Genomic DNA, 55,525 nt, shown 5'->3' with positions numbered 1-55,525 from the left:
CTCGCGAACCCGCTCGAACCGAAGAAGTCGACCTACGAGCTGGTGTTCGCCTGCGACACGATCGTTGGCGGCTGATCGAATGCGAATCCCTTCAGCGACAATTGCTGCGACCGCCATTGCCCTTGGTCTCGTGCTTGCGAGCTGCGGCAACGACGACAAAGACAAAGCAGAGAGCCAGGTTTCGGCCATTCAGAGCCAGGCTTCCGCGTTGCAGAGCCAGGCGCAGAGCGCCGTGCAGAGCGCCCTGTCCAACGTGCCGAGCATCAGTATTCCCGCAATCCCGACCGACATCGGCAAGGCCATCGACGAAGGGAAGGTGACGGCCTTCGTCGCAACCTACAAGGCAGGATACGGCGAACTCGCCGAGGGCCTCGACGACGCAGCGATCGAGAAGATCCTCACCGACACCTGCGCCGACATCAAGTCCGGCAAGAGCGACGCCGACCTGACGAAGGCGTTGAAGGCGCGGGCCAAGAACGGAAGCAACGAACTGTCCGACTCCACGGCCCCCGGCTTGCTCGAATACATCAAAGTCAGCTGCTGACAGTGCCGTCCGCCCTTACCCGAGCGGGTAGGGGCGGACGAGTCGGCCTCTAAGCCGGATCCTGTCCCCCGCGCCGAGGCGCGGGGTGGCGACCATCCATCTGGATACACCGTCGCCGGGTACCTCATGCGGTCCACCCGCAGACTTGGGCGAGCAGCCCTCGAACGTCTGCGCAGCCGCACCTTTCGGGTGCAGCCTTTGACCTTGCTCCGGGCGGGGTTTACCTAGCCACCCCGGTCACCCGGGGCGCTGGTGCGCTCTTACCGCACCGTTTCACCCTGACCCACGGTCCTGCGACCGTGGGCGGTCTGTTTTCTGTGGCACTGTCCCGCGAGTCACCTCGGGTTGCCGTTAACAACCGCCCTGCTCTGTGGAGTCCGGACTTTCCTCGGCAGTGGGCCTGGACACTGAAGTGCTGGTTCCCATCGCCGCGGCCGCCCGGCCAACTCGTCCGCTCGACCAGCGTACTCGTCTATTGTGATCGGCTATGGACCGCTCGGATGTCAGCTTCGTCTCCGGAGAAGATCGCTGTGCGGCGTGGCTGTACACGCCCTCCAACTTCACGGGTCCCGGGCCCATAGTCGTGATGGGGCACGGCCTGGGGGCGAATCGCCAGATGGGACTCGACAAGTACGCAAGGGAATTCGCCGCCGCGGGACTGTTGGTGCTCGTGTTCGATTACCGGTCCTTCGGCGCCAGCGAGGGCGAACCGCGTCAGCTGCTCGACATCCGCCGAGAGCGCGACGATTACCACGCCGCAGTCAAGTACGTGCGTGGCCTACCGAGCGTCGACGCCTCGCGAGTTGCGGTGTGGGGCAGTTCTTTCGGCGGCGGAAACGTGCTGGCCGTCGGTTCGGAGGATCCGACGATCGCCGCCGTGGTCAGTCAGTGTCCGTTCACCGACGGCATTGCGTCGGCGATCGCCATGCGACCGATCAGCCTGGCCAAGGTCGCTATTCTGGCGACGCTCGATATTGCCGGCTCGTTGCTCGGCAGACCGCCGGTGATGGTCAGCCTGAGCGGGCGCTACGGCGACGGCGCGTTGATGACTGCGCCGGACGCTGTACCCGGATTCGGCCGACTGGCAGACGAGAGTCCGCTCTACCGGCCACAAGTCGCTGCCAGAGTCGGCGCCTCCATCCTCTTGGACGCACCCGGCCGCAAGACGAAGAATCTGGCAATGCCGGTGTTCTACGCGATTTGCGACAAGGACATCGTTGCGCCCACCGGTCCGACGATCAAGGCGGCCGCGCGAACGCCCAATGCCGTCGTAAAGCATTACCCCGTGGGTCATTTCGACATCTACTACGACGAGCCTTTCGAGCGCGCCGTGAAAGACCAGACGGAGTTCCTGGTTTCGGTCCTCCAGCCATGAGGTTCGTCGCGTTCCTCCGGGGCATCAACGTCGCAGGAATCAACATCAAGATGGAGGATCTGCGAAAGACGTTCGCCGACCTCGGCTTCGAGAACGTCAAGACGATCCTGGCGTCGGGCAATGTGCTGTTCGACTCGGCGCGCACAGACCGCGCGAAGCTCAAGCGCGACATCGAAAAAGGACTGAACGAGGCGTTCGGGTACGAAGCCTGGGTCGTGCTGCTCGACATCCCGACAGTCCAGCGCGTGATCGATGCCTACCCGTTCGAGCCGGAACGCGAAGGCTGGCAACCGTACGTGCTGCTATCGTCCGACCCCGCCCCGATCGCCGAGTTGCTCGAATTCGCCGACGACCTCGACCCGGCGCTCGAGCGCATCGCCGGTGGCGACGGAGTGCTGTACTGGGAAGTCGAGCGCGGCCAGACGTTGAAATCGACGTTCGGCAAGACGCTCGGCAAGAAGCGCTACAAGTCGACCACTACGAACCGAAACTTACGCACGCTACTGAAGGTCGCCGCCGGAAAATGAGCTAGTTATCCGCTCAGCGGTAGTCGGGCGGGTACTGACCTTCGCCCAGGTACTGGCCATGCTGCGGCGGGTACTGCCCTTGCGGTGGCGGGTACTGACCCTGCGCATACTGCCCCGACGGCTGCTGGTACGAGGGCGCCAAGTTCCGAGCAGCGTCTTCACGTCCACGCTGATATGCCTGCGCCTGACCCTTCACCGCGGGGATTTCGCGCTCCAAGCTACCGAGCCACCCTTCCCATCGTTGCTGCATCGGACGCACGAGACCGCCGCCGACACCCACGACCAGGATTCCGCCTGCTGTCGCGAGCACTGCGATCAACACAGGCGTGGCCACCGTAGTCGCGACGCCGATCTGGTTGAGCGCCGCGATGATGCCGAGACCCCAAATGAACACCGATGCAATCGTTCCGAGCGTCCTGCCATAGGACAGGCCGCCGAGAGCGCTGGCAATCATGTCCTTGACCGCCCTCGCGATCGCCGCGACGACCACGATGATGAGAATCGCGACCGCTGCCTTGGGCAACCAGGCGACGACGCTGGTCAGCAACTCGCTGACCGGGTTCGGACCCCACACGCCGAACGCCATTTGCAGCGTGATCAGCAGGATCGCGTAGTACGCGAGTTTGGCGAGGATGTCGGACGCGTCGTAGTTGCTTCGCGCGAGCATCTGCTTGAGACCGCCACGTTCGACGACGCGGTCGAAGCCGACACGCTCGAGCACTTTGTTGACGACTTTTGCCACCAATTTCGCGATGAACCAGCCGATGAGCAGAATCGCGATGAAGGCGAGGAACTTCGGCACGAAGGTTGCGACCGAACTGAACGCTTCGGAGACACCTCCGTCGAAGTCGATCGCAAGACTGTCCGAAACCATCGAATTCTCCCCTTACGTCGATAGGGCGCCATCCCGTCAGGCGCCAGACAGGGCGGGGTTACCCAAAGGTTGCCCGGTTCACACATGCAAGAATGAGTTCATGACTTTCACCTCGTGCTCAGGGAAGGCTCTCGTTCCCGCTCTGTCGTGACCGCCCCGCGCGCTCGTACGCGCCGGGAAATCAAGGCGTATCGCCGACCTCGTCGACACAAATGCTGGAACCACCTCGTGGTCGCACCGTTGTGGCCGCTGCATGGTGTCAACCTCGGCACGCTGTTGCGAACCTGCGACGCCGTCGGCGGATGCATGGCGGTTCCCCGATTACCGTGGGTCCCAGAGGCGCTCGACAAGGGAAATACGCTGCGCCGCAACCCTTGTATTCATTGGACATCGACCAACGCCGGGCTCTGGCTGGACCGCCAACGCGCCGACGGCGCCTACATCGTCGGCGTCGAACTCACCGACGAATCGATTCGGCTCGCCGATCTTCCCGCCGCACGAGGACGGACCGTCATCGTGCTCGGCCACGAGCAGACCGGCATTCCACCAGAAGGATTGGCGCGCATCGACATTGCCGTCGAGATTCCGATGATCGGCTCGGGAGTGAGCCTCAACGTCGCAGTTGCCGGGTCGTTGGTGGCATACAAACTCGCCGGCTTGCTGTAGGTCAGTCGTCGAGGTAGGACGTGTCGTTCACCAGCCGGACAGAGGCGCCACCGTCCGGGTAGAACTCCGCGATGCTAAGGGACGCGAGGTCGAGGTGCAGGCGGAACAGCAGCGACGGACCAGCATTCAGCGCAAGCTGAAGCAGTGTCTTGATCGGCGTGACGTGGCTGACGACAAGCACATTCGAGCCGGCGAAGTCGGTCGTCAGCTGCTGCCGGACCGCGTCGACCCGCGCCCGGACGGCGTCGAAACTCTCCCCGCCCGGCGGCCGGACCGAAGTATCGCCGAGCCAGCGGCGATGCACCTCCGGATCACGTTCGGCCGCTTCGCGAAACGTCAGACCTTCCCACTCGCCGAAGTCGGTCTCGGTGAGCCCGTCGAGGACCGTGACGGAAAGACCAAGTGCCGCCGCCGCAGCCGCCGCGGTTTCGCGGGCGCGACCGAGCGGTGACGAGACAACCGCGTCGATCCCACCTCTGGCCGCGAGCCGCTTCGCCGCACGGTCCGCTTGGGTGCGCCCGATGTCGGTGAGCGGCGGATTGCCACGACCCGAATAGCGCCGGTCCACAGACAGTTCCGTCTGGCCGTGCCGAAGCAGCAGCAACCGCGTCGGGGCACCGGTGGCATGCGACCATGCGGGAGTCGTCGTGGCAACGGCCCCTTCTGCGGCCGCATCCATCGCTTCGTTGGCCAACTTGTCTGCGTGCGCGTTCTCGGCGCGCGGAATCCATGTGTAGGTCACACGCGTGAAGCCGTCGGCGAGCGCACGCGCCTCTTCGGCGAGCGGAATCATGGCGGGGTGCTTGATCTTCCAACGCCCCGACATCTGCTCGACGACGAGTTTGGAATCCATCCTGACATCGACGACCGACGCGCCCAGCTCGGCTGCCGCGCTCAATCCCGCTATGAGACCGCGGTATTCGGCGACGTTGTTGGTGGCATTGCCGATGCCTTCGTTGCGTTCTGCCAAGACGGTCGAGTGGTCGGCGGCGTATACGACCGCGCCGAAGCCTGCCGGACCTGGATTTCCTCGCGATCCACCGTCGGCCTCGACGATGACCTCGAGCCCACTCACAGCCCGGATTCTTTGGTCCGCACCAGAATTGCGCCACACTCGGGGCATCGCACCACTTCGTCGGGCTCGGCCTTCGCGATGCGGGAAATCTCGCCACGGTCGATCTCGATCCGGCACACGCCACAACTGCGCGCCCGCAACAACGATGCTCCAGCACCGTGCAGGCCGCGCTGGCGCTCGTAGATCTTGATCAGTTCCTCGGGGAACAGCGCCACGAGAGTGGAACGATCACCCGTGCACCGTTTTTCAGCGGTGTCGAGATCGGCAACCGCGTGGTCGCGATGCCGGACCGCATCGATCAGCTCGTCATCGATGCGGCTCAGATTGGCTCCGGCGTGCTGCTGGTCGGCTTCCGATGCCTCGCGGCGCTCCATTACCTCTAGCAGTTCGTCCTCGAGATTCGACTGGCGCCGTTCGAGACTGCCCAGCTCGTGCTGGAGTTCGGAGAGTTGCTTCGCACCGACCGTGCCGCTCTGGAGCATGGCGCGGTCGCGCTCCTCACGCTTGCGGACGGCGTCGACCTCTCCCTCCAACTTCTTGATGTCACGGTCGAGGTCGTCCATGGCGATCTGAACCGCAACGGCGGCGTCTTTGCGCGTCACCCGCTCCGCCTGGAGCCGGTCGACTTCCTGCTGTTCAGGCAGTGTTTTGCGACGGTGAGAGATCCGGTTGAGCTCCGCATCGACGGCAGCGAGATCGAGCAGTTTGGCCTGGATCTGAGGGTCGACGTTCATCCGGCCACCCTACCGTCGAGCCTGCGCGGCACTGTTGCCCAGCGTCCACGGATCGGTCCGGATCTCGGACACGCGAATGGTGAGTCCGCCGAACGCCCGCTGCAGCACGCCCTGCGCTTGCGCGCACCACGGAAACTCGCTCGCCCAGTGCGCCACATCGACCACCGCCGGACCGCCGGAGCGCAGATGTTCGTCGACCGGATGGTGACGCAGATCGGCCGTCACGTAGGCGTCGACGCCCAGCCGCGCGACCGCGTCGAGCAACGAGTCGCCCGCTCCCCCGCAGACCGCAACAGTCCGTACAACCGCATCCGGGTCGCCCGCCGCTCGTACACCCCACGCGGTTACCGGCAATGCGCCGCACACACGAGACGTGAAGTCGCGCAAGGTTTCTTGCGATTGCAGTACCCCCACCCGCCCGATCCCGAGCGAGGATCCCAGCGTTGCGAGCTCGAATACGTCGAACGCCGGCTCTTCGTAGGGATGGGCATCGCGCAGTGCCGCGAGTACGCGCGACCGAAGACTGCGCAATGCCACAACCTCCACGCGGTCTTCGTCGACGGTCTCCAATTTGCCGACCGCGCCGATTGCTGGGTCCGCACCCTGCATCGCCAAAAACTGACCGATGCCCGCAGTTCGCCAACTGCACTCGCGATAGTCGCCGATCTCGCCCGCTCCAGCAGCGAACAGAGCGGACTGCACCTGGTCGGTGTGGGTCCGCGGGACCATGACGACCCATTTGTCGAGCGGCCGGTCGGGGATCGGGTCGATGACGCCCGTCACTGTCAGTCCCAGCGCAGCCGCGAGCGCGTCGGACACGCCAGGATCAGCGCTGTCCGCATTCGTGTGCGCGGTGAACAACGCACAGCCACCGCGGATGAGCCGATGTACGACCGATCCCTTTGGCGTGTGCGCCCCGACCGAGTCGACGCCACGCAACAACAACGGGTGATGCACCACAAGCGCCTGCGCGCCCCAGGCCAGCGCCTGGTCGACGACGGCATCGGTCGCATCGACGGCAAGCAGCACTCGGCCTACCTCGTCGGCAGGGTCGCCGCAGACCAGCCCGACCGAATCCCAGTCGGCGGCAAGCCGGGGCGGGTACGCCGCGTCCAAAGCAGCGATGACATCCGCGAGTGTTGTTGTCATCCGACCTCTTTCATCGCAGTGATCAGCCGGTCGACCTCGTGTCTGCCGCGCACCGCGACCCGCAGATGGTCGGGCCCCAACCCCGGAAATGTGTCGCCGCGGCGCACGGCAATGCCGTTCTCCCGCAGGTGTTTACGCATCAATTCACCATCACCCACCCGTAGCAGCAGGAATGGCGCGTTGGCGGGCAACGCGACGTCGAAGCCCGCGTCGAGGAGCATTGCGACCATCACCTCCCGGTCGATAGTTATCCGGTCGGCCCGTTCGGCTGCTTCCGCGACAGCGCCTGGTTCGCTGCAAGCCGCGATCGCCTCGATCTGCAACGTGCCGAGCGGCCAGTGCGCACGACCGACGCGGAGTCGGTCCAACAGGTCGGGCGGTCCGAGCAAGTAGCCACAACGCAAGCCCGCCAGCGACCACGTCTTGGTGAGACTGCGAAGCACGAGCACGTCTGGAAGCGCGAAACTCGACAACGTCTCCGGCTCGCCCGGAACCGCGTCGGCGAACGCCTCGTCCACCACCACGATCCTGCCCGGCCGACGCAGACCGAGAATCGATTCGACGGGGTGCAGAACGGAGGTCGGGTTGGTGGGGTTGCCCAACACCACCAGGTCCGCGTCGTCGGGTACGGCTGCGGTGTCCAGTCGGTACGGCGGAGCGAGAATCACTTGGGTGACGGGAATGCCGGCCTCCCGCAATGCGAGGTCGGGCTCGGTGAACGACGGATGGATCAAGGCAGCCGACGTGGGCGCGAGCCGCGGAAGCATCGCGAAGCCCTCCGCTCCGCCCGCGAGTAGCAGGACCTCGTCCGCGATGCGACCGTGCCGCGCCGCCACGGCCTCGCGCGCATCGAGATCGTGCGCGGCGCTCGGATAGCGCCCGAGTGTGGTGAGCGTGTTCGCCAGCCGGCGGCGCAGCCACTCGGGTGGTGTGAGGCCCGCGACGTTCACGGCAAAGTCGAGCATCCCAGCCGTCACGTCGACGTCGCCGTGATGTCGAAGGCGTTCGGTTTCGTCCACGAGGAAAGAGCCTACGGCGGCCGAAATTCGGCGCAGCATTTCGAATTGTCCGGAATGCCCGAACGGCTTTCTTGTACGACGATTTGTCGCGATCCGAACGCTGTCTGAATGTTCTCCGAACACGACGTACCGCACGGTTCCCTGTGCAAGGCTTGTCTCGAAGGACTAATGCTGGAGGCTCCGATGACAGACTCGAATTCCCGCGCATACAACAGTGTTTGGCAATTCCGCGCTGACGCGTGGTGCCGTCTCGAAGAAGCGGCGGAACGGCTTTCGCGCGCAGCGACCCAAGGCCGGCCGACCGAGGCACTCGCGGATTCGGTCAGAGCGCTCGTCCGTGGTCTGCAACCTTACGAGCATTACTGGGCTTTCCCTGGCACTCAATATTTCGCTCAGATGCAGCGCCAGTTCACGTCGGGCAATTACGACAAGTTCTCGCGGACCGTTGCCAAGATCAACCGCGCACTGGTCACCGAGTCGTATCGCTCCGGCGAAAGCCACATCACCGGCACCAACGACCATGAGCAGTCGATCGACGTGCACTACGACGAAACGACGTCGGACCGCACCGAACGGCCGTACTTCGAAGTCCTCGTCGTCGAAACGATGACCGAGCAGCAGGAACGCGCACTTCGCAAAGAGGTTCGGAGCTGGCGTCGCCCCGACGACGAATTCGTCTACGAACTGGTGGTCGTCGGTAGCGGCGACGAAGCGGTGATCGCGACTCGGCTCAACGTCAACATTCAGGCGTGCGTCGTCCGTCGACGCTTCGCGCACAAGTCGGCCAAGGATCTGACCAGCCTCGGCGACTTCGTCGATTCGCGGGTATCCGACGAACTCGCCGACCATTCGCCGGAAGAGCGCGCGCAGATTCTGGCGGCACAGATCAGCAATATCCGCCCCGAGCTCGACCTCTACCTGATGACGGAGATCGAGGTGGAAGACGTGGCTGGCCGCGTCGGCCACGATTTCCGTCGGGTGTTCCACGCCCGTGAGGGCGTGCTCGAACTGCACCTGAGCATCCTGCACGGGGTCGCCGAGCGGTACCGCACACCGTTCTTCGACGCACTCAAGAAGTACAGCCACCGCCCGACCGGGGTGTTCCACGCATTGCCGATCTCGCAGGGCAAGTCGATCGTGAACTCGCACTGGATCAAGGACATGGTCGGGTTCTACGGCCTCGACGTCTTCATGGCAGAGACGTCCGCCACGTGCGGTGGGCTGGACTCGCTGCTCGAACCCACCGGGCCGCTGCGTGACGCTCAGGACTTGGCTGCGAAGGCCTACGGCTCGCGACACACGTTCTTCGTCACCAACGGCACGTCGACGGCGAACAAGATCGTCGGGATGGCGTTGATCGCTCCCGGCGACATCGTGCTCGTCGACCGCAATTGCCACCAGTCCCACCATTACGGAACGATGCTCGCAGGCGCGCACGTCCAGTACTTGGAGGCTTATCCGCTCACCAAGTACTCGATGTATGGTGCGGTTCCGCTGCGCGAGATCAAGGGCAAGCTGCTCGCACTGAAATCCGCGGGCAAGCTCGATCGCGTCCGCATGATCATGTTGACGAACTGCACCTTCGACGGCGTCGTCTACGACGTCGAGCGCGTGATGGAAGAATGCCTCGCGATCAAGCCGGATCTCGTATTCCTGTGGGACGAGGCATGGTTCGCGTTTGCGCGCTTCCACCCGGTGTATCGCACCCGGACCGGCATGGCGGCGGCGAAGGCGTTGCGCGAACGGATCAAGGACCCCGCGTACCGCGAGCGCTATAACTCCTACCTCGCCGAACAAGCGAAGAAGCCTGACGCGAGCGACGAAGATCTGCTCGATCAGCGGCTGATGCCCGATCCGGCCCAGGCGCGGGTTCGGGTCTACTCCACGCAGTCGACGCACAAGACGCTCACGTCGCTGCGCCAGGGCTCGATGATCCATGTCTACGACCAGGATTTCGAGCAGAAGGTTGCCGAGGCATTCCACGAGGCCTACATGGCCCACATGTCGACGTCGCCGAACTACCAGATCGTCGCTTCGCTCGATCTCGGCCGTCGGCAGGTTGCGCTGGAGGGCGTCGAGCTGGTGCAGAAGCAGATCGAGAACGCGATGCAGCTGCGCGATGCGATCGACAACCATCCGCTGCTGAGCAAGTACATGCACTGCCTGAGTACCGCGGAGTTGATTCCCGAGGACTTCCGACCGTCCGGAATCGCCCAGCCGCTACGGTCCGGGTTGCACAACATGGAAGCGGCGTGGCGCCACGACGAGTTCGTCCTCGATCCATCGCGCATCACGCTCTACATCGGACCGACCGGCTACGACGGCGACACCTTCAAGCGGGAACAGCTCATGGACCGCTACGGCGTCCAGATCAACAAGACCTCGCGCAACACGGTCTTGTTCATGACGAACATCGGCACCACCCGCAGTTCCGTCGCGTACCTGGTGGAGGTGCTGGTCAAGATCGCACGCGAGCTCGACGACAACATCACCGACATGAGCCAGACAGAGCGGGCGATCCACGACCGTCGGGTGCTCCGCCAGACCGAGGAATCGCGGTACATGCCCGATTTCAGCGGGTTCCACCCGAGCTTCCGAGACGGCGACGTCAGCGACGAGGGTGATGTTCGGAAGGCGTTCTATCTCGCGTACAACGACTCGTTCTGCGAATACCTCACGCCCGACGAGGTCGAGGCGAAGTTGGACGCCGGCGAGTCGGTGGTATCGGCGACCTTCGTGACGCCCTATCCCCCCGGATTCCCAGTGCTGGTACCGGGTCAGCTGTTCAGCAAGCAGATCCTGAACTTCGTGCGCTTCCTCGATACCCCCGAGATCCACGGCTTCCAGCCACATCTGGGCTACCGGTGCTACACGGGCAAGGCGATCGAGATGGCGACGCCGGTGACCACTCCGCTTGCCGTCACGATCGGCTCCAACGGCGATGTCGAGAAGCCGACCACGAAGCGCCGACCGAAACCGGCAGGTGCGTCCGCTGAGTGATCCAATCGGACCGGTCATGGCCGGGCACACCATCGTGTGCGGCCTCGATCCGCTCGGTTTGAGGATCGTCGAAGAGCTCCACGGTTTCGGCGAACCCATGATCGTGCTCGATACCAAACCCGATCCGCGATTGGCCGCCGTCGTCGAGGGTTGGGGTATCCCGTATCGACAGATCGGTGCGAGCATCCCCAACGCGTTGCTGGACGCAGGCATCGCGACCGCCGACGCGGTGGTGTGCGCGCACGCCGAGGACGTCGTCAATCTCGAGTTGGCGTTGTTCGCTCGCAGCGCCCGCGCGGACGTTCGGGTCGTAGTCAGGCTGGCGAACGAGGTCGTGCGCGGGGCGGTCGCTGCCGACAACAGTCCGGGTGCCGTGCTGAACGTCGCCGACCTCGCCGCCCCGTCGGTCGTCGATGCCTGTCTTCGGAAGACGACGCACCGCATCTCGATCGCGGGCCGCGAGTGTTTCGTCACTACTGCGCAGCTCGAATCCGACACGACACTGCGGCAGGCATTCGGTGACCTGGGTCCGATCGCGATCACCCGCGGCGTCGAGAATCCGTATGCGGGCGACGTGGTCGCCTGCCCGCCCCGCGACACCGAAATGGCCAAGGGCGATTGGGCGGCGCTGATCGGGACCGCCGACGAACTGCACCAACATGGCTTGGCACCCGAGCACCATGCCTTTGCGCATCTGCACATCCGTCCGCCGAGACGCCGAAACCCGTTCGCGCGATTCCGGATTGCGGTCGTCGACCTGTGGCAGGACGTCGACCCCAATTTCTTTCGCGCGATGGCCGCGATGCTCACGTTGATGGCCGCGTCCACTCTCATCCTGCGGTACACCTACAACCAGCCGGGAATGAGTTACGTCGACGCGTGGTATTTCACGGTCGAGACCATTGCCACCGTCGGCTACGGCGATTTCAACTTCATCGATCAGCCGTCGTTTCTGCGCATCTTCGCGATCTTTCTCATGGTGTGCGGTATCGCGAATACCGCTGTGCTGGTGGCTTTTCTGTCCGACCTCCTTGTCAGCAGACGCATCGCGCACACAGCCGGTCGGCGTCGTGCTCGGACGATGAAGGACCACGTCCTCATCGTGGGCCTGGGCGTCTTCGGTATCCGGGTCGCTGCCGATCTGATTTCACGGGGTAAGGAGGTCGTCGTGATCGAATCCAATACCGACCACCGCCACCTTGCCGCCGCCGAAGAGTTGGACGTACCAGTCGTTTTCGGCAACGCGACGCTTCGTGAGGACCTCGCCGCGGCCGGCGTCACGCGAGCATCCGCCGTCGCAGTCCTGACGTCCAACGAAATGGTCAACATCGAGGTCGGCCTCGTCGTCCGCACCATGCTCGGCGAACGCTGGACCGAGCGTGCAGGTATACCTGGCGTTCCCGTCGTCCTGCGGGTGTTCGACCTGCCCCTCGGTCAGGTCGTCGCGCAGCGGTTCGGTTTCAAGAACGTCCGGTCGACGGTCGAATTGTCGGCGCCGTGGTTCATAGGCGCCGCAGAAGGACTCGACGTCATGGCAACGTTCTCGGTCTGGCAGCAGTCGTTCATGGTCGGAGCGGTGTCGGTCCAGGCGGGCAGTGTGCTGGCGGGCACCCGCCTGCTCGATCTGTCGGCCGCAACGAGGGTGGTCGCAATCGCCCACGCCGCGACAGGCGAAACCGAACACAATCCGCGCCGCGAGAGTCGCCTGCACCCGGGCGACGTTGCCTACCTGATCGGTCCGTATGCGGAAATCATGGCCGTCCTGCGGCTAGGTCGCGCTCCCCGCGCCGGTGCGGACAGCGGCTTCGAGCACGCCGAGTCCCTCTGACAGCAGGTCGTCGCCGATCACCAACGGCGGCAGCAGCCGGATGATGTTGCCGTACGTGCCGCACGTCAAGATGACCACTCCCTCCGACAATGCCTGTGCTGCAATTGCTTTCGCAGCAGCTGCGTCAGGCTCGTCGGTCCCCGCCTTGACCAGTTCGAGCGCTATCATGGCTCCGCGGCCGCGTACGTCGCCGATCGTGTTCACCTCTTTTGCCAGCGGCTCGAGCCGTGCCCTGATGGCTGTTTCGATGCGTCGCGCGCGGGCGGGGAGATCCTGTTCGCGCATGAAGTCGATCGCCGCCAATGCCGCCGCACATGCGACCGGATTGCCACCGTAGGTGCCGCCGAGCCCGCCAGGGTGCACCGCGTCGAGCAACTCGGCACGACCGGTGATCGCCGCGAGCGGCATTCCGCCTGCGATGCCTTTGGCCATCGTGACGATGTCGGGAACTATCCCTTCGTGCTCGGATGCGAACCACGCACCGGTCCTCGCGAAGCCCGACTGCACTTCGTCGGCGATGAACACCACGCCGTTCGCCTTCGCCCACTCGACCAACGTCGGGAGGAAACCCGGTGCGGGAACGATGAATCCGCCCTCACCTTGGATCGGTTCGATGATGAGTGCTGCGGTGCTGGCTGCGCCGATCTGCGCCTCGATCCGGGTGATCGCACGCTGGGCGGCCTGCTCACCCGTCACGCCCGCATCGCGGTAGGGGTACGACATCGGCATCCGGTAGATCTCGGGCGCGAACGGTCCCATGTTGGTCTTGTAGGGCATCGACTTCGCGGTCAACGCCATGGTGAGGTTGGTCCGGCCGTGGTAGGCGTGGTCGAAGGCGACGACCGCGTTTCGCCCCGTGGCAAGGCGAGCGACTTTCACCGCGTTCTCGACCGCCTCCGAACCGGAGTTGAACAACGCCGAGCGTTTCTCGTGATCACCGGGCGTCAGTGCGGCAAGTTCTTCCGCGACACGGACGTAACCCTCGTACGGCGTGATCATGAAACAGGTATGGATGAAGTGCTCCGCCTGCTCACCGACCGCCGCCGCGACGGCAGCATTCGATGCGCCGACGCTGGTGACGGCGATGCCGGACCCGAGGTCGATAAGCGAGTTGCCGTCGACGTCGACGATCACTCCGCCGTCCGCATCGGCGACGTACACGGGCACCGCCGACCCGACGCCGGCTGCGACCGCGGCTCGCCTTCGGGCGGTGAGTTTCTCCGAATTCGGCCCCGGTAGTGCCGTAGCAAGGTGTCGTTCCTGCGCGAGCCGATACACGAGGTCGGTCATGTGACCATCCTTGCGCGTCTCACACGGCGGTCGCTGGAAATTCCTCGAACCAACTGCAGGCAATAATGGCCGCGTGAACCAATTGCCCGAGTCGCCGCTTCCCGCCCCGGTCATGCTCTTCGATCTCGATGGCACACTGACGGATTCGGCTTCCGGGATCATCGCCGGGTTCCGCCACGCACTCGCTGCCGTCGGCGCGCCTGAACCTCCGCCCGAGGTAGTCGCCGACGTTGTCGGACCACCGATGCTCGAGACGTTTCGGCGCTTGGGGCTCGACGAAGATCGCGCCCAAGCGGCCTGGCGCGCGTATTTCGACCTGTACGACGATGGTGGCGGCTGGGCGCAGAACGCGGTGTACGAGGGAATCGAGCCAGTGCTGCTCGATTTGTTCGAGCGCGGCATCCGACTCGGCGTCGCCACGTCCAAGGCACAGCGCCTGGCGGTCCGCATCCTGGATCATTTCGAGTTGAGCAAGTACTTCGAGTTCATCGGAGGAGCCAGCGACGACGGCAAACGCCGTGCCAAGGTCGATGTTGTAGCGCACACCCTTGGCTCGATGGATGTTGCGCCGGTTGTCGACGCAACCCCAGACGTCGTGATGGTCGGCGACCGCAGCCATGACGTCCGCGGCGCCGCGCACTGGGGCATCCCAACCATTTTCGCCGGCTGGGGCTACGGTTTGGCCGGCGAATCGGATGGCGCGGTCTGGATCGCGGAATCGGTCGCGCGGCTGGCCGAGCTGGTGTCGGAGCGCTGACAAACCAGGATATGAAAAGCGTTGATGCTGTTGCCGACTCGACGGTCCTCGGTGACATGAAGTCCCGCACTCTCGAGCTGAGCGGTCACCTCCGCGACCGAGCGCAATCGGAACCCGTGTTTGGTGAAGGGCATCTTGCCCATCGCACTCGGATCTCCTAGTCCGATTGCTGCCCGCCCCGACGGTCGGAGTACTCGCGCGAGTTCGGCGAACGCGGGCGCTAGGTCCTCGATGAAGTACACCGTGTTCGTCGTGATCAACCTGTCGAGCGAGCCGTCGGCGAGGGGTAGCTGATCCATTGCCGCGTCGTGCAACACGAGGCGCCCGAGGTCGAGGTCCTTGGCGAATCTGCGTCGCGCGTCGGCGAGCATCGTGGGCGCGATCTCGATGCCATGCACCCGGCCGGATGCTCCGACTCGGCGCAGAAGCAGATCGAGCCCGACGCCACCCCCGAACCCGATGTCAGCGCAGATATGGCCCTCCTCCGCCGCGACCGCGTCGACTGTCGCGGCGACGAGCGGTCCATTCGCGCGATTCAGTACGCGGCCGACCACCTGGCCCATTCGGCCAGTGGGCAGCGCCAGTTGTGCCGCGAAAGTCGCGAGCACGCGATCGCGGATCCCCCTACGAATGTCATGTGCCGAAGGTTACCGAACCGTTTAGAACGGGCAGGGTTCTTCGGGGTCGTCGGTGGTGTAGACGATCCTCGACTTAGGTTGTCGGCGTGCCGGTTTCACCCCACGCACCTCCAGCAGGAACACCAGTTGCTGCTCGGCCTTGGACCGTCCGAACCGCAACTGCTCCAACATCGACGAACTCGAACACACAATCCCATCACCCGGGCGCGGCACATAGACGTGCGGTGGCTGTGGTCGTGGTTTCGGTGCCACTGGGGGTGGCTGCGGCCACAGGAACTTCGCGCCCTCCGGCTCGGTGAAAACCTGTTCCCCCGTCGGCGTCGTCCACACCAACCGACCACCCCCACACTGACGCACCCGCCACCCGTTGAGCCCGTTCTCCCCCGCCGTCTTGCACCGATGATGCCGCCGACACAACTTCGCGGCGTTCTCTTTCACGGTGCGGCCGCCTCGACGTGGATCGTCATGGTCATACCGCTCGACATGATCGGTATCCGCCTCCACCGCCGGCCGCACACACCCCGGAAACCGGCACGTCCCATCCCGCGCCCCCACCCACCCCGACACCTTCGCCGTCCACGCATACCGCAACGCCTCAGCATCATCAGCGGGATCATCGGCATCAGCGGCGGAATCGTCCTTGCTCATCTTTGTGACTGCCGCAGTCTCGGTTTCGGTGTCGCTGTCGGCGACCGCTTTCTCGACCGCGGCCATGATCCACTCCCACCGACCATCCACCGCCAACGACCGCGCCAGATCCGCATCGATCGCCCCATACCCCGCCAAAAACCCGGGGTGATCAGCCAACCCGAGCAACGTCTCCAACGACACCCCGACCTGAATCAACGCCCGCCGCGCCAGGCCCGCCGTCGCGTCGGTGTTCGCGGTGCAATCGTCACGACCGCACTCACACGACAGATGCTCACTGCCGTCGGCCAACGCGACCAACCCGTCCGCCCGCCGTTGGGCGAACGTCCGCGGATCATGAGCACAGACCTGTTTGGCCAGCTCCGTCAACCGTGCCGCAAGGGCTTGCGCACCCGCGGCCGGGAGCAACCCGTCCAGGTAACTCATCCCGTCCTGATGCCCCCGGATCCGCACATCCCGATCCTCGGTCCGCCGTTTCCGACGTTCCTTCTCCCCGTCCGGATCCGCCGCCGCGATCCACCGCCGACCACGTTCGCGTAGCTTCGCCGGATTGCACGATCCCGCCACCCCGGCGAGCCGTTTCTCCAGCTCGGCGACCAGGTCCGGATCGAGGTTCACCAGCAGATCGGCGATCACCTTCGCCCGCGCGAAGTCGATATCCCCGACCGCGAACGCCGCCCGCGTGCGCGGCAACGATTCCAACGCCAACCCCAGATCGAGGCATGCATTCGCCACCGCCTCGCTCACCCGCAACGCTGCCGCCGCTTCCACCGCGGCCCACTGCCCGGCGACCGACCCGTTGAGCCCGCGTGCGGTGTCCTCATCGAACCGGCGCCGGTACAGCTCGGTCAAGGCGAACACCTCGGCGGCTTGGGCCACCGCGACCGCGCGGTGGCGCGCACGCAACGCCTCGACCAACCCGATCTCGGTGACGCCGACCCACTCGGCACGATGTTCGCTCATACGTTCTATTAGATCAAAGGGGTCCGACAAAAATGGGGTCCATGGCTGGGAGCATTGGAGTTGACGCATTCCGCACGACCGAGCGTGCGAAACGGCCGTGCTCGATCGCGGCGGAATCGAGCAATCCTCGTTGATGGCCCCAAGCGACTTCCAGACCGTCTACAACAACAAGTGCACACGCCCCTTCGGCGACCCGGGGCCGGCGGGCGCGACGGCAATGATGCCGCCGTCGCGCCGTGCCTATAACTACACCGATCGCTAGTTCTGGCTCAGCATGGTGCGCATCTGGTCGATTTCGGCTTGCTGGGTGGTGATGATCTTCTGCGCCAGCGCCTTGGCGTCGGGGTTGGTACCGCCGGCGAGCTCGATGTTGGACATGGTGATCGCGCCGGCGTGGTGATCGATCATCGCCTGGAGCCAGGCGCGGTCGAAATCTTTGCCGGACAGCGCTTTCAGGCCATCCATCGTGTCGTGGGACATCCCGCCCGGCATGTTGGGCATGTGCCCCATCGCGGTTGTGGGTGCTGACTTACCGAAGCTTTGCAGCAGGCCCGCGATTTGCTCCATTTCTGGGGCTTGGGCTTTCGAGATGTTCGCGGCGAGGTCGAGTACCGCCTGATTTTGCGACCGTGCCGGCACGTATTCGGCCATTTCGACCGCTTGCGCGTGGTGCGGATACATCTCCTGCAAGAACGTCACGTCGGCGTCGTTGAAATCGCTGCGCGTGGCTGACTGCGCCGTCGTGCCGTCGTGCATTCCAGGCATCGAGCTCATGCCGGGCATCATGTGCGAATCGGAATCGTCGCTGCTGCAGCCGACGGCAAGTACTGCGGCAGCACCTATCGCGGCAACGGCGAAGGTGAATCGAGCGCGTGTGGTGAACATGGTTGTGCTCCTTGCGAATTGTGGATTGGTGATTACGGCGAATGCGGACAGGCAGCTACCTGTCAGATCCGCAGAATCGACAATTCGGAAAGAGTCAGCACGGTCCAGGGTGGGGCCCGCCCCCGACGTCCGGAGCGGAAGAGCAACTTCGACGGCAGAACTCGCCGCACCCGGTCGATACCGATCCACCACAGCAGGGTGAGCACGACCATCAGCGCGACCGTCGACAATACGAATACGCACGCATGCACCATGGCGTGCCCGGTATCGCAGCCGTCGTCGAGGCAAGGGTCGCTCGCCGAGATGGTGGCGCCTACATCCGCCATCGCAAGCGAGTGGTGCGAAGGCATCGCATCGGCCTCGTGCGCATGACCGTTGGCGAATACCCCGACGTGCATGGCGACGACGCCGGTGAGCAGTAAAACGATGCCCACCAGGCGAATCAACCCAAGGCGGATCGACGCTGCGGCCACGCCGCCATCATACCCCTGTTGGGTATGGCCGGACTCAGGCGTCGCAGTACTTCTTCAGCTCCTGAGGGAACCGGCACGTCCCATCCCGCGCCCCCACCACCCCCAGCGAACACCTCGGCGCCTTGGGCCACCGCGACCGCGCGGTGGCGCGCCCGCAGGGCCTCGACCAACCCGATCTCGGTGACGCCGACCCACTCGGCACGATGTTCGCTCATACGTTCTATTAGATCAGACGGGTCCGACAAGAAACTTGTCCACGCCGGCGTGACTTCGAATGTGACCGAAAGGCTGTCGAACAGTCCGGTTCAGTCAAAAAAACCGACGGAATCCCTGCGGCGACCTCCACGATACGAACATACGACAGCGAATCGCTTTTGATTCATGACCTTTCCAAAAATTGCTTTCGGTTGCCGACACTTTGCTTGCGAATAAGTCGAGAAAAGGCGCGGAATCGAGCCGCACTGCCCCTATCATCTGGTGGAATCGTCGGCAGCAGATCGAGCGACGCCACCAACAAGAGGAATTGGACACGTGATTAGATGAACCGGTCGAGAGCATGTGCCTTGACAGCACTGGTGGCCACCAGCTCCCTGTTCGGGACGGGCGTGTCGTACGGCGAACCGGTAAATGTCCCCTTGGAGCGGGTGTACGAATACAGCGTCGAACTTCCCAACGATATTTCGGTAAGTGCGACGGTCGACTACGGAAACTTCGTTGTTACGAAGGACGGGTCGATCGCCCAACTCGTCGATGAATCAGGTCGACCGATCGAGACGTTCCCGTTGGAGTACGCGTACGACGGCAAGATCCATCCGATCACGCCGTACGTCGGCCAAAACGGGAAACAGTTGGTGCTCACACCGGAGAAGCTTTCAGGCGCAACACAAGGCGTCGCTGGAACAGACCGCCAGGCAGCGCTGGACAATCTGATGCGGCAGGTCGCGATCGGCTGGAACAACGCAGGTCCGATCTCCACGGCACTCGGTGCTGGCATCGGATTCGGGATCGGATGCTTGTCGATCTTTCCGAACTTCGGCGCCGGTTGCATCATCGGAACCATTCTCGGCGCGGGGGTTGGCGCCGTGACTGGAATAGTGAATGGAAATCCGGAGGTGCAGCCAGCGTTCGGAGAATTCATGAGCACATTTCGCCCATGATCAACATTAGAACTGACGACCGCCCGGTTTCTTAATCGAGACGAACAAGACGACGAAGAATCTTTCAGCGATTCACCGCCAATTTCTCGTATCTATTCTATTCTCATACGCGGCGCGCACTGGTCGCGCCGGACAGTCTACAAAGGGGAAGATTACATGCCGCAGACAGATGTTTTGACCGGGATGCTTGGCGCACTCAACAGCGGTATCACGCTGGGTTTGGCGAACACGATCCTGACATTCGGGGGCATCATCCTGAACCTCAACATCCATAGCGGCGCGTGAGATCCGCCGCGTAAGAATCGACTTGCGCGGCCGCGTTTTATTGCAATAGGCAATTCAGCATCGATTCCCGCAGGTCCCCGGCCGAGTATCTCGAAGCAGGTCGGGGGCCCGCGAGAACGACCTCTCAGCCCTCGCGGTACTTCTTCAGCTCCTGACGGGCGATGGTCAGCTTGTGGACCTCGTCGGGTCCGTCGGCGAGACGGAGGGTGCGCATGTGGGCGTACATGGTGGCGAGGGGGAAGTCGTCGGTCACGCCACCGGCGCCGTGGACCTGAATGGCACGGTCGATGATCTTCAACGCCATCTGCGGTGCGGCGACCTTGATGGCTGCGATCTCGATCCGGGCCTCTTTGTTTCCGACGGTGTCCATCATCCAGGCGGCCTTGAGGGTCAGCAGCCGAACCATTTCGATCTCGATGCGCGCCTCCGCGATCCAGTCGCGGATGTTGCCGCGAGTGCTCAGCGGCTTGCCGAACGTGACGCGGGACTCGGCGCGCTTACACATCAATTCCAGTGCGCGCTCCGCCATTCCGACGGTGCGCATGCAGTGGTGAATACGCCCCGGACCGAGCCGCGCCTGACCGATCATGAAGCCGGCACCCTCACCCGCCAACACGTCTTTCGTTGGGACTCTGACGTTTTCGAACGTGATCTCGGCGTGGCCTTCACGGTCGTGGTAGCCGAAGACGGGCAGGTTCCGCACGACCCTCACGCCTGGCGCATCCATCGGGACGACCAACATCGACTGCTGCATGTAGGTCGACGCGTTGGGGTCCGTCTTGCCCATCACGATGAGGACCTTGCAGTTCTTGTGCATTGCATTGGACGCGAACCACTTACGACCGTTGAGCACGTATTCGTCGCCGTCACGTTCCATTGTCATGGCAATGTTGGTCGCGTCGGAGCTGGCCACGTCGGGTTCCGTCATCGCAAACGCGGACCGAATTGTTCCGTCCAACAACGGCTTCAAGTATTTCTCTTTGTGTTCATCGGTGCCGAAAAGCGTGAACACTTCCATGTTTCCCGTGTCGGGCGCCGCACAGTTACATGCCTCGGGCGCGAGATGCGCACTGCGGCCCATGATTTCGGCCAGCGGCGCGTACTCCAAGTTGGTGAGCCCTGGTCCCCACTCGGGATGCGGACTGAAGAGGTTCCACAGCCCGCGTTTCTTCGCCTCGGCCTTGAGTTCTTCGAGAATCGGCGGGTGGAAATGCGGATCGCCGGACGCGAGCATCTGCTCTTCGTAGACCGCTTCGGCCGGGTAGACGTGCTCGTCCATGAAGGCGAGCAGGTCTTTTTGGTACTGCAGACTCCGTGCGCTGTTCTCGAATGCCATGCGTCACTCTAACTTGAATCTGGCGTCAAGTTCAAGTGTCGATCGGGGAAGCGCAGCGCATTCGCCCAGATCCTCGACGCCGTGAAGAGCAGGTCGTCGAACGACGGACGGTCACCATCGTCGATACCTTCGTCCAGTACGAACGCGCCGAACGCCAGGCGGCTGATCATCGACGACAACGCCCGCGACGCCATCAGCGGATCCAGCTGCGCATCGGCCAAACCGCGGGCTTGCAGGTCCGCGATGGACCGCGCGTTCCGCTTTATGAACGCCGAGCTACGACGTCGCCGCACCTCTCGAAAGTTCGCGTCAATGCTGGAGACCTGCTCGAGCAACCCCATCAGTCGCGAATTACGTTGGTAAGCCTCGAAGTACGCGCGGTTGCTGGCTTCGACGACGGCGTACGGGTCGTCGGTGTCGGCCACTCGCCCCATCCCCGGGTGCAGCATGTCCTCCTGCGCGACCTCGAGGACCGCCGCAAACACCTCTTCCTTGCTCGCGAAATACGTATAGAAGGTCCCGGTCGAGCAGTCGGCTTCCTTCGTGATGTCGGTCAGCCGCGCGTCGAGGTAGCCGTCGCGCTCGAACACCACCCGGGCGGCCTTCACCAATGCGGCCTTCGTCCGCACGCCACGCTCGGTGACCGGCGGATCGCGCAACAATGACGATTGCGCCATGGACGGTGGCGGATCGTTTTCCCAGTCGCCGTCGGTTGTCATCCCCTACTTATACTCGAGCTCAACCTCGAGTCCAAGGGAACACATGCACGTCACCTTCATCTGCACCGGCAACATCTGCCGCTCCCCCATGGCCGAAAAGATCTTCGCGGCCCATATCGAACGCGCCGGATTGGCCGACCAAGTCACCGTCACGAGTGCGGGCACCGGCAGTTGGCACGTCGGCGACGCCGCGGACCCACGCACGGCGAAAGTGCTGCGCCAGCACGGCTACCCGACAGATCATCGCGCCGCCGTCATCGCCGACGAGCACCTCGACGCGGACCTCGTCGTCGCCCTCGACACCGGACACGAACGCGCGCTCGCGCGGTTGGGCGTGCCGAGCGATCGCCGCCGACTGCTGCGAAGTTTCGACCCCGACGCCGACGGACCCGATGTTCCCGACCCCTATTACGGCGATGCCGCCGACTACGATTTGGTGTACGAACAGGTCACGGCGGCCATTCCCGGCCTACTGCAGTGGGTGCGCGACGAGCTGGCCCGCTAACGTGGAAACGTGCGAAGGCTAGCGTTTCTGTTCCGACCGGGCTGGGTGATCCTGGCTCTGCTCGTCGCCGTCTTCGCCTACCTGTGCTTTTCCGTACTCGCCCCGTGGCAGCTCGGAAAGAATTCGACCACCGAACATCGCAATCAGCTGATCGAGGATTCGCTGAAGTCCGACCCGGTTCCCGCAGAGGAGCTGCTCGGTCCGGGCAAGCCGGAGACAGGCGACGAATGGCGCCTGGTGACGGTCACCGGCCACTACCTGGCAAACAGCGATGTGCTCGTCCGACTGCGATCCCACGACGGCACCCCTGCGTACGAGGTGCTGACACCGTTTGCGCTCAACGACGGCCGCGCCGTCCTGGTCGATCGGGGCTTCCTGGACGCCGTGGAAGGCACCAAACCGCCCGCCGTTGCAGCCGCTCCCACGCAGCAGGTGACTCTCGACGGCCGAATCCGCAAATCCGAGGGTTCCGATCCGGACAAGAAGCCGATCTTCGAAGACGGCTTCCGCCAGGTGTACTCGATTGATCCACAACAGGTTTCACAGGTGCTGAATACCGCGCTCCTCGGCGGCTACATTCAGCTGACCGACGATCAAGCCGGCGGGTTCGCGCCCGTTCCGCTCCCCCAACTCGACGCCGGACCGTACCTCTCGTACGGGCTGCAATGGCTCGCGTTCGGCGTCATGGCCCCGCTCGGACTCGCCTACTTCGTGCGCGCCGAGTTACTGGAACGCCGCAAGAATCGCGGGGCGTCGCCCGAGCCTGCGCCCGCGCCTGTGACCAAAGAGGACAAGCTCGCCGACCGCTACGGCCGCCGCGGCTGACACGACGACGGCTGCACCCTGCACGGCCGTCGACAGCCGGACCGCGCGGCGCAGATCGGCGGCGGTCGGCCGCGGACCGGACCCAAGCGTCGGCCGAATCTCGACGCCATGGCGGTACGCGGTGCGACCCCCGAGCGTCACACCCAACGCCCCCGCCATCGACGCCTCGGCGACGCCAGCGTTCGGGCTCGGGTGCCGACCGGCATCTGCGCGCCACGCCTGCAATGCGGCAGCCGGTGATCCGCCGACGACCGGCGCGAGAAGCACTGTCAGCCAACCGGTTACCCGGGCGGGCACGATGTTGGCGACATCATCGGTCCGGGCCGCGGCCCAGCCGAACCGCTCGTACTTCTCGTTCCGGTAGCCGAGCATCGCGTCCAGCGTGTTGATCGCGCGATAGCCGAGCAGCCCCGGCACCCCGGCGACCGCGCCCCAGACGAGGGGTGCGACCGTTGCGTCGGAAGTGTTCTCCGCGACCGATTCCAGTGCTGCGCGCGCAAGTCCGTCGGCGTCGAGCAGGTCGGGATCGCGTCCGCACAGCGAGGGCAAGAGTTCTCGCGCACCCGCGATGTCGGCAGCATCGAGCCGATCGGCCATCGCATTTCCGGTGCGCGCCAACGACGTTCCGCCCAAGACCGTCCAGGTCGCGATTGCCGTCGGCACAACACCGCTGCCGACGACGCGCCCCACCAATACCGTGGCGCCAACGAGCACGGCGGTATGGATTACTCCGGCGAGCCGGTCGTCGCGATACGTCCGGCGCTCGAGTTCGATTGCGGCCGCGCCGAACCCGGCGACGGGATGAAACCGCCGCGGATCACCGAAAGAGCGGTCGGCGGCGTAGCCGACGAGCAGGCCGAGGCCGATCGAGGCTCCTCTGTTCATCCAACAGAGGCTACGTCCCGCGAGCGCTTGCGTGTGCCGCGCGCATCAGACTGAGTCACGAGGCCTAGGGCGAGACCGGGATCGGCGGCACACGCCTTGCGCCAACCCTTGTCCGCCAACGCGATCACGTACGGCAGGGTCGCATTGGTCAGTGCGTACGTCGACGTGTGCGGGACCGCGCCGGGCATGTTGGCGACGCAGTAGAAGACCACGTTCCCGACGCGATAGGTCGGGTCGCTGTGGGTCGTCGGACGCGACGCCTCGAAGCAACCGCCCTGATCGATCGCGACATCGACAACCACGGCGCCCGGCTTCATCCGCGCCACAACAGAATTGGACACGAGTTTCGGCGCCTTCGCACCTGGCACAAGCACTGCGCCGATCACCATATCGGCATCGAGAACGGCCCGTTCGAGTTCGAATTTGTTCGACGTCACCGTCGTCACGCGGCCACCGAACTGCGCGTCGACCTCGCGCAACCGGGCAATGTTCAGATCCAGGATCGTCACTCGCGCACCCATGCCGACCGCGACGGCAGCAGCGTTGGTGCCCGACACACCCGCGCCGATCACGACAACGTGGGCGGGACGGACGCCGGGCACTCCCCCGAGCAGCACGCCTGCACCGCCACCGGCTGCCATCAAGTGATACGCGCCGGCCTGCACCGCAAGCTTGCCCGCGACCTCACTCATCGGCGCGAGCAGCGGCAGCGAACCATCCGCACCGCGCACATTCTCGTAGGCGATCGCAGTGGTTCCGGAATTCATGACCGCGTCGGTGCATGCCTGCGACGCAGCGAGATGCAGGTAGGTGAACAGCACTTGATCGGGCCGAAGCAGTGAATACTCCTGCGCGATAGGCTCTTTCACCTTCAGCAGGAGGTCCGCGCGGCGCCAGACCGCTTCGGCCGTCGGCACCGTGCGCGCTCCGACCGCCCGGTAAGCCGCATCGGAGAATCCGGAGCCGATTCCAGCATCTGTCTCGACGACGACATCATGGCCGCGCGCCACCAGTTCGTGTGCCCCAGCCGGAGTGAGGGCAACGCGATATTCGTGGTCCTTGACCTCACGGGGTACACCAACGAACATGTCTTCTCCTTTTCACCTACAGAACGACCGACGACGTCCTCTGGGTTCAAGTCTGAACAATGCAAGCGAAATTCGAAATAGCGCCGCATATGATTCTGTATAGTGACAACATGCCCGCCATATCTTCATCGCCGCGCCATCGCGACCCCAGACAGTCGAATGAAATTCGGGCCTCGCTCGACGACGTCGACCGCGTACTCGTCGAAGCCTTGCAACGCGACGCCCGCATTCCGAACAATGCCTTGGCCGAGATCGCCGGAATTGCGCCGTCGACCGCGTTGGGCCGAGTCCGCGCACTTCGCGAGCGTGGCGTCATCCGTGGATTTCACGCCGACATCGCCCCCGAAGCGCTCGGTCGGGGCCTGGAGGCCATGATTTCGGTCCGGCTGCAGGCCCACGCCCGCAAGCACGAGGCCTTCACGAAGCGCATCGCACGCCTCGACGAAGTGGTCGACATCTACTTCATCGCCGGCGCGAACGACTACCTGCTGCACGTCGCCGTCGCAGGCGCACACGCTTTGCGCGACTTCGTCATCGAACACCTCGGTGCCGACCCCGAGGTCGCAGGCACCGAGACCACATTGATCTTCGAGCACCTGCGACCCGGTCGCGACTAGCCCGTCAGCTGGGCCACGAACGCGGCGTTGTCCCAATAGATGCGGTGCGCGACGAACAGATCGTCCCTGGCCTGCAGCACATCGCAGTAAGGAAAGGAGAACTCGCGGCCGGTCGCAGGAATCGTCCCGCCTGGCCCGGCGAGGTCACCGGTATGGGTGCCGGAATAGGTGCCTTCAACGACGATCGTGTCGTCGACCTCCACCGTGTTGCGGACCTCGTGGCGACCGCCGGACACCGCATCGAGAAACGTCTGGCCGAAGGCGCGGAACTCATCGACCCCTTGCATCACACCGCTCGGAGTGACCGTCTCGACGGCTGGATCGAACACCGACAGCGAGAGATCGAGGTCACCGCTTTCCAGACCGTCGTAGTGCGTGCGCACCATCTTTTCGAGCTTGTTCATGATGTCCTCCTTGGCTGTGTCCTTGTGACACATTCAGAATCGGCGCTGGAGGACGGCCGAACTACGGGGAGTTCTCCCTGTTTTGCGAGGCATCGAGCAGATCGTTCTGCAACGCGAACACGGTCGCACCTGCCCGCGTCGAAACACCGATCTTGGCGTATATCCGCTGAATATGGCCGTCGACCGTCTTCGGCGAGATCGTCAGCTGCCGCGCGATCTGCTTGGTCGACAAACCTCGGGCGACCAGGCACAACGTTTCGGTTTCGCGCGGCGTGAGCCCGCCCGCACCCTCGCACCGCGACCGACGGACCGGCTGCCCAGCAGCGGCAAGCACGGCGTCGACAGCGCCACCATCGAGCTTGCCGGCCGACACGTCCGCGCGTAGCTCCTTCGCTGCGACCTCGGCCGCGAGCGGCTCACGGTAGGGCCGCGCTTCCGTCATCGCATGAAAGGCATCCGCCGCGGCGAGAAGCCGCGCGGGCCGCGAGAGCTGCGCGGTATGCACTCCGCGGAAATAGCCGCTGCCGTCGAGCCTTTCGTGGTGGGCGGCGGCGACCGCCGCGAGCCTGCGAAGAAACGGCGTCCGATCGAGGACCCGATCGGTGTAGTAGGAATGCAGCCGCACCTGTTCCCATTCGTGCGGTCGAAGCGGTCCAGGCCTGCCCCAGATCGCCGAGCTGACGCCGATCCGGCCGACGTCGTGCAACCATCCCGCCCGTCGCACAGTCACAACCTCGTCGGACGCGAGCCCCCATACCGTCGCAGCCGAAGCCGCAAGTGCCGCAACACCACTCGAATGACCGCGGAGCCACGGCGATTTCAGGTCGACGAGGTCGGCGATGGCGCGAAGGGTTCGGTCGATGTCGTCGCTGGTTGGCGTCTCAGCAGCCTGGGGCTCGGAGCCGATTGCTTCGTCCCACAAGGAAGCGACTTGCTCGAGTGGACGCAGCAATGTCTGTGCGTCGGCAAGAAACGCTGCCACTATCTCCGGCGCAAGGCTGTGCCCGCTGCGCGCTCCGACGATGTCGACAGCATGGTCGATGCCACCTTCGCGGTGCGCCGAGGCTGCCAACGTCGCGACTTGCACAACCCGGGTCGGCAGCGAAATATCCTCACCCGCAACGACACCAGGAAATCCCGACCCGTCCCAGTTCTCGTAGACGCACTCGACGTCAGCGAGGAAGTCCGGTTCGTACCCGCAACGCTCCGCGAGCATTCGCGCAGCCTCGCAGACTTCGTTGGCACCGTCGACGATCCGGCCGCCCAATGCCATCGCACGCGCAAGTGCGACCGGACGCCCTAGCGGAGGGCTGATCCGGCCGACGTGGCCGAGCATGAAACGAAACATCTGCTTGTGATCGGCGAAATCGAGTGTCGCAGCATGCCCGCGCATCACCAGTTCGTCACCCATGATGTGCGCGATCTCAGCCGAGACGGCCGTGCACCCGATGTGCTCGAGCAAGGCGAGGTCGTAGGTGCGCTGGACGAGATCCGGTTCGAAGCCGAGTCGAGTTGCCAATGCGGCGGCCACAACACAGTTGGCGAGGCCACTTTCGAGCGGTTGACCCATTCCGAGGTCGGCGGCCAGCGAGACCGCCGCCATCAGCTCGGACCGCCGAACCTCACCATCAGCTTCGGTCACCGGACCATTTTCTCACCCGATGGGTTTCACGTGGCCCTTCTCCAGTACCTGCAGACGCTCTCGCTGCCCGCCATAGCCGAAGATCAGTTCCAACCGATCGAGGGTTTCGCTGAAATGCGCCCAACCCTCAGCATGAACGGGAACGATCACCGCCTCGCCGAGTAGTTCCGCCGCTTGCAGCGCGGTCCGGGCGTTGAGGGTCACGTCCGTATCACCGAACCTGCCGGGATTGGCCGCCCCAACATGTAGAACCGCGATGTCGATACGCCCGATCCGCTGCGCGATCGCCCCGACGATGTCCACCGAGGCGTTGTCGCCGGATACGTAGACCGTCGGGTGACCGGTTGCCCGCAACACGAATCCAGTGACCACGCCGGTCACCGATTCACACCCCGGCGGTCCGTGCAGCGCGGGTACACCTGTGATGTCGACGCTTCCGCCGTCCGGCAGCGCGTGCGCGACCGTAGTCCAGTTCGGTAACGCGGTGACGCCAGGGATCCTCGCGGCCGCGTCCGGTGTCGAGAGGACAGTGCCGACTGTGGTCAGGAAGTCCCGACCGGAGTGATCGAGGTTGTCGGCATGCTGATCGTGAGAGAGCAGCACGATGTCGACCGGCCCGAGTTCTGCCGGCGTGACCGCGGGGCCGGTCAGTTTGTGCAGCGTGACCCCGCCTGGGTAGTCACCGGGCTCGTCGAAGGTCGGGTCCGTTATTAGAGCAAGCCCGGCGTATTCGAAGTACAACGTCGGCCCGCCGACGAGAAGTGCCTTGATCCGATTCTGTGTCGCTGTTGTCATGCACCCAACTTTCCGCGAACGAAGTACCGTCGACCAGTGGCCCGTGGGCAAATATTCGCTAAGATCGGGCCATGCAGAAAGTGGCCGTTCTCGCGTTCGACGGCATCAGCCCGTTCCACCTGTCGGTGCCGACCCTGGTGTTCGGCGCTGCCGGAATCGCCAGCGCACCACCGCACTTCGAGGTCACCGTGTTCGCCGAGCAGCCAGGTCGGCTGTCGACGCCCGCCGGTTACGCGATATCCGTCGACCACGGCCTGAACGCCACGGAAGGGGCGGACATGGTGGTCGTCCCGAGCTGGCGCCACGACACGGAGCCCTCCCGCGAATTGCTCGGCGCGCTGATCGCCGCGCACGCGGCAGGGGCGCGCATCGTCGGCCTCTGCCTGGGCGCAACAGTCATCGCCGCCAGCGGCCTCGCCGATGGCCGAGAGGTGGCGACGCATTGGTCGGCAGCGCGAGGGCTCGGCGAGCGCTATCCAGAGGTGACCGTGCGCAGCGACATCCTGTGGTCGGACCTGGGTGACGTCATCACTTCAGCCGGTGTCGCTGCTGCGCTCGATTGCTGCCTGCACATCGTCCGGACCAGCTGTGGAACGGCAGCCGCGACCGAGCTGGCGCGCGCGCTCGTGTTGGCACCGCACCGCACGGGATCGCAAGCGCAATACATTCCGATCCCGCTGTCGAACGACATCGGCGACGACCCGATCGAACGGGCGATGGTGTGGGCGCGCACGAATCTGGGTGAGCCCATCGACCTCGACACCTGGGCAGCGACGGCGCATATGGCGCGCCGCACCTTCACTCGACAGTTCCGCGATCGGACAGCATCGAGCCCACAACAGTGGCTCCTTCGACAACGGATCGACCGAGCGCGGCTCCTGCTCGAGACCAGTGACGAACCCATCGATTTAGTTGCCGAGCGGTCCGGGTTCGGCAGCGCGGTTACGCTGCGGCACCATTTCAACCGAGTACTCGACATCAGTCCGGCCGCACATCGCGCCGCATTCCGAAGCGTGGCGGTGTGAGCCCGCCGGTCCGCGTGGTCGCTGACATCGGCACGCTGGCTGCTCGCGCAGAGGCCTTGATCGTGCCCGGCAAGCGAACGATTCTCGGCATCACCGGGGCACCCGGAGCCGGCAAATCGACGCTCTGCGACGCGCTCGCCACTAGGCTCGGCGACCGCGCAGCGGTCGTCGGTATGGACGCCTTTCACCTCGCGGACGCCGAACTCGAGCGCCTCGGGCGGCGGGCTCGCAAAGGCGCACCGGACACCTTCGACGTCGATGGATACGCCGCCCTGCTCGAACGACTGCGGTCCTCGACCGACGAAATCGTCTACGCGCCGACGTTTCTCCGCAACATCGAGGCATCGATCGCAGGCGCCGTGCCGATACTCCGCTCCACTCCCCTGATCCTCACCGAGGGCAACTATCTCCTGCTCGACATCGGCAGATGGCCACGCGTCCGTGCGGCCATCGACGAGGTGTGGTTCGTCGATCTGCCTTCCGAGGTCCGGCGTCGCCGTTTGGTCCGGCGCCATGAGGAGTACGGGAAGTCACAGTCCGAGGCTGCGGTGTGGGTCGCCGACGTCGACGAGCGAAATGCCGAGTTGGTCGACCGATCAGCAGAGAACGCAAACCTTCTCCTCGAACTTGCGCCTGACGCGTAGCCTGCAAGGTGAAAACACCGCTAATGGCGAACGCAGAGCTATCGACGACAAAAGGCACGGGCGTGAAATACGCAGCAGTCCGCCGAACACTTCGCGAGTGGCTTGCGCAGCCGCATCCCTTTTCTTGGCCGGACCACATCTACCGGAGGGCCCGGCTCGTCATCGCGTTCACATGCGTCACGTTCGTCTTCATCGAAGTGACCGGAACGATCGGGGTGGGACGAACGAATCCGGTGTGGGTCGGCCTGGCGATCACCACCGTGGTCGGCACAGTGGCAGGCGGCATTGCGATCTTGGTCTGTCCGTGGCCGTCGTTTCGCAACTTTGCGCTGATCGCGATCGTTGCCGACTTCTCGCTTGCAGTGGCCAGCTTCTATCCGACGAACGCGGTGTACGCCATGTTCACCTGCGTCGTCCTCACTCTTCCCGGCGCGCTCATCTGCGCTGAACTCGATCGAACGGCAATGCGGGTGCATCTCGTATGGGTCGCGCTGGTACTTGCGACGCATACGGGCTGGGCTATCGCCGCGACGCACGGCGTGCAAGAACGTTTGCTGGTCGTGTCGTTCGCTCTCTCGACTGGAGCTGTGCTGTTCGGCACGTCCGCGATGGAACTGTCGTTGCGCAATGTGCTGATCGAATCGGCCCGCGAGCATGCCCACGCCGCCGTGCACGACCAGCTGACGACGATGCTCAACCGGCGCGGCCTCTGGGAACGCATCCCGTCCCTCGTCAAGGGCGCCGCTCCCGCCGACCGCGTCACCGTCGCGCTGCTGGATCTCGACGATTTCAAGCAGGTCAACGACGCGTACGGGCACGAAGCCGGTGACGCCGTGCTCGCCGCGGTCGCGAGATCGGTGATCGCGCACGCCCCTCGTGATTCGTTGGTCGCGCGGATCGGCGGCGAGGAATTCGCGATCTTCACCGTCATTTCCGAGGACGCTCCGGTCGCCGCTATGGCGTCAGCCCTCCTGGATTCCGTACGCATCAAGGAAGCGCCCTGGACGGTCACGGGCAGCGTCGGAATCGCATCCGAGGCAGCGGCCGTGCTGCGAACCGGGCCGACCTTGAACGATCTGTTGCGCCGGGCGGACGACGCGATGTATCAGGCGAAGCGTGCAGGCGGCGACCGCTACGTAGTCGCGCCGTTTCCCAGCCACCGTCGATCCGTCGACGTAAGCGCCGCTATTGGCTAACGGTCAATAAGCCCGGTATGGTGCGAGATATGTCATCTCATTCTCTCGCAGGACTCTCGGTTGCGATATCCGGTGGCGCTCGCGGCATCGGCCGCGAGATCGCGGTCGCATTCGTCGACGCCGGCGCACGTGTCGCGATCGGCGATATCGCAGCCGACGCAGCGCAAGCGACCGCAACCGAGCTCGGCAATGGTGTCGTCGCCTATCCCCTCGACGTCACCGACCCGGACGGGTTCGCCCACTTCCTCGACCAAGCCGAAGCCGCCCTCGGGCCGCTCGATGTCTTGGTCAACAACGCGGGGATCATGCCGATCGGACCATTTCTCGCCGAGTCCGACAACGTGACCGACCGCGTCCTCGATATCGACGTCCGCGGCGTTCTCACCGGAACGAAGCTCGCAGGTCAGCGGTTTCACGAGCGCGGGGCCGGCCACGTCGTCAACATCGCCTCGATCATGGGCACACTCGCCTCGCCCAACGCGGCCTCGTACTGCGCGGCCAAGTTCGCGATCGTCGGATTCGGACAAGCATTGCGGCAGGAGTGGCGCGGCACCGGCGTGCACATCACGACCATCTGCCCCGGGTTCGTCCGGACCGAGCTCATTTCCGGAATGAAGGCGAACAAGGCGATGGAAAAGCTCGCCATGGTCGATCCAGATGCCGTTGCCGCCGCCGTCCTTGCTGCCATCGAGTCGGGCAGGTCGCGCCAGGTATTCGTGCCGAAATCCGCCGCCGCGATCGTAAAGGGATCCAACACGTTGCCGAACGACGTGCGTGACACCCTGTTTCGCCTGGCTGGCGGCAACAGCGTGACCGAAACCATGGACCTCGAAGCCCGGGCTGCCTACCAAAGCCGAGTCGACGGAGCAGTGTCGTGATCCGCACCGAACTCGCCGTCGCAGGCGTCCCCGAGACGGATCTGCCTGCCGACCTGCTCACCCGCTTGCCCGAAAACCTCAGTGGCGCACCATGGGAATGCACGGCACAGTCGCTGGTCTGGTCAGGTCGCGGCGGCCATGCGGCACGCGCTGCGCTGCCGACTCGACTTCGGGAGCTGGTCGACCCCCTCGCCGTGGTCGGCGGGATGGTCCGCTACACCGATACACCGGTCGGTGCCTACGACGAGGTACTCGGCATCGTCGGACACCGCCAGGGTCTCAGCATTCGCGGCAGTGTCGCGTTCATGGCCGTCGACTCCGCGGTCAGCCTCGTCGGCGGCCGTACCAACTGGGCAATGCCGAAGACGCTCGCAGAGTTCAACGGCGAGATCGGCAACGGAGCAACCATGACCGCCAGCAGCGCAGTCGGTTCGTCGTGGCGGGTGTCGGCCACACCCCGGATCCTTGGTCCGGGCGTGCCGTTCGCAACCCGACTGAAGACCGTTCAGCAGTTCGCCGACGGCAGCATCGCCACTTCGGTGCTGTCCGCCAAGGGAAAGCTGCGTCCCGCGTTGATCGCCGTCGAAGTCGAGTCGGACGGTCCGCTGCCGACGTGGTTGCGCAAAGGCCGGCACCTCGGCGCGGTCGTCGACTCGATGACCTTCACGCTCGGGGTCCCACAGTGACCAAATCCTGAGTCGCCCGCGCGCGCTGCAAGAACAAGACAACCGCTGCCCCGAGGATCGATACCGTCGCCGTCACCAGTGCGGCGGCGTTCCACCCGTCGACACCTGATTTTGCGGCGATCACCGCGACCACCGTGACGCCGACTGCCGATCCGACGTAGCGGGCGGTGTTGTTCGCTCCACTTCCCATGCCGCCGCGCCCGGCGGGAACACTCGCCACGGCTTCGCGACCGAGCGCGGCGTTGAGCACGCCACTGGCAATGCCCGCCACGATCAATCCGGGGGCGAACCGGGTCCACGTGGACGAATCGTTGATACCGAACAACATCAACTGGCCGACACCGACGCCGAACAGGCCGATCGACAGTTGCACCTGACCGGAAACGGCCGGCGGAATTCGGCGTGCCAGCAGCGCGGTCCCGACGCTTGCACCCGACCACAGGAGCAGCAGGAATGCTGCGTTCAACGCGGAGATGTCGAGCGCCACGACCACAAAGCCGGGCATGTAGGACATCAACGCGATGATTCCCCCACCGGTCGCCAGTGCAGCCGTCGTCGCGCCGACGAACGCCGGTCGCCGAAACAGCGCCGGATCCAACATTGCCGAGTCGCTTCGGTATTCGACGACGGCAAAAGCAGTCAGCAATGCCGCAGCGGCGATCGCGAGGCCGATCGCTTCGACCGACACCCAGCCCTGACGTCCTTCCACCAGCGCGGCGAGTAAGGCACTCATACCGACGGCCAGCAATACCGTCCCAAGAATGTCGAGCTTTCGCGTTGTCTCCGTGCGCGATTCGTCCACCAGATACTGCGCCGCCACCGCAAGGACGGCCGCTGCAACGAAGAGAAACCAGTACACGTCACGCCAGCTCATGGCACGGTCCATACCCGCCGACAGCAGCGGTCCGACCGCGATACCGGCTCCCACGCTCGCACCCCACACACCGCTGGCCGCAGCGCGTGCCGGACCCGCTGGATATGCGTGCGCGATGATGCCGAGGCTCGATGCGACCACGGCGGCGCCGCCAACGCCTTGCAACACCCGAGCGAGAACGAAGACGAGCGCATTCGGAGCGATTGCACACAGGACGGACGCAAGAGCGAGAGTGATCAGGCCGATCTGGAAGGTCCGGCGGCGACCGTAATCGTCGGAGATCGTTCCCGTCGAGAGCAACACTGCGCCGAGGCCGATGCTCATCGAACTGAGGATCCACGTCTTGCCTGCCGTGTCGGCACCCAGACCGGCCGCCGTGCTGTTGACGGTGGCCAAAGGCGCTGTGAAGGCGATCAGCGTCAGTAACGTCCCAAGTCCGGCAGCCGTGAGGGCTTGCGTTGCTTTCATAGCCTGTCCCAACCTAAGTCTGTTGAACGAACTAACCCATACGAATGTAGCAGATTGGTTCGTTGAACAGACCATGGCTGTATGATCGATGCATGGCACTCGGGACCGACTATGCACGGCAGGACTGCTCACTCGCGCGCGCCCTGGAGCTGATCGGCGAGCGATGGACGATGCTCATCATCCGCGACTGCTTCTTCGGAGTTCGCAGGTTCACCGACTTTCAGGACCATCTCGACATCTCCAAAGCGGTTCTGACGCAACGACTATCCGACCTCGTGGACGAAGGATTGCTGTCGCGCTCACCCGAGCGTCATGGGGAGTACACACTCACCGAAGACGGTCTCGCATTGTGGCCGGCCATGTTCGCGCTGATGAAGTGGGGCGAACAACTCAGGTCACCGAACGGTCCGCGCCGGGTGTTCGTCCACACGGACTGCGGAACCGCCCTCGACGTGACCGGCCGCTGCCCCACATGCGGCATCGCACCATTGCCCGCTCAGCTAGGGATGCGACCAGGCCCCGGAGCGAACCCGTCGATCCGCACAGATCGAGTGTCCGTCGCACTACGACACCCGCGACCCCTGCTCGAGCCGTTGCGGTCGTGAGGGTGGGGCAGTCTTGAAAAGTGGGCGCAGAGGGGTTCGAACCCCCGACCGCTGGTGTGTAAATGGCGAAATTGCCATTCGGGCAGTTGCCTCCTGTCCAGATTTTGCCAGTTCAAAGGCCATGCTTCGCGCCGCCTGTCCATCTCGTGCCAGCCGATATTGGCGGCTCCTGGACCGTTCTTGGACACTTGCGGGGGTTCGCAGCGGGCTTCCGTCGCACGCGCCCAGAACGCTTTGTGTGGCCAAATTTGGCCGCGTTCTCGGAACGCTCAGGAGCGGACCAACATCGGCATGTTCTCGCAGTTCAGCTCCGTTATTTGCGTTCCCAGAACGGCGGAGAATGTGCGAGTTTGGCTGGCCAAGGAACAGCGTCCGGGAAGGGAACGAAGGTGTCCGCGAGGGTGGGCTAGACGAAGTCAGTCAGGCACCCGTCATAGCAGCTCTCATTTGACGAGATCGATCGCGATGATGACAGCGGATCGCGAGGGTCGGAAGGCCGATCCCCCATCGGGAGACCGGCCCTACCTCGATTCTTGGTTGACGTCAGAAGGAGTCGTTGATCGTTACCTTGTCGTAGTTGGCCGGGAGATCGTCGCCGCTGAAGCAGTTGAGTGTGACGGTCGTGCCGACGTTGATGGGCTCGGTGGTGCAGTCGGCTTTGCCGAGGACTTCGGTTCCGCTCCACAGTTTGATTTCGACGAGTGACGAATCGCGCTTGTCGCGGTTGTTGGTGACTTTGAGTCCGCCTATTTCGATGTCGCCGAGCGCGCCTGCCCCGAGTGTCCAGCCGTCGGCGTATTTGAATCCGTCGACTTCGAATCCTCGGCCCGCGACGATGGTGAGGGGGTTGTTTGTGCCGCCTGGTTTCTCGGCGTCGTCTTTGATGTCGTTGGATATTTCGTTTGCGACGCCTCCGACCAAGGCGAAGCAGCCGCCCACCAGCAATATGAATCCGATGATGACGCCGATGAGGACATTTCGGACGGTGTGCTTCTTCTTCGGTTTGGGCAGGCTCGGGTTAGGGACCCATCCGTTGCCGGTCCAGACGAACTGTCCGTCTGGACTGACTTGGCCTGGAACTGGTTGCTGTGGTTGTCCTTGCGGTGTGGTCATTTGCCCTCTGTCCCCGGATCGTGTTTCACCGCAGTATTTCCCGATACTGTGCGCGGCGATGGATTGACAGGTCGTTACCTTACGTTTAACAGAGCGAGCTGGCCTGGGTTTTGCGTGCGGCGCCCGCGCCCGCGCAGGCGCACGCGCGAGGACGCGTTCGGGCCAAAGTCTCGCGCGCGCGTCCCGCACGCGAGCAGCCCAGTCGGGAGTGGCGAGAACGCCCCAGGCCGAATCGATGACCTCAGCTCGGACCTGAGGGCACACAGCGAGTGGCACTCACACGGGCCGCATCAATTCGCCGGTCCAGTCGCGCGGATCAGCAGTCGGCTTGATGACTACTATTTCTTGACCACCCTGGAACAATTTCGCGGCTAACGATGCACTGACGTACATCGCCTGCGCGAGTAGCCACTCTGCGTCGCGAATTCGGTTATTGATCGCGACGCGACCGTAGTTGACAGGCCTCGTCTCGGGCAGCGTGCTTGAGCTGAAAAAGCTCGTTTGCAGGCGCATCCGGTCGTGGTCGAGGAGTTCGATCCGTGCCGAGTGGCCGATGTTGTCACGAACAGCTTTCACCTTGCGGTAGGTCGCGCCGTAGAGATCGAGGTCGGCATCGCAGCTTCCCGCCTTTTTCAGCAGTTCGAGGAGTTCAGGCCTGTGGTCGTCGCGGATGCGCTTGGTCGCCCCTCGGTCGTCCAGCCACGACATCATCGGCTCAACCCGGTGCTCGAAGTAGCCGCGCGCCGCGCCATCGACAGCATCCTGCGCACGGCTAAAGCTGCTGATGAGCGTAAGGGCAAGTACACGCATGTCGTCGGCGCAGGGATCGGTCGTCATTCTGTCGATGCTGTCATGTGGCGGCACAACGCATTTAATTAGTGGAGTGCGTACCGCCGTCCAAAGCGGCGACCAAGGGGCACAGCATCCGCGAGGTGGACGCGGCGTGAAAGGGCGATGATGTCGCTAAGGCCGACCGCAGTGATGAGAGGTACGGCAGTCTACTTTCATGCGACGGCCCACTCCGTTCTTAGTAGGTGTTGGCGATGGCCGCGGACACCGCATCTCGCTGCTCGGGGCAATAGTTGTTCGCTGCTGCTGCGAGAATGACGGTCGCGCTCTTCACGTTCGAGCTGCGGATCCGGTTCATCAACAGTACGTAGGCGTTCCCTCCGGCGCGGAGGCGGTCGCAATTGTTAATGCCCTCGTTGATGCTGATGTCGCGCAGTGCGCCGAATGTGATGAATCCGGCCCGCTCCACCTCAGCGATAAATGCGTCGTCCTGCGCTGGGTTGCGGGGGGTGTCGGCATGTGCGGTTCCACCGCCGGTCGCGATTGCGGCGGTGGCGAGGATTGCGGCGAATGTTGCCTTCATAACCCATTAGTGTCGCAAACCGGGCATGGCTGCACAGCGGTTTGCGGTGCTCGCGAGGTGTCACCTCACCTTGACCGTCGTTACTCGGTCCAGTACAGCGGGTCCTCGCCCGACACCGCACACAACGCCACAACCGCACCCAATAATGTGCGCGCTGCTGATCTCTGTCATCGCGACACCCTGGTCGTCGGCAGCCTTGACCAACCAACTTAGTTGTTGGGCCACTTGGCCGGCCATCTTCGCCCCCACGTCTATCAGCCGGCACTCGAAGCGGCGGGTGCCAGCATCTTCGCGGATTCGAGAGTGACCGGGTGAAAAGTGCGTTTTCCACCGCGGCTTGGACCGTTCTTGGACAGTTGGCACGCCGACCAGGGGTCAAAGATCGACGGCCGACACGCTGACGTGCACTTTCTTGGTGGGCGCAGAGGGGTTCGAACCCCCGACCGCTGGTGTGTAAAACCAGAGCTCTACCGCTGAGCTATACGCCCGAGATTGCCTCAAGAATCTAGCGCGGCCAGCGCTTTCTCCCAAAGCCCCTGGTCACGAGCCTCGCCCGGACCGTTCATCTCGGCAAAACGGACGATCCCGTCCATGTCGATGACGAACGTGCCGCGATTGGCGAATCCGGCTTTCTCGTTGAACACGCCATAGGCCTGCGCGATCGCTCCATGCGGCCAGAAATCGGACAGCAGCGGGAACGTGTAGCCCTGCTCGGCTGCCCAGATCTTGTGCGTCGGCGACGGACCCACCGAGATCGCGAGGATCTCGGTGGTGTCGTTCTGGTACTTCGGCAACTCGTCGCGAACCTTGCACAACTCGCCCTGACAGGTGCCGGTGAAGGCCAGCGGGTAGAAGACGATGAGCACGTTCTTCTTTCCCCGGTAGGACGACAACGTGACTTCCTGGTTGTTCTGGTCCTTCAGGGTGAAATCGGGCGCCGTTGTACCGACATCGAGAGGCATGGTCGTCCTTTGTGTATGTGCAGCTACGTTTTTCAGCGCTTCTTGATCGCCGCTTTCGGCTGCACCAGTCGGCTACCTGTCCACGTTCCCAGGTTGACCGCAGAGGTCTGCGTGAGGCCGGCGGTCGGTGCCGATTCGGCGATCTCGCTCGGTTCGACGTGATTGGGCTGACCGGTTTTGGGGGTGAGCACCCACACGAAGCCGTCGTCGGCAAGCGGGGTGATCGCGTCCATGAGTGCGTCGACGAGATCGCCGTCACCGTCCCGCCACCACAGCAGGACCACGTCGATCACCTCGTCGGAATCCTCGTCGACCATGTCGGCGCCGATCGTCTCTTCGACGTCGGCACGCAAGTGGTCGTCGGTATCGTCATCCCAACCCAGTTCTTGAACCACCATGTCGTGTGAAATGCCAAGCTTCTGAGCGAAGTTCTGCGCGTCCGCCGCGGCGACCACGGTGGTTTCCTCCTTTTGATTGAGCGTTCGGTAGTGAAAGCGAACATGGTCTAGGCCATTAACGCAACCCAACCGCCGGAATTAGCGCCAGAAAATGCGATCGAGGACGAGTTGTCGTCAGAAACCGCCGTCGTTGCATGCGGTAACCGCCGCATCTTTTGCACCGTCAGATGTCTTCGCAGCGGCGTTCAGATCGGCGACAGACACCTTTTTGTCCACCGCGTCTGCGAGTGCACGCTCCTTCGACACATATCCGGCGAGCGCGGCGCGCAGTTGCGAACCGCTCGGGATCGCGTCGATGGTATCGGTGGCCGCGCTCTCGACCTGCTTCGCACTCTCCTTGAGTGCGTCGGAGGCGAGCTTTGCCTTCGCAGTGACGTCGGGCGCATTCGCATCCGACGCGGTGATGAAGTCGTTGTACTTGACCGTCGCCGCCTTGGAGAAGGAACGCAGGTTGTCGCACGCCTTCTGCGCAGCAGCATTGCCGTCAGCAATCCGCCGAGCAGAGGTCGCCGCCGCCGATGACGATGCGGCCTCTTTGGAGTAAGCCGCAGCGTCGGCTTTGTTCGCCGTCGGATTTCCGGAAACCGGCCCACCACATCCGACGATCACGATCAATCCAGCAGCAACGGCACCGATTGCACTGGCCATTCCCGCACGTCGCCCGCCACGGAAACTCATCGTCCCCCCTCGTTGTCGTCTTGCACGCCAGCACGGTAACCCATCTTCGACGAGAAGGCCTGTTCGGCACGTCAACATGCGGAAGTATGGTTTAGACGGCCATATTCGCAGCCACACGCAGCGAGGAGCAACAGTTGTCTCAAGAGGTCCAAGAGTCGTCGGCCACAGCACCCGCCACCACCCCGGCGGGCAAGGCCAACGCAGACGGACGCGTACGCGTCATTCGAGAAGGGGTCGCGTCGTATTTGCCCGATATCGACCCCGACGAAACCGTCGAGTGGTTGGAATCGTTCGACGCCCTACTCAAACAGTCCGGGCCTGCCCGGGCCCGCTATTTGATGCTCCGATTGCTCGAAAGAGCAGGTGAGCGTCGAGTTGCCATTCCAGCGTTGACGTCGACCGACTACGTCAACACGATCCCCACGGAGAACGAACCTTGGTTCCCCGGCGACGAAGACGTCGAGCGGCGGTTCCGGGCATGGATCCGTTGGAACGCGGCGATCATGGTGCACCGGGCACAGCGTCCGGGCGTCGGTGTCGGCGGGCACATCTCGACGTACGCGTCGTCGGCTGCGCTGTACGAAGTGGGTTTCAACCACTTCTTCCGCGGCAAGGATCACCCGGGCGGCGGTGACCACGTCTTCATTCAGGGCCACGCCTCCCCCGGCATCTATGCGCGCGCCTACCTCGAAGGTCGAATTCCGGCCGCTCAGATGGACGGGTTCCGGCAGGAGTATTCGCACGCCCACCAAGGCGGCGGCCTGCCCTCCTACCCTCACCCACGGCTGCTGCCGAACTTCTGGGAGTTCCCGACCGTGTCCATGGGCCTCGGGCCGATGAATGCGATCTACCAGGCACGCTTCAACCACTACCTGCACGACCGCGGTATCAAAGACACCTCGGACCAACATGTGTGGGCATTCCTCGGCGACGGAGAGATGGATGAGCCGGAGTCGCGTGGGCTCACCCACGTCGCCTCGACAGAGGGACTCGACAACCTCACCTTTGTCATCAACTGCAACTTGCAGCGCCTCGACGGACCCGTTCGCGGCAACGGCAAGATCGTGCAGGAGTTGGAGTCGTTCTTCCGCGGAGCCGGCTGGAACGTCATCAAGGTGGTGTGGGGCCGCGAGTGGGACACATTGCTGCACCGCGACCGCGACGGCGCCCTGGTCAATTTGATGAACACGACGCCGGACGGCGATTTCCAGACCTACAAGGCCAACGACGGCGCGTTCGTTCGCGAGCACTTCTTCGGGCGCGATCCGCGCACGAAGGAATTGGTGCAGAACCTGTCCGACCAAGAAATCTGGAATCTGAAGCGTGGCGGTCACGACTACCGCAAGGTGTACGCCGCCTACGCAGCCGCGATGGCCCACAAGGGGCAGCCGACAGTAATTCTGGCGAAGACGATCAAGGGCTACACCCTCGGCAAGCACTTCGAAGGCCGCAACGCGACCCACCAGATGAAGAAGTTGACGCTCGACGATCTCAAGGACTTCCGCGACATGCAGCGGATCCCGATCTCGGACGCGGAACTGGAGAAGGATCCGTACCTTCCCCCGTACTACCACCCGGGAATGGGCGCGCCCGAGATCGAATACATGCTGGACCGCCGCAAGTCGTTGGGCGGGTTCCTGCCCGAGCGGCGGACCAATGCGAAACCGCTGCCGCAACCCGGCGACGACACGTACAAGTCCGTCCGCAAGGGTTCCGGCAAGCAGGAGATCGCCACCACGATGGCGCTCGTGCGCATCATGAAGGAACTGTTGCGAGACAAGGAGATCGGCAAACGAATCGTGCCGATCATCCCCGACGAGGCGCGCACGTTCGGCATGGATTCCTGGTTCCCGTCGCTGAAGATCTACAACCGCAACGGGCAGCTCTACACCGCGGTCGATGCCGAGCAGATGTTGTCCTACAAGGAAAGCGTGGTCGGGCAGATCCTGCACGAGGGCATCAACGAAGGCGGCTCGACCGCGTCGTTCACTGCCGTGGGCACGTCGTACGCGACGCACGGCGAGCCGATGATTCCGCTCTACATCTTCTATTCGATGTTCGGTTTCCAACGGACCGGTGACGGGTTCTGGGCCGCGGCCGATCAGATGGCGCGCGGTTTCGTCCTCGGCGCAACGGCGGGCCGGACGACGCTGACCGGTGAAGGTCTGCAGCACGCCGACGGCCATTCGCACCTGCTGGCCGCGACGAATCCTGCTGTCGTTGCCTACGATCCGGCGTTCGCATTCGAAATCGCCCACATCGTCAAGGACGGGTTGCGACGGATGTACGGCGGAACACCGGGCGAGGACGGGTTCGGTGGCGAGAATGTCTTCTACTACATCAGCCTGTACAACGAGCCGTACGTGCAGCCGGCCGAGCCGGAGAACCTCGACGTCGAGGGCCTGCTGAAAGGCATCTATCTGTACAAGCGGGGAGCCGACGGAGACGGCCCGCGCGCGCAGATCCTCGTCTCCGGCGTCACTGTGCCGGATGGCCTTCGCGCTCAGGACCTGCTCCTGCAGGAATGGGGCGTGCATGCCGATGTGTGGTCGGTGACGTCGTGGAACGAGTTGCGTCGTGACGGCGTCGAGTCGAGCAAGGCTGCGCTCCGAAGCCCTGGCAGCGAACCTCGCGTGCCATATCTGCAGACCGCACTGGGCGGGGCGGAGGGCCCGTTCGTCGCCGCGTCGGACTGGATGCGTGGGGTTCCCGATCAGATTCGCGAATGGGTGCCCGGCGACTACACGACGCTCGGCACCGACGGTTTCGGGTTCTCCGACACCCGCTCGGCCGCGCGACGAGTATTCAATGTCGATGCGCAGTCGATCGTGGTCGCTGTGCTCGCGGGGTTGGGCCGGGCGGGTCGCGTCGACCCGGCTGAAGCGGCCGCCGCTGCGGAGAAGTACGGCATCGACAACGTCGCTGCCGCTCCGCCGGAGACCTCTGATCCAGGCGTGGCGTGACTGGGGCGTAGGTTTTCGCTATGTCCGACAAGAGGCCACCGAGCAACGCGGAACACGAGGTGTATCTGCCGGTTGCCGCGTTGTCGCCGGCCCGGCAGAGTCGGGATCCACTGCCGGATACCTTGCTGCGCCGGGTCAAGCAGTTCTCGGGGCGCCTGTCGACCGAGGCAGTGACGTCGATGCAGACGCAACTGCCGTTCTTCGCCGATCTGGACGCCGCCCAACGGGCGAGCGTCCAGATGCTCGTGCAGACCGCAGTCGTCAACTTCCTCGAGTGGTTGCAGAACCCGGAGAGCGACATCAGGTTCAGCCTGGACGCATTTCAGGTGATTCCGCAGGACCTGACGCAGCGGCTCACGTTGCGTCAGACCGTCGACATGGTTCGGGTCGCCATGGAGTTCTTCGAGCAGTGGCTGCCCGCACTCGCCCGCAACGACAAGCAGCTGACGGCACTGACCGAAGCGGTGCTTCGGTACGGCCGTGAGCTCGGGTTCGCCGCAGCGTCGGTATACGCCGACGCTGCGGAGTCCCGGGGTGCGTGGGACACGAGGCTCGAGGCTCTCGTGGTCGATGCGGTCGTGCGCGGGGACACCGGTCCGGACATGCTCTCGCGTGCCGGTGCGCTCAACTGGGATGCCACAGCGGCGGCGACAGTTCTAGTCGGCACGCCGCCCGAAGATCAGGGCGTGTCGGTGGTCGGCTCGGTCCACGCGATAGCGCAGAAGCATGGTCGGGCCGCGCTGGCAGTCGTGCAGGGCTCGCGCCTCGTCACGGTCGTGAGCGGTCAACTTCACGAAGGTGCGGCCAGCAGCAAGTTTCTCGAAGACCTGCTCGAAGCCTTCTCCGACGGACCGGTGGTGATCGGCCCGACGACGCACACGCTCGGCGCCGCGCACACCAGCGCAGTCGAGGCACTCGCGGGCATGGAAGCGGTCGCCGGATGGCGTGGCGCGCCTCGTCCGGTGCACGCGGCGGAGCTGCTGCCCGAGCGCGCATTGCTCGGTGACGCCGCCGCAATTTCTGCTCTCAACGAGAATCTGGTAGTTCCTCTTGCCGCTGCCGGATCAGCTCTTGCGGATACCCTCGATGCCTATCTAGACTGCGGCGGAGCTGTTGAGACCTGCGCCCGCATACTGTTTGTTCATCCAAATACTGTTCGTTACCGCCTGAAACGAATCGCCGATACGACAGGTCGGGATCCGATGAATCCGCGGGACGCATACGTACTCCGCGTCGCGGCAACAGTGGGTAGGCTGACTCAAAACCGTAACGATTTGCGGTCTTCAGCCACTCCAGTCACACACGTACCATTTGTAGAAGTTGGCACGTAACGCTTGGTGTAGTGCCGCCGATGGCCGCCTCCCACCTGCGTTTTGTGAGAACCAAACAAAACACGTCCAAAAGCTTCATGGTCAACAACATCTTCGTTTCACGACATGAGGGTGTTCCCTTGAAGGCGTGATAGCACTGCTTGCCCCGGGACAGGGGTCCCAGACACCCGGCATGCTCAACCCTTGGCTCGAGGTCGCTGGTGCCAGCGACCGCCTCGAACTGTGGTCGAAGGCAGCCGGCTTGGATCTCACTCGCCTCGGAACCACGGCAACTGCAGAAGAAATCACTGATACCGCAATCACCCAGCCGCTCGTTGTCGCTGCTGCCCTCCTCGCCTTCGAGGAGCTCGAATCGCGCGGCATCATTCCTGCCGACGCGATCGTCGCCGGGCATTCGGTCGGCGAGCTTGCGGCCGCCGCGATCGCAGGTGTGATCACCGCTGACGAAGCCGTCGGTCTGGCAGCCGTCCGCGGCGCCGAGATGGCCAAGGCCTGCGCGCTGGTACCGACCGGAATGTCGGCAATCCTCGGTGGCGACGAAGCCGCAGTCCTGGCTCGCCTCGAAGAACTCGAATTGATTCCAGCCAACCGCAATGCGGCAGGCCAGATCGTCGCTGCAGGCGCACTCGATGCCCTCGCCGAGCTCGCCGCGAACCCGCCGGAAAAGGCGCGTATTCGTCCACTGAGCGTCGCGGGCGCGTTCCACACGGCCTTCATGGCACCGGCGCAGGACGCAGTTACGGCAGCTGCAGCCAAGATCACTCCGCAGGACCCGACGCGCACGCTGCTCTCGAACTACGATGGCCAAGCTGTCGCCAGCGGCGTCGACGCATTGACCAAACTCGCCGCGCAGGTCACGCGCCCCGTTCGCTGGGATCTGTGTACCGCTAGCATTCGCGCGGCCGAAGTGTCCGCGATCGCAGAACTCCCGCCTGCAGGCGCCCTCGTCGGAATTGCGAAGCGCGAGCTTCGCGGTACGCCGACGCTCGCGTTGAAGGAGCCGGGTGACATAGCCGCTCTGACCGGGCTCGACGGGTTCGGCTAGCTTTGCCGGGCGCAGCGACGCTGCGTCCTTCATGCGATCGGTAACCAACCATCGTCCAAAACAGATAGACCCAACAAAGAAGGGAGCCACCAAGTGGCCACCAGCCAGGAAACACTCATCGCCGGTATCGCGGAGATCATCGAAGAGGTCACCGGCATCGAGCCGTCCGAGGTGACCATCGATAAGTCGTTCGTCGATGACCTCGATATCGACTCCCTGTCCATGGTCGAGATCGCAGTTCAGACCGAGGACAAGTACGGCGTCAAGATCCCGGACGAGGATCTGGCGGGCCTGCGCACAGTCGGCGACGCCGTCGGCTACATCCAGAAGCTGGAAGCGGAAAACGCCGACCTCGCCGCAGAGCTGCGCGAGAAGTTCGGATCCGCTGACGGCGCCGCATCGGACGAGTGAGCGAAACCGTGACGAAGCCTTCCACCAGAAACGGGAACTTCCCCAATGTCGTCGTGACCAGCCTCGCTGCGACGACGTCGATCGCGGGTGACGTCGACGCCACGTGGAAGGGCCTCCTCAACGGCGAGAGCGGCATCGACGTGCTCGATGACGACTTCATCCATGAGTACGACCTTCCCGTTCGTATCGGCGGGCACCTGAAGGTCACGCCGGAGAGCCTGCTCTCCCGCGTCGAGCTTCGACGCCTCGCATACGTCGAACGGATGGCAACGGTGCTCGGGCGTGAAGTCTGGCGCAACGCCGGCAGCCCGGAGGTCGACAAGGACCGCCTCGGTGTCGCCATCGGCACCGGCCTCGGCGGCGGTGACGCTCTGATCGACTCGGTCGACAAGCTGAAGAACGGCGGCTACCGAAAGGTTTCGCCGCTCGCTGTTCAGATGGTCATGCCGAACGGTCCGTCCGCGGTCGTCGGTCTCGAGCACGAGGCTCGCGCAGGCGTCATCACGCCGGTCTCGGCATGTTCGTCGGGTTCGGAGGCAATCGCCAACGCATGGCGAATGATCGTCATGGGCGATGCCGACATCATGATCACCGGCGGCGTCGAGGGACACATCGATGCGGTTCCGATCGCAGCGTTCACGATGATGCGGGCCATGAGCACGCGTAACGACGATCCGAAGGGTGCTTCGCGTCCCTTCGACAAGGATCGCGACGGCTTCGTGTTCGGCGAGGCAGGTGCCCTGATGGTCATCGAGACCGAAGAGCATGCCTTGGCGCGCGGCGCCACGATCCATGCACGGATCATGGGCGCAGGCATCACGTCCGACGGATTCCACCTGGTTGCGCCCGACCCCACAGGGCGGGGCGCTGCTCGAGCAATGACACGGGCAATCGAGACAGCCGGCCTGACGAAGGCCGACATCACCCACGTCAACGCTCACGCCACCGCAACGCCGATCGGCGATACGGCGGAGGCGAACGCAATCAACCTTGCCGTCGGTAACCATGCTGCGGTGTATGCGCCGAAGTCCGCGCTCGGCCACTCGATCGGTGCGGTTGGTGCACTCGAATCGATTCTGACCGTCCTCGCGATCCGTGACGGAGTTATTCCGCCGACCCTGAATCTCGACAATCAGGATCCGGAGATCGATCTCGATGTCGTCCACGGCGAACCACGCCGCGGCGAAATCGAGTACGCGATCAACAACTCGTTCGGTTTCGGTGGGCACAACGTAGCGCTCGTGTTCGGTCGAGCCTGACCGACGAAAGTTCGCTCTCGGTCCGGCGGGGTTCCCCTCGACCCCGCCGGACAAAGGCACTAGACGGGGCTGCGCAAAGGAGTACGCGATGACTATCTTCGCCCCGGCGACCAAAGCCGATGTAGCCACTGATCCACGGGATCCGCTACTCCGACTGGAGAACTTCTTCGATGCCGGCACCGTTGTGCCGCTGCATCCGCGCGACAAATCAGGTGTGCTCGCCGCGGTCGGCGAAGTCGACGGCGTCCGCACCGTCGCATATTGCTCCGACGCCACCGTCATGGGTGGCGCAATGGGTGTCGAAGGTTGCAAGCACATCGTGGCAGCCATCGACACCGCGATCGACGAATCGCTACCCGTCGTCGGACTGTGGCACTCAGGTGGTGCCCGGCTCGCCGAGGGTGTCGAAGCACTCCACGCCGTCGGCCTCGTGTTCGAGGCGATGGTTCGAGCGTCCGGCCTCGTCCCCCAGATTTCCGTTGTCCTCGGCTTCGCAGCCGGCGGCGCTGCATACGGACCAGCCCTCACAGACATCGTCATCATGGCTCCCGAAGGCAGGGTCTTCGTCACCGGACCGGACGTGGTCCGCAGCGTGACGGGTGAGCAGGTCGACATGGCCTCCCTCGGCGGTCCCGATACGCACACCAAGAAGTCCGGCGTTGCGCACATTGCCGCCGACGACGAAGCCGACGCCATGCATCGCGCACGTCGCCTGGTCTCGATGTTCTCCGAACAAGGCACGTTCGATCAGGTTGCCGCCGAGCATGGCGACACCGATCTGAAGGCGCTGATGCCTGCGTCCGCCAAGCGGGCATACGACGTCAAGCCGATCGTGCACGAACTGCTGGACAACGTCGACGGTGAATCGACATTCGAAGAGCTGCAAGGCAATTACGCGCGCAGCATCGTGACCGGGCTCGGTCGGATGGCGGGCCGAACCGTCGGTGTGCTCGCCAACAATCCGATCCGGCTCGGCGGCTGCCTGAACTCCGAGAGCGCAGAGAAGGCCGCCCGCTTCGTGCGGATGTGCGACGCCTTCGGCATCCCGCTCGTCGTTATCGTCGACGTGCCCGGGTATCTCCCCGGCGTCAGCCAGGAGTGGGAAGGCGTCGTCCGACGCGGCGCGAAACTCCTGCACGCCTTCGCCGAGGCGCGCGTCCCGCGCGTCACTCTGGTGACCCGCAAGATCTACGGTGGCGCCTACATCGCGATGAATGCGCGCGCACTGGGCGCAACCGCGGTCTACGCGTGGCCCGAGTCCGAGGTTGCCGTGATGGGCGCCAAAGCCGCGGTTGGGATCCTGCACAAGCGGGCGCTGGCTGCCGCACCGGACGACGAACGCGACGCCCTCCACGACAGGCTCGCTGCCGAGCACGAAGCCATTGCAGGCGGCGTTAATCGTGCGGTCGCTATCGGTGTGGTGGACGCCGTCATCGACCCCGCGAAGACGCGCAGCACGATCACCGCGGCGTTGGCGAAAGCGCCCGCACGCAGAGGGCAGCACAAGAACATCCCGCTGTAAAGACGTATGACAAGAGAAGGCCCCCGACGCGATGGCTCGGGGGCCTTTTCATTCGGGTCAGACCCACCAGGGGCTACTGCTCAAGTTGCTGCTCTTCTTTTTTCTCGTCTTTTTCCCCGTCTTTGTCCTCGTCGTCTTGCTCGGGGTGTGCTGCGTTCGGCCGATTTTCCGGATCCAGGATGTTCCCGTCGTCGTCCAACCAGTCGGCGATCGAGGTTCCCGAGACCGTGCCGTCAGTACCGGGAAGAACTACCGACTTACGTGCGTCCGGCGCGTAGCGGTCGTTGACTTCCTTGGCCTTCTCTTTCGCCTCGTCGTCTTTCGGCTCGTCCAGCTCCGGTTCGGCCGTCGCGGTGTCGGCGTCTTCGGCGTCGTCGTTGCCGCTCGCGGATACATCCGTGACGTCGATGTTTTCCACATCGAAGTGATCTGCATCCTTCGACACGTCGACTTCCGGAGTGCGAACAGTCCCTTCTGTGGGCCCAGAGTTGTCTTTCGACCCGTTCTCTCTGGCGGCGTTGTCTTTGGCGCCGCTGTCTTCAGCGCTTTGTTTGGTGTCGGTAGTGCCTTCTTTGGCCCTGTCGTCTGTGTCTGAAGTCATAAAACACGGATGCCCAGATCCACAGCACTCAAACGTGGGCGACTACCCGACCTCGCGGCGCAGCCACGTGACCTCGGCACCTTCGCCACCACTGCGGTACGGCTCCAGCGCCTCGTCCCATGCCGTGCCGAGTGCGGTATCGAGTTCGGTCATCATGCTGTCGCGACCGGCGGCGAGCATCGTACGCAGCCGCATCTCGCCCAGGACGACGTCGCCGTTCGCGCTGGTCGACCCACGCCACAGACCCAGCCCAGGGACGAAGCTGAAGCGTTCACCGTCGACACCTTCGCTCGGGTCCTCCGTGACCTCGAACCGCAGCATCGACCACGACCGCAGCGCGTTCGCAATCCGGGCGCCGGTTCCGACCGGACCCACCCAGTTGCTTGTGGCACGCAGCAGCCCATCCGATGCCGGCTGAGCTGTCCACCGCAGGTTGGCCCTCGATTCGAGAGCCGCGGTCAACGCCCATTCGACATGCGGGCACAGCGCAGCGGGCGACGAGTGGATGTACACCACTCCACACGTCGAATCCGCGAACTGATTCATAGCGCGCATCTCAAACACCTCCAGCTTCGACGAGGGACGTCTTCCCCAACGGCCGTCGGTCTCACTAGAGCGATGCTTCAGTGTACTAGTGTGCCTTGTGTTGCCTGTGTTGCGCTAGTGCAAAAAAGGGCGTGTCTTGCATCACGTGCTGATTTCGCCGAGAACGGCATCGCTGAAGTCCGGCCACACAGCCTTCGCCCAGTCGCCGAACTTCCGGTCGGTCAGTACGACGCACGCCGCCGATACCGCTGGGTCGACCCACAGGAACGTTCCCGACTGGCCGAAGTGGCCGAAGGTCTGCGGCGAGTTGCTCTCCCCCGTCCAATGCGGCGTCTTGCTGTCACGGATCTCGAAGCCGAGTCCCCAATCGTTCGGCCGCTGCGGACCAAACCCCGGAACCACGCCGTTGAGCCCCGGATATTGAACCGACGTCGCCTCGGTGAATGTGGCAGGCGCGATGAGCGTCGGCTGCAGCAATTCCGCGGCGAAGCGCGCCAAGTCTCCCACCGAGGACTCAGCGCCATGACCCGCCGGACCGCTCAACGCGGAACTGTTCATCCCCAACGGCACGAAGACAGCCTCGTGCAAGTAGTCCGGAAACGGGATCGATGTTTGCTGTTCGACGAAGTCGGCCAGTACTTCGAAGCCGGCGCTCGAATAGATTCGCCGCGATTCCGGCTCGCATTGCACGCGGTCTTCGCCGAAAGCAAGCCCGGAGGCGTGGGCAAGCAGGTGCCGGACCGTCGAACCCGGCGGACCCGCCGGCTGCGCGAATTCGACGGCGCCCTCCTCGACCGCGATCAGCACTCCGTAGGCGACGAGCAACTTCGTCACCGAGGCCAGTCCGTAGACACGGTCTTGATCCCCGTACGTGCCCAACTCCCCCGCATCGGTCACGACTGCGGCCGACGCGTTGTCCACGGGCCATTGCTTGATCTGCTCGAGCGCCTTCACCCCCGCCACTCTAAGGAGTCAGCGCGTGACGTCGTGGATGTGGTGGATCGGGTCGTGGACGAAATATCTGGCCAACCCTTCGACGGTGAAGACTGCGCCGTCGCCGTTGCGAAGCCCGGTGCGTGTGCGCCGGTCGGGCTCGACAGCTGCGAAGCTCAGTGCGGCGTTCTCGGCCGCCTCGAGGAGCTGGGACACCACCACGTTGGGGTCTTGCTCGTTGTAGCGATCCTCCACTGCAGTGGCATCTTGATCCCAGAAGGCGAACGTCGGTTCGTCCTCGTCGAGGATCAACTGCAGCCGCTGCGGAAACAGCCGGAACACGTCGCGCACGTGTGCCGCGTATTCCAATGGCGACCAGGTCGATTCGTTCGGCCGCACTCTGACATCGCTTCGCTCGAGCACCGCGGTCCACTGACTGGCGTTGGCGCGCAACAAGTCCGGGATCGCTTCGTACTCCGCGATCGAGGCGTCGAAGCCACATTCGGGACATGGCCGTTGCAGCACCCACGTCCAATCCTTGGTCTCAGGCACGATTGTCATTGCCCGAGAGTAGATTTGGCAGCCCTCGCCCGGCTACCAACAAGCTGCCAGCGGCAGGCGAAATCGCGCCAAATCTATTCTGCTCGGGCACTCGCGTTGTCGAACAGTGCCAACGTCATCGCGTGCAGCATGTCGCCGACTTCCTTCGGCGCCTTGCCTGCGAAAGCGCGAGCATGCGTTCCTTCGAGGACGATTCCGAGCTTGAAACACGCCAGCACGACGTACCAGTTCACGTTGGACAGATCGCGGTCCGAGTGTTCGCTGTAGGTCTTGACGAGTTCGTCGGGACTGGCCAGACCGCCTGCACTGGCCAGCGCGCCGACCAGAGCATCGAGCTTGCTGCCCGTCGGCCAGGTTGCGATCAACCAGCCGAGATCGAGCAGCGGGTCACCGATCGTCGACATCTCCCAGTCGACGAGTGCGGCCAACTCGGGTCCGTCGTTGCGGAACATCATGTTCGCCAGATGGCAGTCACCGTGCAGAATCCCGGCCCTCCCCTGCTCCGGCCGGTGGCGCTCCAGCCAGTCCGCGACATGCTCGAGGCCGGGAATGTCAGGACCTGGGTAACCCTGATTCTGGTTGTAGGACTCGAGCTCGGCCAGCCACCGTGGCACCTGACGCTCGAGGAACCCCTCCGGCTTGCCGAACTCCGCGAGACCGATGCTCTCGAAATCGACCATGCCGAGCTGAGCCAAGCCTGCCGCGGCCGAGAGGCCCATCCGATGGCGAATCGCGGGATCGGACGCATGCAGTTCGGGTAAGCCGGTGGCGGGGCTGAACCCGTCGATCGGCTCCATCAGATAGAAGACTGCGCCACCCATGACGGTCTCGTCGTCGCAGGCGGCGATGAGCGTCGGCGCAGGCACGTCGGTTTTGTTGAGCGCCGTCAGCAGGCGTGATTCGCGACGAATCACGTCGTTGCTCTTGCGCCGCAAGTGGCGCGGTCCGCGGCGAAGAACGTACTCACGACCACCGCGCGTCAGGCGCAGCATGACGTTCTGCGTGCCGCCGCCGATCGGCGCAACGTTGTCGAACGACCCGGCGCAGAGGCCTTGCCCGTCCATCCACTGCGCAAGAATTGCGAAGTCGACGAGGTCACGATCGACGGCCGCTGGTTGCTCTACTGGCATGGTGTCAATTGTGCACGACCGCCTATTCGCGCACTCGCACGCCCGTCTGGGACGATCGAACCCCAGGAACGAGAGCCCAGACAAAGAAGACAGGCATGCGGACGCTGCTGATCGACAACTACGACTCGTTCACCTACAACCTGTATCAACTGCTCAGCGTGGTGAACGGGACCGAGCCGACGGTGTTGCGCAACGACGAGGTGTCCGAGATCGCGCTCGATTCCTACGACAATGTGGTGATCTCTCCCGGCCCTGGCCACCCGGGCAAGCCGCGGGACTTCGGAGTTTCTGCCGATGTCATTGCGCACTCGACGATTCCGCTGCTCGGCGTATGCCTCGGCCACCAGGGCATCGTGATCAACGAGGGCGGCAGCGTCTCCCCCGCGCCCGAGCCACGGCACGGCTACCTCGAACGCATCTCTCACGACGGGCGGGAGCTTTTCGCGGGAATCCCCCAGCAGTTCACCGTCGTTCGATATCACTCGCTTGCCGCAGACATTCCGCTGCCGGACTCGTTGGAGGCCACCGCGTGGGCGCCCGACGGCGTGGTGATGGCATTACGCCACCGAACGCGCCCGCAGTGGGGTGTGCAATTTCATCCCGAGTCCGTGGCAACGGAATTCGGTCCTGCCATGTTGCGCAATTTCGCAGATTTGACCGAAACCCATCGAACGGTCCGGCCGAGGGTCGTGGTCGACCGGCCCGCCCCGCAGATCGGTCGGTCTGGCAAATACCGCCTGAATGTCGACGTGCTCGACCGCGCGGTCGATACCGAGGCAGCATTTCTGCAGCTGTATGCCGATGCCCCGCAAGCTTTCTGGCTCGACAGCGAACATGTCGAACCCGGCCTGGACCGATTTTCCTTTCTTGGCGACGCGGCCGGACCGCTTGCTGAAACGATCTCCTACGACGTGGGCGAAGACCTGCCTGGCGACATCTTCGACTATCTATCGGCCCAGTTGCGTTCTCGCGCAATCGTCGCCGGCGCTCTACCGTTCGACTTCGCGTGCGGCTACGTCGGGTACTTCGCATACGAGTTGAAGCACCTTTGCGGCTCACCGGTCCGGCACACCGCCCCAACACCTGATGCGTACTGGATTTTCGCTGACCGCATGATCGCCGTCGACCACCAGGACGGCAAGACCTATCTGCTCGCTCTCGACGACGGCAGCGATACCGGACCGGCCGGCGCCGCAGCCGCGCGACATTGGTTCTCGTCGACTCGGGACTCGTTGAAAAATGTTGCATCGTGGTCGAATCCAGCCGACTTGGTCCGAGCCATCGACCCGTCGACAGTCGAAGATCTCCTCACGCGCGGCCGCGAGCGCTACCTTGCCGACGTTGCCGTCTGCCAAGAACTGTTGCGTGCAGGCGAGTCGTACGAGATCTGCATTACCGACAGCGCGCGGATCGACGCGACAACCGACGGCCTGACCTTCTACCGCACATTGCGTCGCTGCAATCCCGCACCGTATGCGGCCTACTTTCGCTTCGGCGGGCGTGAAATCGCGTGCGCATCGCCCGAGCGATTCCTCAAGGTCGACCGAAATCGGATCGTCGAAAGCAAGCCGATCAAGGGCACGGCACCGCGCGGCTCGACACCGGAGGACGACGAAAGCTTGCGTACTGCACTGCAATCCAGTTCGAAGACGCGGGCAGAGAACTTGATGATCGTCGACCTGCTGCGCAACGACATCGGCAAGGTTTGCGAGGTGGGCACCGTCGAGGTGCCGAAGCTGATGGCGACCGAAACCTATACGACGTTGCACCAGTTGGTGTCGACCGTCCGCGGCACCCTACGCGCGGACCGCGACGTAATCGATTGCGTACGAGCATGTTTTCCAGGTGGATCGATGACCGGCGCGCCGAAGCTACGGACGATGGAGATCATCGACACCCTCGAAACCGAAGCCCGCGGAATCTACTCCGGTGCAATCGGATTCCTCGGACTGAACGGCACTGCCGATCTCAATATCGTGATCCGCACCGCAGTGCTGACCGACGGAGAATGGCGCGTCGGAGCAGGCGGCGCGGTCGTGCTCGAATCCGACCAAGAGGCCGAATATCAGGAGATGGTGCTCAAAGCGGCCGCAACGCTACGAGCGCACGACCGGTACAAACCTACCGACGCGGCGGCCGGGCCTTAGGGTCCGGCTCTGGCTCGTGACTCAAACCCGCGAGCCGACCCAACGTCTCGGCACCCGGAATCTTGGCGACCAACGCGGCCAGTTGTTCGAGGCGCGGCATGATCTGGTCGAGCGTTGCGAACAGCGGATCGGCGAGGGCCAGCGTTCGGTCCAGGCGGTCGAGGGTTCGGTTCAACCGCTCGACCGACTTCGCTAGGTTCTCGATCAGGTCCGGCATCTGTGCCGCCAACTGGACGGACGCACCTGGTGTTCGGACCGCGGTGGTCATGGCGCTCGCTGCAACCGCTTGCGCGGCCTCCACTGCCGCCTGTGCAGCGGCAAGGATTTCCGTCGGATTTGGAACCCTGGAGCTCGTCATTTCATCTACTTTGCCGCACACCGATCGGTTACGTGGCGAGTTTGCTCATTAACATTCGCCAACCAGTCGTCAACGATGCGGTGCTACTTGGCTACTGGCGCGGAAAGCTCATAGGAACGCGCCAGTCTGAGTCGAAGGTGATAGCTGAGCACCGACAGGGTGAACAGGCCGATCGCAAGGTTGGTCACCGCGGCGAAACCCTGTGTTGCGAAGTCCACCAGTGCATTCAGGAACGTGAATGTCAGTGCTGCGTCGCGGAGCATCCGGAGCGGCCAGATCGCGTCGGTTTTGCGCAGCGCCAACATCGCAGGCAATGAGAGGGCGAGCGTGATCGCCGCGCTGACGAGCAGTATCGCCGTCGCCGGGCTCATTCCTGCCAACTCGAACGTCACGCGGTCGTCTTCGTAGAACACGCCGCCGAGCAGCGCACCGAGTGCGCCGAAGGCCAATCCCAGCAGCGACGCGACCACCATCAGCCAGCCGACGATCGGCACCCATCGCGGACTACGGAGGAACCCGGGCACCAGCCCGACCGTGAACTCCTTCAACCGGTACATCTTCTCGCTGGCGGGCGAGCAGTGGTGGATCAGTGACCGCACGTGCGCGGCGGCGGTCGCGTCGGCTCCGCCCTCTTCCGCAGCAGACACCATCGACAACGCCCATTCCCTACGCCGGTCCGGCAGTCCATGGACGACGCCGTCGGCCGCGATCGCCGCTGCACTTGCGAGATTTTCCGACGGGGTCGGCGGGCGAAGGTCCCGGACCATTCGGTTGATCACCAAAATCAATGCCACGGCGATGTACATGATCTCGGCGGACGGACCGTAGAAATAGTCGTTGTCTTTCGTGACGAACTTGCCGACCTCGTCGAGAAAAAGCCCGAAACCGATGCCGCCGACGATCACCATGACGACGCGCACTCCGAAGCCGGTGAACAGCCAACCGAACACCAGAGCGAGCATCATCATCGCGCCGCCGTACAACGCGTGAGCGATATGGAGGTTGCCCCCACCGACCTGCGGGTAGTTGGTCAACTCCAAATACAGCCGCGTGATG

General features: G+C 64.0%; 58 protein-coding genes, 1 tRNA gene and 1 other RNA gene (2 of these 60 running past the window's edge). 26 read left to right on the top strand and 34 right to left on the bottom strand.

All coding sequences use genetic code 11. The annotated features are described in order from the left end of the window. Together FGL95_RS07085 and FGL95_RS07080 are read left to right on the top strand one after the other, a co-directional pair. Positions 1-75 carry the end of a lipoprotein LpqH gene (locus FGL95_RS07085; RefSeq protein ID WP_206071592.1) on the top strand. 456 nt of this gene lie to the left of the window's left edge, so only the last 75 of its 531 coding nucleotides appear in the window; the start codon falls outside the window, past its left edge; the stop codon is at positions 73-75. 4 nt (positions 76-79) lie between these two features. Then, complete coding sequence (locus FGL95_RS07080) at positions 80-544, top strand: hypothetical protein (RefSeq protein WP_169585513.1); 465 nt, start codon at positions 80-82, stop codon at positions 542-544. Positions 545-578: 34 nt separating this feature from the next. Here the strand turns inward: FGL95_RS07080 and rnpB are convergent. Next, an RNA gene (gene rnpB, locus FGL95_RS07075) (RNase P RNA component class A) lies at positions 579-994 on the bottom strand. Positions 995-1,031: 37 nt separating this feature from the next. Between rnpB and FGL95_RS07070 the strand changes: the two genes are divergently transcribed. Next, a complete protein-coding gene (locus FGL95_RS07070) occupies positions 1,032-1,919 on the top strand; it encodes an alpha/beta hydrolase (RefSeq protein WP_169585512.1) in 888 nt (295 codons plus the stop codon). Beyond that, positions 1,916-2,446, top strand: a complete 531-nt coding sequence (locus FGL95_RS07065; protein WP_169585511.1) for a DUF1697 domain-containing protein — start codon at positions 1,916-1,918, stop codon at positions 2,444-2,446. Before FGL95_RS07070 ends, FGL95_RS07065 begins: the two co-directional genes overlap by 4 nt. 13 nt (positions 2,447-2,459) lie before the next feature. Here FGL95_RS07065 and FGL95_RS07060 read toward each other — a convergent pair whose 3' ends face one another. Further along, the gene (locus tag FGL95_RS07060; protein WP_169585510.1) at positions 2,460-3,320 is read right to left on the bottom strand and encodes a mechanosensitive ion channel family protein; all 861 of its coding nucleotides are present in this window, start codon (positions 3,318-3,320) and stop codon (positions 2,460-2,462) included. A gap of 228 nt (positions 3,321-3,548) precedes the next feature. Between FGL95_RS07060 and FGL95_RS07055 the strand changes: the two genes are divergently transcribed. Further along, positions 3,549-3,986 (top strand): TrmH family RNA methyltransferase, encoded by a 438-nt coding sequence (locus FGL95_RS07055; protein WP_338079743.1) that lies wholly within the window; start codon positions 3,549-3,551, stop codon positions 3,984-3,986. Position 3,987: 1 nt separating this feature from the next. Here the strand turns inward: FGL95_RS07055 and FGL95_RS07050 are convergent, their stop codons facing one another. Genes FGL95_RS07050 through cobC form a run of 4 tightly spaced genes read right to left on the bottom strand, consistent with a single transcriptional unit; the run spans position 3,988 to position 8,002 of the window. Next, positions 3,988-5,061: a bifunctional RNase H/acid phosphatase gene (locus tag FGL95_RS07050; protein ID WP_169585508.1), complete on the bottom strand. Its 1,074-nt coding sequence runs from the start codon at positions 5,059-5,061 to the stop codon at positions 3,988-3,990. Then, positions 5,058-5,795 carry a zinc ribbon domain-containing protein gene (locus FGL95_RS07045; protein ID WP_169585507.1) on the bottom strand — a complete coding sequence of 246 codons (738 nt, stop codon included), beginning with the start codon at positions 5,793-5,795 and terminating at the stop codon, positions 5,058-5,060. Before FGL95_RS07045 ends, FGL95_RS07050 begins: the two co-directional genes overlap by 4 nt. A gap of 9 nt (positions 5,796-5,804) precedes the next feature. Then, positions 5,805-6,944, bottom strand: coding sequence for a Nif3-like dinuclear metal center hexameric protein (locus tag FGL95_RS07040; RefSeq protein WP_169585506.1), 1,140 nt, complete (start codon positions 6,942-6,944; stop codon positions 5,805-5,807). Continuing rightward, entirely contained in the window at positions 6,941-8,002 is a 1,062-nt protein-coding gene (cobC, locus tag FGL95_RS07035) for an Rv2231c family histidinol phosphate aminotransferase CobC (RefSeq protein ID WP_169585505.1), read from the bottom strand. Before cobC ends, FGL95_RS07040 begins: the two co-directional genes overlap by 4 nt. Positions 8,003-8,146: 144 nt before the next feature. On the opposite strand from cobC, the gene FGL95_RS07030 reads away from it, so the two are divergent. After that, positions 8,147-10,963: an aminotransferase class I/II-fold pyridoxal phosphate-dependent enzyme gene (locus FGL95_RS07030; protein WP_169585504.1), complete on the top strand. Its 2,817-nt coding sequence runs from the start codon at positions 8,147-8,149 to the stop codon at positions 10,961-10,963. Positions 10,964-10,979: 16 nt separating this feature from the next. Next, positions 10,980-12,791: an NAD-binding protein gene (locus FGL95_RS07025; protein WP_169585503.1), complete on the top strand. Its 1,812-nt coding sequence runs from the start codon at positions 10,980-10,982 to the stop codon at positions 12,789-12,791. Here FGL95_RS07025 and gabT read toward each other — a convergent pair. Then, positions 12,732-14,081, bottom strand: a complete 1,350-nt coding sequence (gene gabT, locus FGL95_RS07020) for a 4-aminobutyrate--2-oxoglutarate transaminase (protein ID WP_169585502.1) — start codon at positions 14,079-14,081, stop codon at positions 12,732-12,734. The genes FGL95_RS07025 and gabT overlap by 60 nt on opposite strands. Positions 14,082-14,193: 112 nt before the next feature. Here gabT and FGL95_RS07015 point away from each other — a divergent pair, with 112 nt between their 5' ends. After that, entirely contained in the window at positions 14,194-14,838 is a 645-nt protein-coding gene (locus tag FGL95_RS07015) for an HAD-IA family hydrolase (RefSeq protein ID WP_169585895.1), read from the top strand. Here the strand turns inward: FGL95_RS07015 and FGL95_RS07010 are convergent. From FGL95_RS07010 to FGL95_RS06990, 5 genes are all read right to left on the bottom strand, one after another. Beyond that, entirely contained in the window at positions 14,754-15,446 is a 693-nt protein-coding gene (locus FGL95_RS07010) for a methyltransferase domain-containing protein (RefSeq protein WP_338079742.1), read from the bottom strand. The two genes, FGL95_RS07015 and FGL95_RS07010, sit on opposite strands and share 85 nt — an antisense overlap. Positions 15,447-15,497: 51 nt before the next feature. Beyond that, positions 15,498-17,087 carry an HNH endonuclease signature motif containing protein gene (locus tag FGL95_RS07005; RefSeq protein ID WP_169585501.1) on the bottom strand — a complete coding sequence of 530 codons (1,590 nt, stop codon included), beginning with the start codon at positions 17,085-17,087 and terminating at the stop codon, positions 15,498-15,500. 258 nt (positions 17,088-17,345) lie between these two features. Beyond that, positions 17,346-17,972: a DUF305 domain-containing protein gene (locus tag FGL95_RS07000; protein WP_169585500.1), complete on the bottom strand. Its 627-nt coding sequence runs from the start codon at positions 17,970-17,972 to the stop codon at positions 17,346-17,348. A gap of 62 nt (positions 17,973-18,034) precedes the next feature. Further along, positions 18,035-18,445, bottom strand: a complete 411-nt coding sequence (locus tag FGL95_RS06995) for a DUF6153 family protein (protein ID WP_169585499.1) — start codon at positions 18,443-18,445, stop codon at positions 18,035-18,037. After that, positions 18,415-18,660 (bottom strand): hypothetical protein, encoded by a 246-nt coding sequence (locus FGL95_RS06990; protein WP_169585498.1) that lies wholly within the window; start codon positions 18,658-18,660, stop codon positions 18,415-18,417. Before FGL95_RS06990 ends, FGL95_RS06995 begins: the two co-directional genes overlap by 31 nt. Positions 18,661-19,008: 348 nt before the next feature. On the opposite strand from FGL95_RS06990, the gene FGL95_RS06985 reads away from it, so the two are divergent. Together FGL95_RS06985 and FGL95_RS32735 are read left to right on the top strand one after the other, a co-directional pair. Then, positions 19,009-19,602 carry a DUF8020 domain-containing protein gene (locus FGL95_RS06985; RefSeq protein ID WP_169585497.1) on the top strand — a complete coding sequence of 198 codons (594 nt, stop codon included), beginning with the start codon at positions 19,009-19,011 and terminating at the stop codon, positions 19,600-19,602. Positions 19,603-19,758: 156 nt separating this feature from the next. Next, positions 19,759-19,887 (top strand): hypothetical protein, encoded by a 129-nt coding sequence (locus tag FGL95_RS32735; RefSeq protein WP_277351750.1) that lies wholly within the window; start codon positions 19,759-19,761, stop codon positions 19,885-19,887. Positions 19,888-20,011: 124 nt separating this feature from the next. Here the strand turns inward: FGL95_RS32735 and FGL95_RS06980 are convergent, their stop codons facing one another. Beyond that, positions 20,012-21,223 carry an acyl-CoA dehydrogenase family protein gene (locus tag FGL95_RS06980; protein WP_169585496.1) on the bottom strand — a complete coding sequence of 404 codons (1,212 nt, stop codon included), beginning with the start codon at positions 21,221-21,223 and terminating at the stop codon, positions 20,012-20,014. A gap of 8 nt (positions 21,224-21,231) precedes the next feature. After that, complete coding sequence (locus FGL95_RS06975; RefSeq protein ID WP_169585495.1) at positions 21,232-21,942, bottom strand: TetR/AcrR family transcriptional regulator; 711 nt, start codon at positions 21,940-21,942, stop codon at positions 21,232-21,234. Between the two features lie 43 nt (positions 21,943-21,985). On the opposite strand from FGL95_RS06975, the gene FGL95_RS06970 reads away from it, so the two are divergent. After that, positions 21,986-22,447 carry a low molecular weight protein-tyrosine-phosphatase gene (locus FGL95_RS06970; protein ID WP_169585494.1) on the top strand — a complete coding sequence of 154 codons (462 nt, stop codon included), beginning with the start codon at positions 21,986-21,988 and terminating at the stop codon, positions 22,445-22,447. Between the two features lie 9 nt (positions 22,448-22,456). Next, positions 22,457-23,272 carry an SURF1 family cytochrome oxidase biogenesis protein gene (locus FGL95_RS06965; protein ID WP_169585493.1) on the top strand — a complete coding sequence of 272 codons (816 nt, stop codon included), beginning with the start codon at positions 22,457-22,459 and terminating at the stop codon, positions 23,270-23,272. Here the strand turns inward: FGL95_RS06965 and FGL95_RS06960 are convergent. After that, entirely contained in the window at positions 23,171-24,157 is a 987-nt protein-coding gene (locus FGL95_RS06960) for a cobalamin biosynthesis protein (protein ID WP_169585492.1), read from the bottom strand. The genes FGL95_RS06965 and FGL95_RS06960 overlap by 102 nt on opposite strands. Next, complete coding sequence (ald, locus tag FGL95_RS06955; RefSeq protein ID WP_169585491.1) at positions 24,154-25,245, bottom strand: alanine dehydrogenase; 1,092 nt, start codon at positions 25,243-25,245, stop codon at positions 24,154-24,156. Before ald ends, FGL95_RS06960 begins: the two co-directional genes overlap by 4 nt. 110 nt (positions 25,246-25,355) lie before the next feature. Between ald and FGL95_RS06950 the strand changes: the two genes are divergently transcribed. Further along, a complete protein-coding gene (locus tag FGL95_RS06950; RefSeq protein WP_169585490.1) occupies positions 25,356-25,862 on the top strand; it encodes an Lrp/AsnC family transcriptional regulator in 507 nt (168 codons plus the stop codon). Here FGL95_RS06950 and FGL95_RS06945 read toward each other — a convergent pair. The 3 genes from FGL95_RS06945 to FGL95_RS06935 all read right to left on the bottom strand — a co-directional run bounded on the left by FGL95_RS06945 (position 25,859) and on the right by FGL95_RS06935 (position 28,703). After that, on the bottom strand, positions 25,859-26,266 hold the full coding sequence (locus FGL95_RS06945; RefSeq protein ID WP_169585489.1) for an ester cyclase: 408 nt from the start codon (positions 26,264-26,266) through the stop codon (positions 25,859-25,861). The genes FGL95_RS06950 and FGL95_RS06945 overlap by 4 nt on opposite strands. 61 nt (positions 26,267-26,327) lie before the next feature. Continuing rightward, positions 26,328-27,908, bottom strand: a complete 1,581-nt coding sequence (locus tag FGL95_RS06940) for an HD domain-containing phosphohydrolase (RefSeq protein WP_169585488.1) — start codon at positions 27,906-27,908, stop codon at positions 26,328-26,330. Positions 27,909-27,920: 12 nt separating this feature from the next. Further along, positions 27,921-28,703, bottom strand: a complete 783-nt coding sequence (locus FGL95_RS06935; RefSeq protein ID WP_169585487.1) for an MBL fold metallo-hydrolase — start codon at positions 28,701-28,703, stop codon at positions 27,921-27,923. Between the two features lie 71 nt (positions 28,704-28,774). Between FGL95_RS06935 and FGL95_RS06930 the strand changes: the two genes are divergently transcribed. The 5 genes from FGL95_RS06930 to FGL95_RS06910 are packed head-to-tail and all read left to right on the top strand — an operon-like array spanning position 28,775 to position 33,132. After that, positions 28,775-29,728 carry a GlxA family transcriptional regulator gene (locus FGL95_RS06930; RefSeq protein WP_169585486.1) on the top strand — a complete coding sequence of 318 codons (954 nt, stop codon included), beginning with the start codon at positions 28,775-28,777 and terminating at the stop codon, positions 29,726-29,728. Continuing rightward, positions 29,725-30,372, top strand: coding sequence for a nucleoside/nucleotide kinase family protein (locus FGL95_RS06925; protein WP_338079741.1), 648 nt, complete (start codon positions 29,725-29,727; stop codon positions 30,370-30,372). Before FGL95_RS06930 ends, FGL95_RS06925 begins: the two co-directional genes overlap by 4 nt. Positions 30,373-30,380: 8 nt before the next feature. Then, positions 30,381-31,568: a diguanylate cyclase gene (locus tag FGL95_RS32870; RefSeq protein WP_169585485.1), complete on the top strand. Its 1,188-nt coding sequence runs from the start codon at positions 30,381-30,383 to the stop codon at positions 31,566-31,568. 29 nt (positions 31,569-31,597) lie between these two features. After that, positions 31,598-32,446 (top strand): SDR family NAD(P)-dependent oxidoreductase, encoded by an 849-nt coding sequence (locus tag FGL95_RS06915; RefSeq protein WP_169585484.1) that lies wholly within the window; start codon positions 31,598-31,600, stop codon positions 32,444-32,446. Further along, positions 32,443-33,132 (top strand): acetoacetate decarboxylase family protein, encoded by a 690-nt coding sequence (locus tag FGL95_RS06910; RefSeq protein WP_169585483.1) that lies wholly within the window; start codon positions 32,443-32,445, stop codon positions 33,130-33,132. Before FGL95_RS06915 ends, FGL95_RS06910 begins: the two co-directional genes overlap by 4 nt. Here FGL95_RS06910 and FGL95_RS06905 read toward each other — a convergent pair. After that, positions 33,110-34,474, bottom strand: a complete 1,365-nt coding sequence (locus FGL95_RS06905) for an MFS transporter (protein WP_169585482.1) — start codon at positions 34,472-34,474, stop codon at positions 33,110-33,112. The genes FGL95_RS06910 and FGL95_RS06905 overlap by 23 nt on opposite strands. Positions 34,475-34,566: 92 nt before the next feature. Here FGL95_RS06905 and FGL95_RS06900 point away from each other — a divergent pair, with 92 nt between their 5' ends. Then, the gene (locus FGL95_RS06900; protein ID WP_169585481.1) at positions 34,567-35,079 is read left to right on the top strand and encodes a winged helix-turn-helix transcriptional regulator; all 513 of its coding nucleotides are present in this window, start codon (positions 34,567-34,569) and stop codon (positions 35,077-35,079) included. Between the two features lie 543 nt (positions 35,080-35,622). Here FGL95_RS06900 and FGL95_RS06895 read toward each other — a convergent pair. The 7 genes from FGL95_RS06895 to FGL95_RS06865 form a co-directional block, all read right to left on the bottom strand. Next, positions 35,623-36,192 carry a hypothetical protein gene (locus FGL95_RS06895; RefSeq protein ID WP_169585480.1) on the bottom strand — a complete coding sequence of 190 codons (570 nt, stop codon included), beginning with the start codon at positions 36,190-36,192 and terminating at the stop codon, positions 35,623-35,625. Positions 36,193-36,468: 276 nt separating this feature from the next. Next, entirely contained in the window at positions 36,469-37,029 is a 561-nt protein-coding gene (locus tag FGL95_RS06890) for a hypothetical protein (protein WP_169585479.1), read from the bottom strand. 190 nt (positions 37,030-37,219) lie between these two features. Then, complete coding sequence (locus FGL95_RS06885) at positions 37,220-37,564, bottom strand: DUF732 domain-containing protein (protein ID WP_169585478.1); 345 nt, start codon at positions 37,562-37,564, stop codon at positions 37,220-37,222. A gap of 413 nt (positions 37,565-37,977) precedes the next feature. Continuing rightward, a tRNA-Val gene (locus FGL95_RS06880) sits at positions 37,978-38,052 on the bottom strand. Between the two features lie 9 nt (positions 38,053-38,061). Next, positions 38,062-38,526 carry a peroxiredoxin gene (locus FGL95_RS06875; RefSeq protein WP_169585477.1) on the bottom strand — a complete coding sequence of 155 codons (465 nt, stop codon included), beginning with the start codon at positions 38,524-38,526 and terminating at the stop codon, positions 38,062-38,064. Between the two features lie 32 nt (positions 38,527-38,558). After that, positions 38,559-38,981 carry a DUF3052 family protein gene (locus FGL95_RS06870; protein WP_169585476.1) on the bottom strand — a complete coding sequence of 141 codons (423 nt, stop codon included), beginning with the start codon at positions 38,979-38,981 and terminating at the stop codon, positions 38,559-38,561. 117 nt (positions 38,982-39,098) lie between these two features. After that, on the bottom strand, positions 39,099-39,662 hold the full coding sequence (locus FGL95_RS06865) for a hypothetical protein (protein WP_169585475.1): 564 nt from the start codon (positions 39,660-39,662) through the stop codon (positions 39,099-39,101). A gap of 221 nt (positions 39,663-39,883) precedes the next feature. Here FGL95_RS06865 and aceE point away from each other — a divergent pair, with 221 nt between their 5' ends. The 6 genes from aceE (at position 39,884) to FGL95_RS06835 (ending at position 48,193) form a co-directional block, all read left to right on the top strand. After that, a complete protein-coding gene (aceE, locus tag FGL95_RS06860; RefSeq protein ID WP_338079776.1) occupies positions 39,884-42,625 on the top strand; it encodes a pyruvate dehydrogenase (acetyl-transferring), homodimeric type in 2,742 nt (913 codons plus the stop codon). Between the two features lie 20 nt (positions 42,626-42,645). Further along, positions 42,646-43,956, top strand: coding sequence for a PucR family transcriptional regulator (locus FGL95_RS06855; RefSeq protein ID WP_169585473.1), 1,311 nt, complete (start codon positions 42,646-42,648; stop codon positions 43,954-43,956). A 127-nt stretch (positions 43,957-44,083) separates the two neighbouring features. After that, positions 44,084-45,001 (top strand): acyltransferase domain-containing protein, encoded by a 918-nt coding sequence (locus FGL95_RS06850; RefSeq protein WP_169585472.1) that lies wholly within the window; start codon positions 44,084-44,086, stop codon positions 44,999-45,001. Between the two features lie 93 nt (positions 45,002-45,094). Continuing rightward, positions 45,095-45,412 (top strand): meromycolate extension acyl carrier protein AcpM, encoded by a 318-nt coding sequence (acpM, locus tag FGL95_RS06845; RefSeq protein WP_169585471.1) that lies wholly within the window; start codon positions 45,095-45,097, stop codon positions 45,410-45,412. An 8-nt stretch (positions 45,413-45,420) separates the two neighbouring features. Then, on the top strand, positions 45,421-46,671 hold the full coding sequence (locus tag FGL95_RS06840; RefSeq protein ID WP_169585470.1) for a KasA/KasB family beta-ketoacyl-ACP synthase: 1,251 nt from the start codon (positions 45,421-45,423) through the stop codon (positions 46,669-46,671). 88 nt (positions 46,672-46,759) lie between these two features. Beyond that, positions 46,760-48,193 (top strand): acyl-CoA carboxylase subunit beta, encoded by a 1,434-nt coding sequence (locus FGL95_RS06835; protein ID WP_169585469.1) that lies wholly within the window; start codon positions 46,760-46,762, stop codon positions 48,191-48,193. 73 nt (positions 48,194-48,266) lie between these two features. On the opposite strand, the gene FGL95_RS06830 is transcribed toward FGL95_RS06835, so the two are convergent. The 5 genes from FGL95_RS06830 to FGL95_RS06810 form a co-directional block, all read right to left on the bottom strand. After that, entirely contained in the window at positions 48,267-48,794 is a 528-nt protein-coding gene (locus tag FGL95_RS06830) for a hypothetical protein (RefSeq protein WP_169585271.1), read from the bottom strand. Positions 48,795-48,836: 42 nt separating this feature from the next. Further along, entirely contained in the window at positions 48,837-49,349 is a 513-nt protein-coding gene (locus tag FGL95_RS06825) for a DUF3145 domain-containing protein (RefSeq protein ID WP_169585468.1), read from the bottom strand. Between the two features lie 132 nt (positions 49,350-49,481). After that, the gene (locus tag FGL95_RS06820; protein WP_169585467.1) at positions 49,482-50,294 is read right to left on the bottom strand and encodes a serine hydrolase; all 813 of its coding nucleotides are present in this window, start codon (positions 50,292-50,294) and stop codon (positions 49,482-49,484) included. 18 nt (positions 50,295-50,312) lie between these two features. Continuing rightward, the gene (locus tag FGL95_RS06815; RefSeq protein WP_169585466.1) at positions 50,313-50,834 is read right to left on the bottom strand and encodes a DinB family protein; all 522 of its coding nucleotides are present in this window, start codon (positions 50,832-50,834) and stop codon (positions 50,313-50,315) included. 74 nt (positions 50,835-50,908) lie between these two features. Continuing rightward, a complete protein-coding gene (locus FGL95_RS06810; RefSeq protein ID WP_169585465.1) occupies positions 50,909-51,964 on the bottom strand; it encodes a phosphotransferase family protein in 1,056 nt (351 codons plus the stop codon). Between the two features lie 95 nt (positions 51,965-52,059). Between FGL95_RS06810 and pabB the strand changes: the two genes are divergently transcribed. Further along, complete coding sequence (pabB, locus tag FGL95_RS06805; protein WP_169585464.1) at positions 52,060-54,111, top strand: aminodeoxychorismate synthase component I; 2,052 nt, start codon at positions 52,060-52,062, stop codon at positions 54,109-54,111. On the opposite strand, the gene FGL95_RS06800 is transcribed toward pabB, so the two are convergent. Both FGL95_RS06800 and FGL95_RS06795 read right to left on the bottom strand, forming a co-directional pair. Continuing rightward, positions 54,086-54,469 (bottom strand): hypothetical protein, encoded by a 384-nt coding sequence (locus FGL95_RS06800; RefSeq protein ID WP_169585463.1) that lies wholly within the window; start codon positions 54,467-54,469, stop codon positions 54,086-54,088. The genes pabB and FGL95_RS06800 overlap by 26 nt on opposite strands. Positions 54,470-54,552: 83 nt before the next feature. Continuing rightward, positions 54,553-55,525, bottom strand: partial view of a hypothetical protein gene (locus FGL95_RS06795; RefSeq protein WP_169585462.1) — the 3' portion only. 26 nt of this gene lie beyond the right edge of the window; only the last 973 of its 999 coding nucleotides appear in the window; its start codon lies off the right edge, out of view — the gene reads right to left on this strand; its stop codon occupies positions 54,553-54,555.

Origin of the sequence: Antrihabitans stalactiti (assembly GCF_012932915.1) — a bacterium.
GTDB lineage: Bacteria > Actinomycetota > Actinomycetes > Mycobacteriales > Mycobacteriaceae > Antrihabitans > Antrihabitans stalactiti.
This window is presented reverse-complemented; position numbering and strand designations above follow the sequence as displayed.

What these genes read in the sequence shown, in the direction of transcription:
- FGL95_RS07080 (WP_169585513.1), top strand. Translation starts at nt 80, where the DNA reads ATGCGAATCCCTTCAGCGACAATTGCTGCGACCGCCATTGCCCTTGGT.
- FGL95_RS07070 (WP_169585512.1), top strand. Translation starts at nt 1,032, where the DNA reads ATGGACCGCTCGGATGTCAGCTTCGTCTCCGGAGAAGATCGCTGTGCG.
- FGL95_RS07065 (WP_169585511.1), top strand. Translation starts at nt 1,916, where the DNA reads ATGAGGTTCGTCGCGTTCCTCCGGGGCATCAACGTCGCAGGAATCAAC.
- FGL95_RS07060 (WP_169585510.1), bottom strand. Translation starts at nt 3,320, where the DNA reads ATGGTTTCGGACAGTCTTGCGATCGACTTCGACGGAGGTGTCTCCGAA.
- FGL95_RS07045 (WP_169585507.1), bottom strand. Translation starts at nt 5,795, where the DNA reads ATGAACGTCGACCCTCAGATCCAGGCCAAACTGCTCGATCTCGCTGCC.
- FGL95_RS07040 (WP_169585506.1), bottom strand. Translation starts at nt 6,944, where the DNA reads ATGACAACAACACTCGCGGATGTCATCGCTGCTTTGGACGCGGCGTAC.
- cobC (WP_169585505.1), bottom strand. Translation starts at nt 8,002, where the DNA reads ATGCTGCGCCGAATTTCGGCCGCCGTAGGCTCTTTCCTCGTGGACGAA.
- FGL95_RS07030 (WP_169585504.1), top strand. Translation starts at nt 8,147, where the DNA reads ATGACAGACTCGAATTCCCGCGCATACAACAGTGTTTGGCAATTCCGC.
- FGL95_RS07025 (WP_169585503.1), top strand. Translation starts at nt 10,980, where the DNA reads ATGGCCGGGCACACCATCGTGTGCGGCCTCGATCCGCTCGGTTTGAGG.
- gabT (WP_169585502.1), bottom strand. Translation starts at nt 14,081, where the DNA reads ATGACCGACCTCGTGTATCGGCTCGCGCAGGAACGACACCTTGCTACG.
- FGL95_RS07015 (WP_169585895.1), top strand. Translation starts at nt 14,194, where the DNA reads ATGCTCTTCGATCTCGATGGCACACTGACGGATTCGGCTTCCGGGATC.
- FGL95_RS07005 (WP_169585501.1), bottom strand. Translation starts at nt 17,087, where the DNA reads ATGAGCGAACATCGTGCCGAGTGGGTCGGCGTCACCGAGATCGGGTTG.
- FGL95_RS07000 (WP_169585500.1), bottom strand. Translation starts at nt 17,972, where the DNA reads ATGTTCACCACACGCGCTCGATTCACCTTCGCCGTTGCCGCGATAGGT.
- FGL95_RS06990 (WP_169585498.1), bottom strand. Translation starts at nt 18,660, where the DNA reads ATGAGCGAACATCGTGCCGAGTGGGTCGGCGTCACCGAGATCGGGTTG.
- FGL95_RS32735 (WP_277351750.1), top strand. Translation starts at nt 19,759, where the DNA reads ATGCCGCAGACAGATGTTTTGACCGGGATGCTTGGCGCACTCAACAGC.
- FGL95_RS06980 (WP_169585496.1), bottom strand. Translation starts at nt 21,223, where the DNA reads ATGGCATTCGAGAACAGCGCACGGAGTCTGCAGTACCAAAAAGACCTG.
- FGL95_RS06975 (WP_169585495.1), bottom strand. Translation starts at nt 21,942, where the DNA reads ATGACAACCGACGGCGACTGGGAAAACGATCCGCCACCGTCCATGGCG.
- FGL95_RS06970 (WP_169585494.1), top strand. Translation starts at nt 21,986, where the DNA reads ATGCACGTCACCTTCATCTGCACCGGCAACATCTGCCGCTCCCCCATG.
- FGL95_RS06960 (WP_169585492.1), bottom strand. Translation starts at nt 24,157, where the DNA reads ATGAACAGAGGAGCCTCGATCGGCCTCGGCCTGCTCGTCGGCTACGCC.
- ald (WP_169585491.1), bottom strand. Translation starts at nt 25,245, where the DNA reads ATGTTCGTTGGTGTACCCCGTGAGGTCAAGGACCACGAATATCGCGTT.
- FGL95_RS06950 (WP_169585490.1), top strand. Translation starts at nt 25,356, where the DNA reads ATGCCCGCCATATCTTCATCGCCGCGCCATCGCGACCCCAGACAGTCG.
- FGL95_RS06945 (WP_169585489.1), bottom strand. Translation starts at nt 26,266, where the DNA reads ATGAACAAGCTCGAAAAGATGGTGCGCACGCACTACGACGGTCTGGAA.
- FGL95_RS06935 (WP_169585487.1), bottom strand. Translation starts at nt 28,703, where the DNA reads ATGACAACAGCGACACAGAATCGGATCAAGGCACTTCTCGTCGGCGGG.
- FGL95_RS06930 (WP_169585486.1), top strand. Translation starts at nt 28,775, where the DNA reads ATGCAGAAAGTGGCCGTTCTCGCGTTCGACGGCATCAGCCCGTTCCAC.
- FGL95_RS06915 (WP_169585484.1), top strand. Translation starts at nt 31,598, where the DNA reads ATGTCATCTCATTCTCTCGCAGGACTCTCGGTTGCGATATCCGGTGGC.
- FGL95_RS06905 (WP_169585482.1), bottom strand. Translation starts at nt 34,474, where the DNA reads ATGAAAGCAACGCAAGCCCTCACGGCTGCCGGACTTGGGACGTTACTG.
- FGL95_RS06900 (WP_169585481.1), top strand. Translation starts at nt 34,567, where the DNA reads ATGGCACTCGGGACCGACTATGCACGGCAGGACTGCTCACTCGCGCGC.
- FGL95_RS06895 (WP_169585480.1), bottom strand. Translation starts at nt 36,192, where the DNA reads ATGACCACACCGCAAGGACAACCACAGCAACCAGTTCCAGGCCAAGTC.
- FGL95_RS06890 (WP_169585479.1), bottom strand. Translation starts at nt 37,029, where the DNA reads ATGACGACCGATCCCTGCGCCGACGACATGCGTGTACTTGCCCTTACG.
- FGL95_RS06885 (WP_169585478.1), bottom strand. Translation starts at nt 37,564, where the DNA reads ATGAAGGCAACATTCGCCGCAATCCTCGCCACCGCCGCAATCGCGACC.
- FGL95_RS06875 (WP_169585477.1), bottom strand. Translation starts at nt 38,526, where the DNA reads ATGCCTCTCGATGTCGGTACAACGGCGCCCGATTTCACCCTGAAGGAC.
- FGL95_RS06865 (WP_169585475.1), bottom strand. Translation starts at nt 39,662, where the DNA reads ATGAGTTTCCGTGGCGGGCGACGTGCGGGAATGGCCAGTGCAATCGGT.
- FGL95_RS06855 (WP_169585473.1), top strand. Translation starts at nt 42,646, where the DNA reads ATGTCCGACAAGAGGCCACCGAGCAACGCGGAACACGAGGTGTATCTG.
- FGL95_RS06835 (WP_169585469.1), top strand. Translation starts at nt 46,760, where the DNA reads ATGACTATCTTCGCCCCGGCGACCAAAGCCGATGTAGCCACTGATCCA.
- FGL95_RS06830 (WP_169585271.1), bottom strand. Translation starts at nt 48,794, where the DNA reads ATGACTTCAGACACAGACGACAGGGCCAAAGAAGGCACTACCGACACC.
- FGL95_RS06825 (WP_169585468.1), bottom strand. Translation starts at nt 49,349, where the DNA reads ATGCGCGCTATGAATCAGTTCGCGGATTCGACGTGTGGAGTGGTGTAC.
- FGL95_RS06815 (WP_169585466.1), bottom strand. Translation starts at nt 50,834, where the DNA reads ATGACAATCGTGCCTGAGACCAAGGATTGGACGTGGGTGCTGCAACGG.
- FGL95_RS06810 (WP_169585465.1), bottom strand. Translation starts at nt 51,964, where the DNA reads ATGCCAGTAGAGCAACCAGCGGCCGTCGATCGTGACCTCGTCGACTTC.
- pabB (WP_169585464.1), top strand. Translation starts at nt 52,060, where the DNA reads ATGCGGACGCTGCTGATCGACAACTACGACTCGTTCACCTACAACCTG.
- FGL95_RS06800 (WP_169585463.1), bottom strand. Translation starts at nt 54,469, where the DNA reads ATGACGAGCTCCAGGGTTCCAAATCCGACGGAAATCCTTGCCGCTGCA.